Raw genomic sequence first — 56,278 nt, forward strand, 5'->3', positions numbered from 1 at the left:
TTAACAGAGCGAGGCCAGACTGCCGGGAGCAAACCAAAGGTACACCAGCACAAAGAGCCTCCCAGCCGGTTAGGCCAAATCCCTCATGCCAAGACGGCATTAACGCAATGTGAGAGGACGCTAGCCATTGGTACATCTGCCCCTGATCGGTTGAGAATGGCTGGGCCTCGATCTCGAATGCTGTCGAACTCCGAGCTCGCATCATCAACGGTGTAAGCAGTTCTTCATCCTCGATTGGATCAACACCGCAGGCATAAAGGCACCCTCGATTGGACCAGCGCCCTTGACCCAACTCCCGCTGGGTTTGATAGGCTTCTAGTAACGCATCGATCGCAAGAAATCCATTTTTGATCGTATCGTCTTCCCGGTTGAGACGACCAGAGATGAAGAAGCGCAGTCCTTGACGCTCATCTTCTGGTTGACATTGGATTTCGGCAGCTCCGGGAATAAGCCGATGCACTCGCCCCTTTCCTTTATCACCGCGCTTACGGGCAATTTGAAAGTTACTTTCGAGCAAAGGACCAACGGCGAAAGCAAAATCGGCCGCAGCAACTGTCTCGTGCTGGGCCTGTGACCGACTGGTTACCTGGCTTAACGTCTGCCCTTTATTGCGGCCATATTCGGCGTAATCCATGTGGCTTACCACAGCGGAAATGATTTCTGACTCACGAACTTTCTTTTTTAGCGTGTTAACACAGTCAATGGCGATCTGACCGGTTTTAACATCGTGACCTACAACCAGTACCCCACGAGGAAGAAGCTCTGAAGAGAAATGTTGGGACAAAATATCGTCGGCAATTAAATCCGCGTCGCCTGAGTACTTTCTCAGCTCGACACCGTCCATTAGGGAGGGACCGGCAGGCATTTCAGCGACATAACAAATGCAGCAGCTGTCCTTTGGAAGAATCTTAGCCATCCCTTTGGCCAATCCAGTATTGAAGACGTTGATGCCTCCTAGCTCGCTACCCCAACGAGTGGCGATAAACACGACGACGTATCCCATGACGCACCCCAGTCCTTGATAATCGAGATGTTACATGTTTAGAGAGGGTAAAGACTGTTACCTTGCGAGCTATTGCTCACAGGTTTAGATGAGATTGTGCAGTTGGAGTCTCGTCGCCATCTTTGGATGTAGCGTACTGCGCCCAACGCTCCATCAGCTCTCGACGTTTATCGAAGAAATCAGATCGGGAATAAGCGCTTTCGGTTTCACCTCGCTCATCATGAGCCAATGCCAGCTCACAAATCTCTCGAGGGAAGCTGGTCTGCTCGCCTGCCCAATCGCGGAACGTTGAGCGGAATCCATGGCGAGTGATATTTTGATAGCCGAGGCCGTGCAACAGGTTACGAATGCCATTGGCGTGCATGACGCCGCTGCGACCACTCCCTGGAAATACGTAGGGGCTTTCGCGGACGAGTTTTGGAAGATTCTTGAGTAATGAGATCATCTCTGGTGCCAACGGGATCGCGAAAGCCTGGCGGGTCTTCATTCGTTCATCAGGTAAAGACCAGCGACCGGACTCAAGGTCGAATTCATCCCAGCGTGCGAATCGGACCATGTGTGAGCGAGCGCCTGTTAGGATCAGTAACTGAGCCGCGACAGAAACGTGGCTGGTGTCCTTACGCAAGGCTTCCATGAGCTTCGGCAGGTCCTGCCATTTCAGCGCGGGATGATGCTGGCGTTTGCGAGCTTTCTTTTTCTCATACCGGCTGAGCAGGTTTTCTAGATGGCCGCGCCAGCGTGCCGGATTCTCTCCGGTCCTGAGGCCTCGGGCTCTGGCGGCATCCAGGATCTGTTCGATTTGCCCACGTACTTCGTCAGCCGTCCGCGTTTTGATTGACCATAGTGGCTGCAGTACTTTGATCAGATGTTTGGTCTCGATCTGGTCAGCTGACAGCTTCCCTATTGTAGGGAAAGCGTAGAGTTCGAGCTTCCTCAGCCAACCCTTGCGCCATTTCTCTGACCAGCTCGAACCGTGGGCATCGCGGTAGTCGGCGGCCAGTTTCTCGAAGGTAATCAGCTGTGCCAGTTCTTGGCGTTCGGCTTCACGCTGAGCGGCTTGTTCTGCCTGTCGTTTTGCTAGGGGATCTGTGCCGTTGAGGATCTGGACTTTGTGTTCATAAGCGGCGGCTCGGGCTTTTTTCAGGTCGAGTTGAGGATAGCCGCCCAACCCCATCTCTCGCCGTTTGCCGTGTATCTGGAAGCGCAGCACCCAAAATTTTCGACCTGAATCCTTGATGACCATGCGTAATCCATCGCCGTCTTCATAGGTTCCAGGCTCGGTCAGGTTTTTGACTTGTTTCGCGGTCAGCTTGCCCATTTTTCTACCCTCAGTTCCCCCACCAGTTCCCCCACTTAGCTGCGGAAGAGGGTGGATCAAAACGGAAGTCACAGGAACAAAAATAGGCTGAAACCCTTGATCCAGCAAGGCTGTCGCGGTTCTCAGTAGATGAGAGTGGTTTTCAAAAAAGCATTAAAAAGCCGGCTTGTGGCCGGCTTCTCGGGGACTGGCTTGGTTTATTTTTGGTAAACCGCGCCAGCCTTCAAAACGTACACCCGGATCTTGCGTCCGGCTGTGGGACTTGGCGAGAAAGTGATCTGCCTTGTCGGTGCGATCTGAGCCTTGGAAAGGGTCGATGCGCAAATGTGGGGCGCAGCATACTGATTTTTTTGAGGAATTCCCAGCTTGGTGTGCGGGATAGAGCGATTGCGCTGAGGCGTAGCAGCTGCCGAAGGCTGCTACAGGGCTTCGTATTTACAGGAACGGTACGGACGGTCTGCGTTTGTTGAGCGTCGACCACCAGAACACCCATCCCAATACCCTGATGTTCTGCTTGTCGATCTGCTCGGCGTTGAAGATCTCATCCGGATACTCGGCACGATTGTGGCTGCGCAACCGCAGCGCATTTCCCGGCATCCGGTGCAGGTATTTGATTCGTAACATCCCGTCATGCTCGATCGCATAGATCTCGCCATCGATAATCTGCGTAAGCCCGCGATCAATGGCGAGGGTAGAACCGTCTTCAATCTTCTCCGCCATGCTGTTGCCGATCATATGGGTGCAGATGGCATTGGCATGTTTGATTTCCAGGGAGTCGAGGTGGCTGTGGGGCAGGCGGATGGATTGGCCGGGGTCCTCGACGACGTGGGTTTTGTTGGAGCCTGGGGCGGTGGCGGTCTCTTTGAAGAAGGGCAGTTCGACGTCGATGGGTTCGATCACCGTGTAGATGCCCCGGATGGCTTGGGCGTCGAAGGTGTTGCCGGACTCGTCGAGCACACGCAGGCGTGAGGACTCTTTAGGGCCTTCGCCGGTTTTCAGCCAGTCACTGTTGACAGACAGAAGTCGGGAGACTTCCTCCATGCGATAAGCGGGCACACCACGGGTGTACCAGTTATGGATATTTTGCGCTTCCGTGTCGAAGAAAGCGGCAAATCCTGTCGTTGTGATGTTGGCTGCTTCGAGGAGCGCTCTGAACCGTGGGCCGCTAGTGTTCTTTTTCATAAACACGAGTCTACGGGCGCAGGATGGGGGTTTGAATAAACGACCCGTTCAAATTTCGAGGGAAATTTAAGACCGGATGTAAGACGCTTTTCGTAAAAAATAAACAGGCAAACACCCAGGCCGAAATGCTCAAAACTCATTGTTAAAAGCGTTCCAGGCAGGCACAAAAAACCCCGGATCAACCGGGGTTTTTCTTGAAGCGTGAGGCTAGAAACTAACCGTTGCTTCTCAGCCTTTGTAGGCAGCGACCGACTTGGTGATCGCGGCGCGGGCGGCGTCTGCGCCGTCCCAGCCTTCGATTTTCACCCATTTGCCTTTTTCGAGGTCTTTGTAGTTCGCGAAGAAGTGCTCGATCTGTTGGATCAGCAGGGCTGGCAGGTCAGTGTATTCCTTCACGTCCACGTACAGCTGGGACAGCTTGTCGTGTGGGACTGCGATGACTTTAGCATCGCCGCCGCCGTCGTCGGTCATGTTCAGGATGCCGACTGGACGCGCGCGGATCACCGAACCTGGAGCAACCGGGTAAGGAGTCACGACCAGCACGTCGAGGGGATCACCGTCGTCAGCCAGGGTGTTCGGGATGTAACCGTAGTTGGCCGGGTAGAACATTGGGGTGGCCATGAAACGGTCAACGAACAGGCAGTCGCTGTCTTTGTCGATTTCGTATTTGATCGGCGCGTGGTTGGCCGGGATCTCGATCGCGACGTAGATGTCGTTCGGCAGGTCTTTGCCAGCCGGAATCTTGCTGTAGCTCATTGGGCGGTGCCCCCGTTAGTTGACCAAAAATACTTGGCCGGATTGACCAAAAAGTGGCGGCGATTATAGGCATATTCCGCCGTTGATGCCATGCACCTAAGGGTCGTAGAGACCTTAGTCGCGTGCCTGATAGACCGGGTCTTCGGCCAGAAGTTGCCGTAGACGGGCCAGCGGATCCTGACGGTAAAACAACTTCAACTGCTCGTAGACCTGTGGATAAGCCTCGTAAAGCAGATCCGGGGCGCTGAAGAAGTATTCGCTGGTGACCGCGAAGAACTCGGCGGGGTTTTCCGCGGCGTACGGGTCGATGGCGGTTTCAGCGTCCGGGTTGCGCTCCAGTTGCCGGTCGAGGTCGTCATAGGCTTCCTGCATGACCTTGGCCCAGTCGCTGACGCGCATGTCGGCGTGCAGCGGTGGCAGGCCATTGGCGTTGCCGTTGAGCATGTCGAGTTTGTGTGCGAGTTCGTGGATCACCAGGTTGTAGCCTTCCCAGCCACCGCTGGCCATTACGCCGGGCCAGGCGAGGATGATCGGGCCTTGCTGCCAGGCTTCGCCGCTGTGTTCACCATCCCATTCGTGTTCGACGCCGCTGGCATCGCGATGGCGCTGGGGGCTGAGGAAGTCGTCGGGGTAGAGGATGACTTCGTGAAAGCCCTGATACCAGTTCAGATCACCCAAATGCATGAGCGGTAATTGGGCCTGGGCGGCGAGCAGTAGGCGCTGCTCCTGGTGGAGTTCGACGCCGGGCAGGGCGGTCAGGTGTTTGTCTTGCAGGAACAGCACGCTGGCTTCGCGCAGCCACTGGTCTTCGGCCGCGCTGATGCCATCGAGGAAGCTCAGGTGATGGCGCACCCGTTGCCACATGTCGTCGGCAATCGGATGCCTGGCCAGGGTGCGCCGGCGTCGCCAGGCGCTAAGGGACCACATCGTCAGTCAGCGGGGTTCGGCTTTGGACGCGGCATTAGCGAGACGGCTGCGGATCACGCCAATGATCATCGGTAGCAGCGACACCAGGATGATACCCACCACCAGCAGCGACAGGTTTTTCTTGATGAACGGTACGTTGCCGAAGAAGTAACCGAGGGTTACCAGGCCACCCACCCAGAGGATGGTGCCGAAAATGCTGAAGGCAAAGAAACGCGGGTAAGGCATTTTGCCAACGCCGGCGACGAACGGAGCAAAGGTACGGATGATTGGCATGAAGCGCGCCAGGGTCACGGTTTTGCCGCCGTGTTTGTCGTAGAAATCGTGGGTTTGTTGCAGGTAATCGCGGCGGAAGATTTTCGAGTTCGGGTTACTGAACAGCCGTTCGCCGACGGTGCGGCCGATCACGTAGTTGGTGCTGTCGCCGAGGATCGCCGCCAGCATCAGCAGGCCGCCCAGCAGTACCGGATCCATGCCGCCACCGGCCGCCACGGCGCCCGCGATGAACAGCAGGGAATCGCCCGGCAGGAACGGCATCACCACCAGTCCGGTTTCGCAGAAGATCACCATGAACAGGATGGCGTAGATCCATGCTCCGTAGTTGTTCACCAGCATCTCGAGGTAAACATCGAGATGCAGAATAACGTCGATCGGGTTGAAATCCATGGAAAGCACCTGTGGTGATGGCCCGACTCAGCAGGCCTGTGCGGATAGCTTCGCGTAAGACTACAGCGGGGTGTGATTTTTCTTACGAGCCGTGAGGTGTGGGCATTATACGGGGTGAAAAGTGAAAAACGCGTCGAGTTTGTAGCGAGGAATGTCGATGTGTTTCAGGGTTTGTCGGAAAAGGTCGCAGCCTTCGGTAGCACCTACAGCTTCGAGGTTGCCTCGGTCGATGCAGGCGCTGCCGAAGGCTGCGATCTTCTTGGTGAGCTTAAAGTTCGTCACTGATCGGCAATACGTAATTCTTGAACTCGGTGTCTTCCCTGAATCCGATGGATTCGTAGGTTTTCTGCGCGACTTCGTTGTTGCTGCTGGTGGAAACGCGCATGCGCACGGCATTGGTTTCCTTGGCCATTTTCTTCGCGGTGCGGATCAGGTTGTCGGCCACCAACTGGCGTCGGGCGTCTTCGGCGACGTAGATGTCGTTGAGGATCCACACGCGTTTGAGCGAAAGAGACGAGAAGCTCGGGTACAACTGACAGAAACCCAACAGTTTGTTGTTGTCGTCATCGGCCAGGGCCAGGTAGATCACCGACTCTTTGCGCCGCAGGCGCTTTTCGAGGAACGCTCGGGACGAGTCCGGATACGGCAGGGAACCGTAAAACTCGCGATATTTGACGAACAACGGGGTCAGCAGGTCCAGGTGTTCGAGGGTCGCTTGAATAATCCGCATGGTAGGTCTCGTCTTCAAGTGGCTGTCTTACATGGTGACGGCGATAGGAAACCCTTGGCGGCCGTGCATCGATCCTGCCTTAAACCGGAATAGAAACGCAATGCGGAAACGGTTCAGGCATCCGACGGACTGAGTAGGAAATTACCTTTCAAACCTGCTCCTGTGTCCGACTCCAGCGTCTGAACCTGGGCTTCGTCCTTCAGACTGACCCCCGATAACTGCCGCCGACAGGCTTCGCGCATCAAATACAGCAAACGGTGTGCCGCCATGCCGTAACTCAAGCCTTCGAGCCGGACATTCGAGATGCAGTTGCGGTAGGCATCCGTCAGTCCGACCTTGGGATTATAGGTGAAATACAGCCCCAGGCTGTCTGGAGAGCTTAATCCAGGGCGTTCCCCGATCAGAATGACCACCATTTTTGCGCCCAGCAGCTCGCCAATCTCGTCAGCCACCGCAACCCGGCCTTGTTCCACCAGAATCACCGGCGACAGGGACCAGCCTTCGATAGCTGTCTGTTCTTCCATGCGTGCCAGAAACGGCAAGGTGTGGCGATGAACGGCCAGTGCCGAGAGACCATCGGCCACCACAACAGCCAGATCCACCCCGCCTGGATGGGCTCGCGAGTAATCACGCAGAGTCTGCGCTGACTCATCACTCAACTTGCGCCCCAAATCGGGGCGCTGCAAATAGCTGTTCCGATCCGTGGCGGCACTGTGCAGCAGCAAACTCTCACGCCCACGCTCGGTCAGTTGCGAACTGAGCGCCGAGTGATCGAAAGGCAGGTGCACCGCATCCCGGGCCTGGGCATGGGCGTACTGGAAATCCAGCTGCGCGCGGGTCGGCATGCTGGTGCCGGTACGGCCGAGGGCAATGCGTGCCGGGGTCAGGCGGCGCAGTTCCAGCAATGGGTTCTGCGGATCGACAGGTGGTTCATACATATAAACACTCATCCCAGTTGCGCCAATGCCTGGCGGAACGCCGGTGGCAGGCTGTTGCCGAAGTGAATTTTGCCGTCCGCCTGGGTGAAGATGCCCATGTTCGCCAGCCACTGTTCAAACTCCGGCGCTGGTTTCAGGCCCAGGGTTTGCCGGGCGTAGAGGGCGTCGTGGAACGAGGTGGTCTGGTAATTGAGCATGATGTCATCGGAGCCGGGGATGCCCATGATGAAGTTGATCCCGGCCACACCCAGCAAGGTCAGCAGAGTGTCCATGTCGTCCTGGTCGGCTTCGGCATGGTTGGTGTAACAGATATCGCAGCCCATGGGGACGCCCAGCAGCTTGCCGCAGAAGTGGTCTTCGAGGCCGGCGCGGATGATCTGTTTACCGTTATAGAGGTATTCCGGGCCGATGAAGCCTACGACGGTGTTCACCAGAAACGGTTTGAAATGCCGTGCCACGGCGTACGCGCGGGTTTCACAGGTCTGTTGATCGATGCCGTGGTGGGCGTTGGCCGACAAGGCACTGCCTTGGCCGGTCTCGAAATACATCAGGTTTTGGCCCAATGTGCCGCGATTCAGGCTCAAGCCCGCGTCGTAGCCTTCCTGTAAAACGTTGAGGTTGATGCCGAAACTGGCGTTGGCCGCTTCGGTGCCGGCAATTGACTGGAACACCAGGTCCAGCGGAACCCCGCGATTGACCGCCTCGATGGAGGTGGTGACGTGGGTCAGCACGCAGGCCTGTGTCGGAATGTCGTAGCGCTGGATGATCGCGTCGAGCATTTCCAGAATGGCGCAGATCGAAGCGATGCTGTCGGTGGCCGGGTTGATGCCGATCATCGCGTCACCATTGCCGTACAGCAGGCCGTCGAGAATGCTGGCGGCGATGCCGGCCGGTTCGTCGGTGGGATGATTGGGTTGCAGGCGCGTCGAGAGCCGACCGCGCAGGCCCAGGGTGCCGCGGAACTTGGTGACCACGCGGATTTTCTGCGCCACCAGCACCAGATCCTGCACGCGCATGATCTTCGACACGGCGGCGACCATTTCCGGGGTCAGGCCGGGGGCGAGGGCGCGCAGGCTTTGTTCATCGGCGGCTTCGCTGAGCAGCCAGTCGCGGAAACCGCCGACGGTGAGGTGGCTGACCGCTTTAAAAGCCTGTTTGTCGTGAGTGTCGATGATCAGTCGGGTGACCTCATCGGCCTCGTAAGGAATCAGCACTTCCTCCAGGAAGTGGGCCAGCGGGGTGTCGGCCAGGGCCATCTGCGCGGCCACCCGCTCGCCATCGTTGAGGGCGGCAACGCCGGCCAGAAAGTCCCCGGAGCGCGCCGGGCTGGCTTTGGCCATGACCTCCTTGAGGCTGTCGAAGCGGTAGGTTTGGGCGCCGACGGTATGGGCAAATACGGCCATGGGACGGTGTCCTCCTGATTCAATAAATATCTCAAATGCACCACTAAACCCCTGTGGGAGCGGGTTCTGGTGCACTTCAATAGGGCTGGCGCCGGGAATCAGCCCGGCGCCGGTGCATTTCAGACGCCTTCGAGCATCGCATCTGCCGGCGCATCGGCGCGTTGCTTGGCGGTCAGTTGGAAATACAGGTAACCGGCCACCATGAAACCGAGGAACACACAGCCGATCAGCGCGTTGAACCAGGCCATCGCCACCAGGCACACCACCGCCAGAAACAGCGCGATCCCCGGTACGATCGGGTAGCCCGGCGCGCGGAAGGTGCGCTCCAGGTTGGGTTCGGTTTTACGCAGTTTGAACAGGCTCAGCATACTGATGATGTACATCACGATGGCGCCGAATACCGACATGGTGATCATTGCAGCCGTCAGCGTCATGCCTTGCAGGTTGACCAGGCCATCGCTGTAGATCGCCGCGATACCGATCACGCCGCCCGCCAGGATCGCCCGGTGCGGGGTCTGGAAGCGCGACAGTTTGGCCAGGGAGGCCGGCAGGTAACCGGCGCGAGCCAGGGCGAAGAACTGCCGCGAATAACCCAGAATGATCCCGTGGAAGCTCGCCACCAGGCCAAACAGACCGATCCACACCAACATGTGCATCCAGCTCGAGTTGTTGCCGACCACGGCTTTCATCGCCTGAGGCAGTGGGTCGTTGATGTTCGACAGTTGGCGCCAGTCGCCGACACCGCCGGCCATGACCATCACGCCGATGGCGAGGAACACCAGGGTCAGAATGCCGCTGACGTAAGCCTTGGGAATCGTGCGTTTCGGGTCCTTGGCCTCTTCGGCGGCCATGGCTGCGCCTTCAATGGCGAGGAAAAACCAGATCGCGAACGGGATGGCCGCAAAGATGCCGGGAATCGAGGCCATGCTGAATTCGTTGGCGCCCGACCAGCCGTTGAGCACGAAGTTACTGAAGCTGAAGCCCGGTGCGACCACACCCATGAACACCAGCAATTCGGCGACGGCAAGCACGGTGACCACCAGTTCGAAGGTGGCCGCGATGCTCACGCCGAGGATATTCAGGGTCATGAACACGAAATAGGCGCCAACAGCGGCGATCTTCGGGTCCAGTTCCGGGTATTGCACATTGAGGTAGGCGCCGATGGCCATGGCAATTGCCGGTGGCGCAAAGACGAATTCGATCAGGGTGGCGATGCCGGCGATCAGTCCGCCTCGCTCGCCGAAGGCTCGGCGGCTGTAGGCAAACGGCCCGCCAGCGTGGGGAATGGCGGTGGTCAATTCGGTGAAACTGAAAATGAAGCAGGTGTACATCGTCGCCACCATCAATGCGGTGACGAGAAAACCCAGGGTACCTGCGGTGCCCCAGCCATAACTCCAGCCGAAATACTCGCCGGAAATCACCAGGCCGACGGCAATGCCCCATAGATGCAGGGTGCCGAGTGTGGGTTTGAGCTGTGTAGTAGAAGTCATAGGTCCTCTCTGCGTAGTAGAAGTCATAAGTCCTCTCTGTCTTTTTTATTGTTTGATTTGTTGGACTTTCGGGTATGGCATTCAGTGTGTAGAGCGGGAATGCAAAGCCAATGCCAGACCGGCAGAGCGATGAAGGAGGCGTTTAAGGGCACCATCGCGGGCTTGCCCGCGATGGCCTTCTGAAGGGCGATACAGAAATACCTGTATCGCCCCCCGGTTTTTAGAAGAAGCCCAACGGGTTGATGTCGTAGCTCACTAGCAGGTTTTTGGTCTGCTGATAGTGATCGAGCATCATTTTGTGGGTTTCACGGCCGACGCCGGACTTCTTGTAACCACCGAACGCGGCGTGTGCCGGGTACAGGTGGTAGCAGTTGGTCCACACGCGACCGGCCTTGATGGCGCGGCCCACGCGGTAGGCGCGGTTGATGTCGCGGGTCCAGAGGCCGGCACCCAGGCCGAACTCGGTGTCGTTGGCGATGGCCAGGGCCTCGGCTTCGTCCTTGAAGGTGGTGATGCTCACCACCGGGCCAAAGATTTCTTCCTGGAACACGCGCATTTTGTTGGTGCCCTTGAGCAGGGTCGGCTGGATGTAATACCCGGTCGCCAGGCTGCCCTCGAGTTTTTCCACCTTGCCACCGGTCAGCAGCTCGGCGCCTTCGCCCTTGGCGATGTCCAGGTACGAAAGGATTTTGTCGAATTGCTGCTCGGACGCCTGGGCGCCGACCATGGTGTCGGTGTCCAGCGGGTCGCCACGCTTGATCTGCAGGACTTTTTTCATGACAACTTCCATGAACTCGTCGTAGATCGACTCCTGTACCAGAGCGCGGGACGGGCAGGTGCAAACTTCGCCCTGGTTGAAGAATGCCAGCACCAGACCTTCGGCGGCTTTCTCGATGAAGGACGGTTCGGCCTGCATGACGTCTTCGAAGAAGATGTTCGGCGACTTGCCTCCCAGCTCCACGGTGGACGGAATGATGTTCTCGGCGGCGCATTTCATGATGTGCGAGCCGACTGGAGTCGAACCGGTGAAGGCGATCTTGGCGATGCGTTTGCTGGTGGCCAGGGCTTCACCGGCTTCTTTGCCGAAGCCTTGCACCACGTTGAGCACGCCAGGTGGCAGCAGGTCGCCGATCAGCTCCATCAGCACAGTAATGCCCAGCGGGGTTTGCTCGGCAGGTTTGAGGACAATGCAGTTACCGGCGGCCAGGGCCGGAGCGAGTTTCCAGGCGGCCATCAGGATCGGGAAGTTCCACGGGATGATCTGCCCGACCACGCCCAGCGGTTCATGGATGTGATAGGCCACGGTATTGCCGTCGATCTCGGCGGCACTGCCTTCCTGGGCGCGAATGCAACCGGCGAAATAGCGGAAATGGTCGGCGGCCAGCGGGATGTCGGCGTTGAGGGTTTCACGCACGGCCTTGCCGTTGTCCCAGGATTCGGTGATCGCCAGCAGTTCCAGGTTCTGTTCGATGCGATCGGCGATTTTCAGCAGCACCAGCGAGCGTGCCTGGGCGGACGTGGCGCCCCAGGCATCGGCGGCGGCATGGGCGGCGTCCAGGGCTTTTTCGATGTCTTCGGCAGTGGAGCGCGGGAATTCGGCAATCGGTTGGCCGTTGACCGGCGAAGTATTGGTGAAGTACTGACCTTTGACAGGCGCGACGAACTCGCCGCCGATGTAGTTACCGTATTTGCTCTTGAACGAAACGATAGCGCCTTCAGTACCGGGGTGAGCGTAACGCATGATGGGTTTCTCCTTGGCTTTTGTGCTTATAAGGGAGGACGCGCCAGAGCGCGGTAACAAGCGTAGAGCAAAGGTTGGGCCACCGCCTCGCAAGTCAGTTAAATCAAGGGCTTGTGTATTTTTTGTCGGACGGCTGGGCGGTGCTTGTGACGCTTGCGGTACAACCCGTGTGACACTTTGTACCGCTTGTGGCACAGCCTGTGACCGATGGGTCTTGCCAGCATTGCAATGCGTCGATGGCTGGAGGATGCTGGGCCTCAAATGGCCCACAGGTAATCCTCTGTGGCGAGGGAGCTTGCTCCCGCTTGGCTGCGAAGCAGTCCAGAAATGTCTGCCGGTCATGATTTTTGGCGAGCGCTTCGCACTCGAGCGGGAGCAAGCTCCCTCGCCACAAGGTATGTGCCAGCCCCTTAAAGAGGGTTCAGCACAGCCCTCTGGGAGAATAATAAGAAATGCACGACAACCATTTGAGTCGCCATGCCCAGCAAGTGTTGACCGTGACCCAGGGTAAGTCCCACCTGCACGGTCCCGGCAGCGATCCGTCTATTGCCCGCTCCTGGCTGCGTTGCCTTGAGGACTATCACCTCGACCCGGCCCTGACCATGGCGCCGACGGTGCTGGAGCATGGCCGTCTCCTGGAAAGCCGCGAACGTTTGCAGCAAGTGCTGCAGATCGCCGGCAACGAAATGACCAGCCTCCACCAGCAACTCTCCGGCGCCGGCCACGCAGTGTTGCTGACCGACGCTCGCGGGGTGATCCTCAACTGCGTCACCGCGCCCGCCGAACGGAAGATTTTCGAACGCGCAGGCCTTTGGCTTGGCGCCGACTGGAGCGAAGCCTGCGAAGGTACCAACGGCATCGGCACCTGCCTGGTGGAGCGCCAGTCCCTGACCATTCACCAGGACGAACACTTTCGTGGCCGCCACACCGGCCTGACCTGCTCGGCAAGCCCGGTGTTCGACCCTCATGGTGAACTGTTGGCGGTGCTTGACGTGTCTTCGGCGCGTCATGAGGTTTCGCGGCAGAGCCAGTTTCACACCATGGCCCTGGTCAATCTGTCGGCGAAGATGATCGAGAGCTGTTATTTCCTGCGTTACTTCGACAATCAATGGCTGCTGCGTTTTCACTTGCAGGCCGAATCCGTCGGACTGTTCAGCGAAGGGCTGCTGGCGTTCGACGGGGAAGGGCGGATCTGTGCGGTCAACCAGAGCGCGCTGAATTTGCTGGGGCATATTCGTGGCGGGCTGTTGGGCCAGCCGGTGGAGGCGTTTTTCGACTGCTCGCTGAATGAGTTGCTCGGCCGCGCGAGCGCCAATGCCAGCGCCAGTTGGCCGTTGCGCACCCGCGACGGGCGGCGGCTGTTTGCTGTATTGCGTGGGCAGCCGCGCAGCATTCCTGCACCGGTGGTGCAAAGCCCGGCAGTGGCCGAGCGTCCACGGCTGTCGGGTATTTGCCTGGGCGATGCCGCGTTGCAGGAAGACTTCCGCAAGGCCTTGCGGGTGTTCGAACGGGACGTGCCGTTGCTGATCAACGGCGAAACCGGCTCAGGCAAGGAGGCTTTCGCCAAGGCCGTGCATCAGGCCAGTCAACGGGCGGAAAAATCGTTCGTCGCCCTCAATTGCGCGGCGATCCCCGAAAGCCTGATCGAAAGCGAGTTGTTCGGCTATCGCGGCGGCAGCTTCACCGGTGCCCGCAAGGAGGGCATGCGTGGCAAGTTGCAGCAGGCCGATGGCGGAACTTTATTCCTGGATGAAATCGGTGACATGCCGCTGAGCATGCAGACCCGGCTATTAAGGGTGCTGGAAGACCGTCAGGTGGTGCCGATTGGCGGCGAGCCGGAATCGGTCAATGTGCGGATCATCAGCGCCACTCACCGTAACCTGCTCGAAAGGGTGCAGGACGGCAGTTTCCGCGAGGATTTGTATTACCGGCTCAATGGGCTGGAAGTCGCATTGCCAGCGTTGCGCGAGCGCACGGATAAATCACAGTTGCTCGACTTTCTGTTGGCCGAAGAGGCGGGCGGGGAGACGGTATTGATTGATGCAGCGGCGCGGCAGGCCTTGCTGGATTTTGCCTGGCCGGGGAACGTGCGGCAGTTGCGCAATGTGCTGCGGACCCTGGCGGCGTTGTGTGACGGCGGTCGGATCGGGCTGGAAGATTTGCCGGCGATGATTCGTCAGGTCCGGCCGGTGACGGTGGCGACGATTGAAGCGCCGTCCGAGTATCCGTTGGACGATGCCGAGCGGTTGGCGTTGCTCAACGCACTGGAACAGCAGCGCTGGCACATGACCCACACCGCCGAACAGTTGGGTGTGAGCCGCAATACCCTCTACCGGAAGCTGCGCAAACACGGCATCGCACGATAGCCGTTTTTGTGGCGAGGGGGCTTGCTCCCTCAGCCACAAAAAAATGCGCTCGATCAGCCAAGCGGTTGTGTCACGTTCAGCTAAAGAGTGCGATTTTCCCCTCCCTACGCTAACCTGCGGCCATGTTTTACGAGGTCGACTATGCACATTCATATTCTTGGTATTTGCGGCACTTTCATGGGTTCGATGGCGGTTCTGGCCAAAGAGCTAGGCCATCATGTGACCGGCTCCGATGCCAACGTCTATCCGCCGATGAGCACTCAGCTGCAAGCCCAGGGCATTGAGTTGACGCAAGGTTACGACCCGGCGCAGCTCGATCCGGCCCCGGACCTGGTGGTGATCGGCAATGCCATGTCCCGCGGCAACCCGGCGGTCGAGTACGTGTTGAACAAAGGCCTGCCGTACGTCTCCGGCCCGCAATGGCTGGCCGATCACGTGCTGCAAGGCCGCTGGGTGCTGGCGGTTGCCGGCACGCATGGCAAAACCACTACCAGCAGCATGCTCGCCTGGGTCCTGGAACACGCCGGCATGAGCCCGGGTTTCCTGATCGGCGGAGTGCCGCAGAATTTCTCGGTGTCGGCGCGTCTGGGCGATACGCCGTTCTTCGTGATTGAAGCCGACGAATACGACAGCGCATTCTTCGACAAGCGCTCCAAGTTCGTTCACTACCGCCCGCGCACGGCGATCCTGAACAATCTGGAGTTCGATCACGCGGACATCTTCCCTGATCTGGCGGCCATCGAGCGACAGTTCCACCATTTGGTGCGGACCATTCCGAGCGAAGGCCTGGTGATCCATCCGACCACCGAGCCGGCCTTGCAGCGCGTGATCGAGATGGGCTGCTGGACTCCGGTGCAAACCACCGGCGCCGGCGGTCAATGGCAGGTCAAACTGCTCAGTGAAGATGGCTCGAAGTTCGAAGTGATGTTCGAAGGCGTCGCTCAAGGCGTGGTCGAGTGGGACATGACCGGTCAGCACAACGTCGCCAACGCCTTGGCCACCCTGGCCGCCGCGCGTCACGTCGGCGTCGTGCCGTCGATGGGCATCGCGGCACTGAGCGCGTTCAAAAGCGTGAAGCGCCGGATGGAAAAAGTCGCGGAAGTCCGTGGCATCACCATTTACGACGACTTCGCCCACCACCCGACCGCCATCGCCACCACCCTCGACGGTTTGCGCAAGCGCATCGGCGATGCGCCGCTGATCGCGATCATCGAGCCGCGCTCCAACTCCATGAAGCTCGGTGCTCACCGTGATGGTTTGCCGGAAAGCGTAGTCGATGCCGATCAGGTGATCTGGTATTCGCCGGCCAACCTCGGTTGGGACCTGGGCGCCACGGCGGCGTTGTGCACCGTGCCGTCGATTGTCAGCGATTCGCTGGAAGGCATCATCGAGCGCGTGAAGAGCCAGGCCCAACCCGGCACTCACGTGGTAATCATGAGCAACGGCGGCTTCGGTGGCCTGCACGGCAAACTGGCCGAGGCGCTGCAATGAACAATGGTCCGGAACGCATCACGCTGGCGATGACCGGCGCTTCGGGCGCCCAGTACGGCTTGCGCCTGCTCGACTGCCTGGTGCGTGAAGACCGCGAGGTGCACTTCCTGATTTCCAAGGCCGCGCAACTGGTGATGGCCACCGAGACCGATGTCTCGCTGCCCTCCAAGCCGCAGATGATGCAAGCCTTCCTCACTGAATACACCGGTGCCGCCGCCGGGCAGATTCGGGTGTACGGCAAGGAAGACTGGATGTCGCCGGTGGCATCGGGTTCCGGCTCGCCAGCGGCGATGGTGGTGGTACCGTGTTCCACCGGGACCTTGTCGGCGATCGCGACCGGGGCCTGCAACAACTTGATCGAGCGGGCGGCCGACGTGACGTTGAAGGAGCGCCGCCAGCTGATTCTGGTACCGCGCGAGGCGCCGTATTCGAGCATTCATCTGGAAAATATGCTCAAGCTGTCGAACATGGGCGTGACGATTTTGCCGGCATCGCCAGGCTTCTATCATCAGCCGCAAACCATTGATGACTTGATCGACTTCGTCGTGGCGCGAATTCTCAATCTGCTGAACATTCCGCAAGACATGCTGCCGCGTTGGGGCGAGCACCATTTGAGCAGTGATGAATAGGCTGCTGATCATTCTGCTGGCGGTGCAACTGGCGGGCTGCGCCACGGCGCGCACCCTCGATGCCGCCAAACCCGGGGCACCGGTGGTGTATTCGGGGACGCGTCTGGATTTGTATGCAATGAACGGCGGGTGCTGCGCCATGGACAGATTTGGCGCAGAAGCGCCGAGTTATCCCGGTGTTGATCTGCCGGCCAGTGCTTTGCTCGACACATTGCTGTTGCCGTTGTCGTTGTTGACGGTTTTAGGTGTTGGGTTTCAGGCGACCGGCGGATTATAGAAGAGCGCTTCGCGCTCTATTCGCGGGCGCTGCTGGATTACTTGCCTAACTTGCGCAATTCATCCGACTCGACAATCCGTACGCCATCCTGTTCTTCCAGCGCCAGGCGCCACATGGCGCGGGCCAGTTGGCAGGCTTCGATGCCGTGGTATTTGCCCGGAATCAATTTCGACAACGGACCGGCAACCCGTTCGGCCAGTCGCGGCTCGGCGCGATCGCCGAGCAACAGCGAAGGCCGGCAGATGGTCAGCTGCGGCCAATTCTGCGCGCGCAATGCGTGTTCCATCTCGCCTTTAACCCGGTTGTAGAAAATCGGCGATCTGCGGTCGGCCCCCAAGGCACTGATCACGATCAGGTGCCGTGCGCCCATTTCCCGGGCACGTTTGGCGAAGGCCACGACCATGTCCAGGTCCACCGCGCGAAACGCTTCCTCGGAGCCGGCTTGCTTGATCGTGGTGCCGAGGCAGCAGTAGGCGACGTCGACGCGACCGTTCAATTGCGGCAGAAACTCCGTCGGGTCGCCGACCGGGTTTTCCAGGTGAGGGTGTTCGGCCAGTGGCCGGCGTGAGGGGGCTAATACGCGTGCAATCGTTGGCTCGTTGAGCAGACGGTCAAGCAAATGTTCACCGGTTAACCCGGTAGCTCCGGCAAGCAATACATGCTGAGGCGTCAAGTACATAGTTATTCCCCCTTGATACTGTTCAGCTTAGTTGCTCTTTTCATCCTTGCTGATAGAGACACTTTGCAATGCCTTTCGTGCCTGCTGCTTGCGTAACAATTGCCAATGGGCGAGCACGGCTTTCGGCGCCCAGATCTGTGGTTCGGAAGCTTCGAAGCTGTCGGCCAGCTCACGCTCGGCCACGGTGGCGCTGGCCCGTTTGAAGGCTTGCTCCAGATCGTCGGTCTGGTTCAGCGCCTGGGCGAACAGTGCGTCGCCGAAATAGGTGAAGTTGGCTTCTTCCGAGCACCCGAAGGACACCCGGTCGGCGCGCGAGGCGGTCATGATCAGGGTGTGTTCATCCTTGAGGGCAGGGATGAAGCCGCCGGAATAACAGGACGAAATCACGATAATCTTGTCGCGCTTCTTCAGGGGCGCGAGGACGGCGGCGAGTTCGTCGGCCGGCAGGTCGGCCAGCTCCATGCGTGGCTGGTCGAGTACCAGCTCGTGTTCACTGGAGCCATGGCTGGTCAGGTAAATGAACAGCAAGTCCTCCGGACCACTGCGCTCGGCCAGGGTCTGGGCGGCGCGGCGCAGGTTTTCCCGGGTGGCCATCGGCCGGTCGCCGAGGTGGTCGCGATGGTTGACCAGGCGAATCTGGCCGAAAGCGCCGAAACGGCTGGCGAGCATGTTGGCGACGTAGTCGGATTCGCGCAGGAACACGCTCTGCTTGCCGTCACCGCCCAGGGTCAAGGTGTACAGTTCGACCGCCGGAGTCGAGGCCGGCACGTTGGCCAGTGCTTCGTCGAGCAAGCGGCCCTGGGCCAGCAAGCCGAGTTCCAGGGTGTCGGGCAGCAGCTTGCCGTCGGCGTCGCGCACGCGCTGGCTGTTGATCCAGGTGCCGCTCAGCACTGTGCCATCGGTCAGCACCAACGTGCCTTTGCCCTGATAGTTGTCGCCGTCGAACTGACCGATATAGAAACTGCCATCGGCCAGGTTCAAGCGGCCCTGACCGGTAAAACGCCAGTCGCTGAACTGACCGATGTAATGACTGCCATCGGCGCCGATCAACTCGCCCTTGCCGTTCAGCACGCCTTCCTTGAACTGACCGATCCAGACATCGCCATCGGCGTTTTCGTAGCGGCCCTTGCCATGCAATTGATTGTTCTTGAACCCACCGACGTAGATATCGCCATCGGCGCTGTTGAAAGTACCGTTGCCTTCCAGTTGGCCATCGACGAAGTGCCCGGTGAACTGATTGCCGCTGGCATCGCTGCGCTGGCCTTCGCCGTTGGGTTTGCCGTGGGCGAACTGACCCTGGTACTGGCTGCCGTCTTCGAGTTCCAGACGACCGAGCCCTGAATATTGGTCGGCCTTGAATTCGCCGCGATAGGTCATGGCGTTTTCTTTGAGGGTGCCTTCACCGTCCCGTCGACCGGCCTTGAAACCGCCGGTGTAGCTGCTGCCGGTGGTGGTCAGCGTGCCCTGGCCGTCGAACAGCCCCTGCTGGAACTGCCCGCGATAGACCTCGCCGTTGCTGCCGTGCCATTCGCCCTGGCCATGCCATTGGCCTTTGTCGAAGTGACCGGCATACCAGCTGCCGTTCGGGTAATCGATGCGACCCTCGCCTTGCAGCAGGCCGTTGACCAGATCACCACGATAGCGTCCGCCATCCGGCAGGCGGGCGTCGGGGGGCAACAGCGATTCGCCATCGCCGCAAGCGGTGAGCATCAGGGTCAGGGCAAGGAGTGCAAGTGAGCGCATAGCGGGATCCGGGCAATTAGGCGACGGAGTATGCCGCAGCTATGTGTCGCATTTATAGAGACACGGCACAGACACAGCGCGAAACAGCATGAGCTGCTTCGCAATCAGGCATGTGTCAGACGAAGCAGAGGGACAATGGCTCGGCGATATAGGCCGGTTTGTCCGATCCTTCGATTTCAAGCGTAGCGGTGGCCTTGAGCAGCCATTGGCCGGGTTTCTTCTCGGTGACGTCGTTCATGTCGACCTTGAGTCGAACCCTGGAATTAACCTTCACAGGCTGGATGAAACGCACGCTGTCCAGGCCATAGTTGACCACCATCTTCGCGCCTTCGGGCAGGATGAGGATGTCTTCCATCAGTTTGGGGATCAGCGACAACGACAGGAAACCATGGGCGATGGTGCTGCCAAAAGGCGTTTGCGCGGCTTTGACCGGGTCGACATGGATGAACTGATAATCGCCTGTGGCTTCTGCGAACAGGTTGATGCGTTCCTGGTCGATGGTGAGCCATTGGGAACGTCCGAGTTCCTTGCCGACATAATCTTTGAGCTCTGCAACTGGAACATAGGGCATTGAGACTCTCCTTGGGTTCATCGGATTTATAGTTTTTCGAGTGGGGGACTTGACCTCCCTGCGAACCACTTTAGATCAACATGACAAATTGCTCCGGTCAACTGACCATGCTTTTGGCGAATGCCGACTCATAGCGTGCTTATAATGTCGGGCCCCTTCTTGGTGGGGGAGAGCGCGGGAGAGGATGGATGTTGTTACGTGGCCTGACCTGGCTGGTGCTGTTTCAATTGCTCGGCACAGCCCTCAATCATCTGTTTTTGCCGGTGCTGCCGGGGCCGATCATTGGCCTGCTGTTGCTGCTGGGGTATCTGATCAGCCGCGGTCAAGTCGGCGAACCGCTGAACCTTGCGGCCAGCAGCCTGTTGCGTTATTTGCCGTTGCTGCTGGTGCCGCCGGCCGTGGGCGTGATGGTCTACGCCACTGACATTGCCGCGGATTTCTGGGCGATCACCGGTGCGCTGGTGTTGTCGTTGGTGCTGTCGATGGCCTTCGCCGGGGTGCTGATGCAGCGCCTGGTCAAGCGTCACTCCCATTCCGAGGACAGCCAATGATGTTCGATTGGCACGGCGCCTGGGCGTCGGTGATTCATCATCCGCTGTTCGGCATCGGCATTACGCTGGGCGCGTATCAATTGGTGCTGGCGGCGTTCGAGAAAACCCGCTGGATTTTTCTGCAACCGGTGCTGGTCTCCATGCTGCTGGTCATCGGCGTGCTGGTCAGTTGCGGCCTGAGTTACGTTGAGTACCGCAAGAGCACCGAGATCCTCAGTATCTTGCTCGGGCCGGCCACCGTTGCGCTGGCGGTGCCGCTGTACCTCAACCTGCGGCGGATTCGACAGTTGTTCTGGCCGATATTTACTACGCTGGTGATAGGTGGCGTGGTCGCCACGGGCATGGGAGTGCTGCTGGGTTGGTGGTTCGGCGCCGAACACATGATCCTGATGACCATGGCCCCCAAGTCGGTGACCTCGCCGATTGCCATGCTGGTGGCGGAGCAGATTGGTGGCGTCGCGGCGCTGGCGGCGGTGTTCGTGTTGATTACCGGGGTGATCGGAGCGATCTTCGGGCCGAGTCTTTTGACTCGTCTCGGTGTCCACAGCCCGGAGGCCCGCGGTATGGCTCTGGGCATGACCGCCCATGCGGTCGGCACGGCGGTGGCCATGCAGGAAAGTGAGGAGTGCGGCGCCTTCGCGGCGCTGGCGATGAGTCTGATGGGCGTGGCCACGGCGGTATTCCTGCCGTTGGCGGTGTCGATGGTGGTGTAAGGAAATGTCTATGAGTCTGCCGCTTTTTCCGCTGAACACGGTGCTGTTTCCGGACTGCATCCTCGACTTGCAGATTTTCGAAGCACGCTACCTGGACATGATCGGCCGTTGCATGAAACAGGGCAGCGGCTTCGGCGTAGTGTGTATTCTCGAGGGCGAAGAAGTCGGCATCGCTCCTGAAGGCTACGCGCGGGTGGGGTGCGAGGCGCGGATCACCGATTTCCATCAGCAGGACAACGGCCTGCTGGGCATTCGGGTAAAGGGCGGGCGGCGTTTTCACGTGGTGCGCACCGAGGTGCAGCGCGACCAGTTGATCGTCGCCGAAGTCGAGTGGCTCAAAGATGAACCTGAGCAACCGCTACAGGATGAAGATGCCGACCTGGTCGCGCTGCTCAAGGCCTTGGCGGAACACCCGATGGTCGAAGCACTGAGCATGGGCACCGAAGCGACGGGGCAACAGTCGCTGGCCAATCAGTTGGCGTATCTGTTGCCGTTTTCCGAGGTGGACAAGATCGACTTGCTGCAACTCGATGATCCGCAGCAACGGCTGGATGCGATTCAGGCGTTGCTGGATGAACTGCAGGGTGAGTTGTTTGCCTGATGTCCACTGAAAGATCGCAGCCGCTACAGGTGCGATCTTTCAATCCTCAATATGCATACCGCAACAAAGCTTGCGGCAAATGCCGCAACACAAAGAAGCCGAACAACGCCAGCAACGACGGCAACACCAGCCACCAGACCTTGGGTGGCATGGCGTTGAGCGGCACCTGGCGTTGCGTCAGCCACAGGCTCGCCGCACACACGCATGCCGCCAGCATCGCGCCGGCCAGTACATCGGTAGGCCAGTGCGCCCCCAGGTAAACCCGCGACAGGGCAATCGCCAGCGCCGGCAAACAACCCAGCAACAACCAGGTCAGGCGCATTCGCGGCGGTTGTCCGCGGCCAGCCAGCACCGCTAGCGTCAGAAACAGCGCGAACGAGCCCGAGGCGTGGCCGCTGGGCATGCTGTAGCTGGTCAGTGGATCGCTCAGCACTTCCGGGCGAATGCGGGCGAAAAAGTGCTTGGTTGCCGTGTTGCCCAGCGCGGTGAAAAGCAACGTGCTGCCGGCGAAGATCGCGTGCCGCCATTGTCGCGTCAGCAACAGCAGGGCCGTCAACAGGGCGCTGATCATAAACATGTTGCGGAACTCGCCAATCAGCGTGAACACCACGGCTACTTCATCGAGCATCGGGCTGCGGTGTTCCTGCACCAGGGTCATCAACCCTTGGTCGAGGGCGGTCAGGTGCGGATAGCCGATGAACAGTCCCGCCAGAATTAGAAAACTCATGCCGGTGATCAGCATCGTCGCCTTGCGATGGCGGCGCATGCTGCTGGTAATGCTCAAGCCCACCATGACGGCGATGCTGCCGGCAACGATCCCGGCCTCGGGCCAGAACCCTTCGGGCAATGGCAAGCGAATCGCCGCGCCGGTGGCCCAGCCGGGCAGCAGATAGGCAACGCTCCAGCCCGCGGCGGCCAACAGGCTGACGGCGGCGAAGCGGGGGAAGGGCATATCGAACATACCTGCGACCATCGGCAGCATTGGTCGCAACGGGCCGATAAAGCGTCCGACTAACAGGCTGGCGATGCCATAACGCTGAAAATACGCTTCGGCCCCGGCGATCCATTCCGGATGATGGCGCAACCCCGGCAGGCGCCGGATGTTCTGGTGGAAATGTCGTCCCAGGAAATACGAAACGATGTCGCCCAGCACGCCGCCGAGGAAACCCAGCAGCAATGTTTCACCCAGCGACAGTGCGCCACTGCCGGCCAGTACTGCCGCGGCAAACAACAACACCGTACCGGGTACGATCAGCCCGGCAATCGCCAGGCACTCCACACACGCCACTACGAACACTGCCATGGCCAGCCACTGCGGATTGACCGTCAGCCAACCGATCACGCTATCGAGCCATGGGCCCATAAAAACAACTCCATCGAATGTTCACTTGGCCCCAAAGGGATGAATCTCCCAAATGCTGAACGACCGCTCCCACTGGGATTCCCGTTTGCCCGGGCACGTTTCAAGTCAGCAAAAAATAATCACGCCCTTCGACCTGACCCCGACGCATCGGATTGCGAGTGCAGTACGGCGCGTAAGCCGCATCGACGAAACGGTACATTAAATGTTCGTCGCGCCCCTGGGGGATGCCCAGGCGTGTGGTCTGGATGATATGGCCGGGCGCAGGCCCGATGTCTTCCACCAGCAGCACTTCATGGTCAAAACGCTTGGCGTCCCAGACCGGCACCTTCAGCCCCAGCGCCTTGCACAGCAACGTCTGCCCGGCGCACAGCTTTTGTGAGGGGCGAGGGCGGCCCTGGGCGTCGGGATTGTTCAGCAGCATCTGCGCCAGGCTGGCTGGCCCGCTCAGTTCATCGACCCATGGATAGGCGGATTTGATCAGCACCGCATTGCCCGGACCTTGGGCACTGAAGTTCAGGGAATCGCCGCCGCGGGCGTAATACATATAGATGTGGCCGCCATCCAGAAACAAAGCCTTACGCTTTTCTGTGTAGCCCAGGGAGGCGTGGCTACCCTTTTCTTCGCAGTAATAGGCTTCGGTCTCGATAATCCGGGCGCTGAGCCACAGGTCGTCGACCCGGTGGCGGATGATTTTGCCCAGCAGATCCCGGGCCAGCGTTTGGGCGTCGCGGTCGAAAAATGCATCCGGCAGAGCCTTGGGCGGGCGCGTTTCGGACGCACGAACAGTCAGGTTAGTCATGATGAACAGCGTTTATCAGGGCTGATTGAGTCGTGATGATAACAATATGCAACTTAATCACGGCTGAACGTCGGCAAATTGCCCTCCATTTCGACCATCCGCCCGTCACCGCTGTTAGTCGGGGGGCGCGACAGCTATAATCTGCCGCTTTATTCTTTACCAAGCCTAGCAAAGACCATTACAGACCATGACTGAGTCCGTTCTTGACTACATGACCCGTTTGGGTCGCGCCGCCCGCGAAGCTTCCCGCGTGATCGGCCGTGCCAGCACCGCGCAGAAAAACCGCGCCTTGCAGGCGGCCGCCAATGCGCTGGATGCTGCGCGCGCCGAGCTGACCGCAGCCAATGAACTGGATTTGGCCGCTGGCCGCACCAATGGTCTTGAGCCGGCCCTGCTGGAACGCCTGGCGCTGACCCCGGCGCGCATCGACGGCATGATCGTCGGTTTGCGTCAGGTCGCGGCCTTGCCGGACCCGGTCGGCGCGATCCGCGACATGAGTTACCGGCCGTCGGGCATTCAGGTCGGCAAGATGCGCGTGCCGTTGGGCGTGATCGGGATCATCTACGAATCCCGGCCTAACGTGACCATCGATGCTGCCAGCCTGTGCCTGAAGTCCGGCAACGCGACCATCCTGCGTGGCGGCTCCGAAGCGATTCACTCCAACCGCGCCATTGCCGCCTGCATCCAGCGCGGCCTGGCCGAGGCCGATCTGCCGGCCGCGGTGGTGCAAGTGGTCGAAACCACCGACCGTGCCGCCGTCGGCGCGCTGATCACCATGCCCGAATACGTCGACGTCATCGTGCCCCGCGGCGGCCGTGGCCTGATCGAACGGGTCAGCCGCGATGCCCGCGTGCCCGTCATCAAGCACCTGGACGGCATCTGTCACGTCTACGTCAGTGCCCACGCCGATCTGCCGAAAGCCCAGCGCATCGCATTCAACGCCAAGACTTACCGTTACGGCATCTGCGGCGCGATGGAAACCCTGTTGGTCGATCAGGCCGTCGCCAAAGAGTTTCTGCCGGCGATGACTGCCCAGTTCCGCGAAAAAGGCGTCGAGCTGCGCGGTTGTGAGCGCACCCGGGCGATCATCGAGGCCGTCGCGGCCACTGAAGAAGACTGGACTACCGAATACCTGGCGCCGATCCTCTCGATCCGCGTGGTCGACGGGCTGGACCAGGCCATCGAGCACATCAACCAGTACGGCTCCCATCACACCGACTCGATCGTCAGCGAAAACCTGGCTGACACCCGGCGTTTCGTGGCTGAAGTCGATTCGTCCTCGGTGATGATCAACACCCCGACCTGCTTCGCCGATGGCTTCGAATACGGATTGGGTGCCGAGATTGGCATTTCTACTGATAAGCTGCACGCCCGCGGCCCGGTGGGCCTCGAAGGTCTGACCTGCGAGAAGTACATCGTGGTCGGTGACGGTCAGCTGCGCGGCCAGGAGTCGCTCTGACTTGGGCGACCTCGACCCGTCAGCCCCAGTGACCGCCAGCGAGCCCCGGCCTCGACGCATTGGCGTACTGGGCGGGACCTTCGACCCGGTGCACATCGGCCATTTGCGCGGTGCGCTGGAAGTCGCCGAATCGCTGGCTCTCGATGAGTTGCGTCTGACACCCAGTGCCAGGCCGCCCCATCGGGACAAGCCGCAGGTATCGGCGAAGGACCGTCTGGCGATGGTCAAGTGCGCGGTGGCCGGTGTGGCACCGTTGGTGGTGGATGCCCGCGAATTGCAGCGGGACAAGCCGTCCTACACCATCGACACCCTGGAACTGATGCGCGCCGAACTTGCCGCTTCAGACCAGGTTTTTCTACTTTTGGGCTGGGACGCATTTTGCGGCCTGCCCACTTGGCACCGCTGGGAAGAGTTGCTCCAGCATTGCCACATCCTGGTGCTGCAACGCCCGGATGCCGACAGCGAACCGCCGGATGCCTTGCGCAACCTGCTGGCAGCACGTTCGGTGAGCGACCCGCTGGCCCTCAAAGGGCCGAGCGGACAGATTGCATTCGTCTGGCAGACACCGCTCGCGGTATCCGCCACCCAGATCCGTCAACTGCTGGCCAGCGGTAAGTCGGTACGTTTCCTGGTGCCCGACGCGGTCCTGGCCTACATCGATGCGCACGGACTTTACCGTGCGTCGAACTGAAAAAGGGCGCGCTTCAAGGCACGTGAATGCGTGTATCGAAGCGCCCGAACATACGAGCAAAACGAGTTTTATATGACTGACAAAGACGTAAACAAAGTAAAGCGCAAGGGCACATTCAAGAGCGCACCGCTGCCAGTAGAAGCACCAACTGGCGCGCCACTGGCCGGCGAAGAGCTGGTCAAGGTTGCCGTAGCGGCCCTGGAAGACGTCAAGGCCCAGGACATCCAGGTGATCGACGTTCGTGAAAAGCAGAGCATCACTGACTACATGATCATCGCCACCGGTACGTCCAACCGCCAGATCGGCGCGATGCTGGACAAGGTCCGCGAAGCCGTCAAAGCCCAAGGCGTCAAGCCGCTGGGTGAAGAAGGCAAGGGCGACAGCGACTGGGTGCTGCTGGATATGGACGACGTCATCGTGCACATGATGACCGCCTCGGCGCGCCAGTTCTATGACCTGGAACGCCTGTGGGCCGGTGCCGAGCAAAGCCGTTCTGCCAGCGCTGCACACCACAGCCCTGAGAACACCCATGAGCATTTCACCAAGCTCAACAAAGACCAGCAATAAGGGAACGCTGTGCGACTGCGACTGATCGCCGTCGGTTCACGCATGCCCAAGTGGGTGGAAGAAGGCTGGCATGAATATGCCAAGCGTCTTCCTTCCGAGCTGGCGCTGGAACTGGTGGAAATTCCGCTCAACACCCGCGGCAAGAACGCCGACGTGGCGCGCTTTATCCGTCAGGAAGGCGAAGCCATGCTGGCCAAGGTCGGGCCGAACGAGCGCGTTGTCACCCTCGAAGTCCACGGCAAGCCCTGGAGCACCGAGCAACTGGCGGTCGAACTCGATCGCTGGCGGCTGGACTCGCGCACGGTGAATTTCATGGTCGGCGGCCCCGAGGGGCTGGCGCCGGAAGTCTGTGCCCGGGCGGATCAACGCTGGTCGTTGTCGCCGTTGACGTTGCCGCACCCGTTGGTGCGGATTCTGATCGGTGAACAGCTGTATCGTGCCTGGACAGTGCTGTCCGGCCACCCTTACCACAAGTAGTTCTGCCCTCATGTCCCAGCCGATCCGCATCAAGGACCACGAAAAAGACGCCCGTCTGGTGCGTGGCCGCGTCGTGTTCGGGGCTATTGCGGTGGTGACGCTGATCGGCGTGCTGATCGCGCGGCTGTATTTCCTTCAGGTGATCCAGTACGAGTACCACTCGACCCTGTCGGAAAACAACCGCGTCCATGTGCAGCCGATTCCGCCGACTCGCGGGCTGATCTACGACCGCAATGGCGTGGTGGTGGCCGACAACCGGCCCAGCTTCAGCCTGAGCATGACCCGTGAACGCTCCGGCGATTGGCAGCAAGTGCTCGACGTGATCGTCGAAGTGCTGGAGCTGACGCCCGAGGACCGGGTGATCTTCGAGAAGCGTATGCGTCAGGGGCGTCGGCCGTTCGAGCCGGTGCCGATCCTGTTCGAGTTGACCGAAGAGCAGATCGCCCGCATCGCGGTGAACCAGTTCCGTCTACCCGGTGTGGAAGTGGTCGCGCAGCTGGTTCGTCACTATCCGCAGGGCGCGCACTTTGCGCACTCGGTGGGATATATGGGGCGGATCAACGAGAAAGAGCTCAAGTCTCTGGACCCGGTGAGTTACAGCGGCACCCATCAAATTGGCAAAACCGGCATCGAGCGCTTCTACGAGCCCGAATTGCACGGTCAGGTCGGTTACGAAGAAGTCGAGACCAACGCCCGTGGCCGTGTACTGCGGGTACTCAAACGTACCGAACCGATTTCCGGCAAGGACATCGTCCTGAGCCTGGACATCAAATTGCAGGAAGCTGCCGAAGCCGCGCTTGGCGGTCGCCGTGGCGCGGTGGTAGCGCTGGACCCGAAAACCGGTGAGGTGCTGGCGATGGTCAGCCAGCCGAGTTTCGATCCGAACCTGTTCGTCACCGGCATCAGTTTCAAGGCCTACTCCGAGCTGCGTGACTCCATCGACCGGCCACTGTTCAACCGCGTGCTGCGCGGTCTGTACCCGCCCGGTTCGACCATCAAGCCAGCGGTGGCGATTGCCGGCCTGGATGCGGGCGTGGTCACGGCGTCGACCCGGGTGTTCGACCCGGGTTACTACATGCTGCCCAACTACGATCACAAGTACCGCAACTGGAACCGTACCGGCGACGGCTTCGTCGATCTCGACACGGCGATCATGCGTTCCAACGACACCTACTTCTATGACCTGGCGCACAAGCTGGGGATTGATCGGTTGTCGTCCTACCTGAGCAAATTCGGCATTGGCCAGAAGGTCTCCCTGGATATGTTCGAAGAGTCGCCGGGGCTGATGCCGACACGGGAATGGAAGCGCGTGACCCGTCGTCAGGCCTGGTTCCCGGGCGAGACGCTGATTCTGGGGATCGGTCAGGGCTACATGCAGTCCACTCCGTTGCAACTGGCGCAGGCCACGGCACTGGTGGCCAACAAGGGTGTCTGGAATCGTCCGCACCTGGCCAAGACCATCGAGGGCGAGAAGCCGAAGGATGAACATCCGATGCCGGACATTATCCTGCGCGACCCGTCGGACTGGACCAAGGTCAATCACGGCATGCAGCAGGTAATGCACGGTGCCCGGGGTACGGCGCGCAAGGCATCGATCGGCGCGCAATACCGGATCGCCGGCAAAAGTGGTACGGCCCAGGTGGTTGCGATCAAGCAGGGCGAGAAGTACGACCGCTCCAAGGTGCAGGAGCGCCACCGCGACCACGCCTTGTTCGTCGGCTTCGCGCCGGCCGACAACCCGCAAATCGTGGTGTCGGTGATGGTCGAGAACGGCGAGTCCGGCTCCGGCGTCGCCGCGCCGGTGGTGCGTCAAGTGATGGACGCCTGGCTCCTCGACCAGGACGGACGACTGAAAGCCGAATACGCCAGCCCTATCAGTGCGGAGGCTACGGCCCGTGAAGAATAATTTCGATCGCATGCTCTCCAGCGAGGATGTGATGCGTCGCCGTGCGACGCTGTTGCAACGCCTGCACATCGACGGCCCGCTGCTGATCCTGCTGCTGACCCTCGCCGCCGGCAGCCTGTTCGTGCTGTATTCGGCCAGCGGCAAGAGCTGGGATCTGCTGGCCAAGCAAGCCACTTCCTTCGGCATCGGCCTGATATCGATGATCGTCATCGCCCAGTTCGAACCGCGCTTCATGGCCCGCTGGGTGCCGCTCGGCTATGTGGTCGGCGTGATCTTGCTGGTGGTGGTGGACGTCATGGGCCATAACGCCATGGGGGCCACCCGCTGGATCAATATCCCCGGGGTGATCCGCTTCCAGCCCTCGGAATTCATGAAGATCCTGATGCCGGCGACCATCGCCTGGTATTTGGCCAAGCGTTCCTTGCCACCCCAGCTCAAGCACGTGGGGATCAGTCTGGTGCTGATCGGTGTCCCGTTCATTCTGATCGTGCGTCAGCCCGACCTCGGCACTTCGTTGCTGATCCTCGCCGGTGGCGCATTCGTGCTGTTCATGGGTGGCCTGCGCTGGCGCTGGATCCTCAGCGTGATCGCCGCCGCCGTGCCGGTGGCCGTGGCGATGTGGTTCTTCATCATGCACGACTATCAAAAGCAGCGAATCCTGACCTTCCTCGACCCCGAGAGTGATCCGCTGGGCACGGGCTGGAACATCATTCAGTCGAAAGCGGCCATCGGTTCCGGTGGCGTGTTCGGCAAGGGCTGGTTGCTCGGTACCCAGTCGCACCTGGACTTCCTGCCAGAAAGCCACACCGACTTCATTATTGCGGTCCTGGGCGAAGAGTTCGGCCTGGTCGGTATCTGCGCGCTGTTGCTGATTTACCTGCTGTTGATCGGTCGCGGGCTGGTGATTACCGCCCAGGCCCAGACACTGTTTGGCAAATTGCTTGCGGGCAGCCTGACCATGACGTTTTTTGTTTACGTTTTCGTCAACATCGGTATGGTCAGTGGCCTGTTGCCGGTGGTGGGGGTGCCGTTGCCGTTCATTAGCTACGGAGGAACTTCGCTGGTGACGCTACTGTCAGCGTTTGGGGTTTTGATGTCGATCCATACCCATCGCAAGTGGATCGCGCAGGTTTGAATAAGGTGAAGATTTCAATGCAAGTAATGCGTGGCTGGGCGACTCGATACGCACCGTGGGTCGGCCTGGTGAGCATCCTTGGTTCCGTGCAGGAAGCATTGGCCGGCGATTACGAAGGCTCACCCCAGGTGGCCGAGTTCGTTGGTGAAATGACCCGTGACTACGGCTTTGCCGGTGAACAGCTGATGGGCGTGTTCCGCGAAGCCGAGCGCAAACAGTCGATTCTGGACGCGATCTCCAAACCCGCCGAACGCGTCAAGCAGTGGAAAGAATATCGCCCGATGTTCATCACCGACGCGCGCATCGCCCGTGGCGTGGACTTCTGGCGTCAGCACGAGGCGGTGCTGGCTCGCGCCGAGCAGGAATACGGTGTGCCGGCGCAGGTGATCGTCTCGATCATCGGCGTCGAAACCTTTTTTGGTCGCAATACTGGCAATTATCGGGTGATCGACGCCTTGTCGACCCTGGGTTTCGACTATCCTCCCCGTGCTGATTTCTTCCGCAAGGAGTTGCGTGAATTCCTGCTGCTGGCCCGTGAAGAGCAGGTCGACCCGTTGACCCTCAAAGGCTCCTATGCCGGAGCCATGGGCTTGCCGCAATTCATGCCGAGCAGCTTTCGCGCCTATGCGGTGGATTTCGACGGTGACGGCCACATTAATATCTGGAACAACCCCGATGATGCCATCGGCAGCGTCGCCAGTTATTTCAAGCAACACGGCTGGGTCGCCGGCGAACCTGTGGTCAGCCGTGCCGATGTGCGCGGCGATCAGGTGGACGAGGGGCTGACCGACGGCATCGAACCGACGAAAACCGTCGGGGAGTTGCGGGCGCTGGGCTGGTCGAGTCATGATGCGCTGCGCGATGATATGCCGGTCACGGCTTTCCGCCTGGAAGGTGACAATGGCCCTGAATACTGGATGGGCCTGACGAATTTTTACGCGATCACGCGTTATAACCGCAGCGTGATGTACGCCATGGCCGTACATCAACTGTCTGAACAGCTGGTCCAAGCACGGGGCGTCAAGTAATGCGGGCATTGCCTATGAATAAACCCCTGAAGCTCATGGCATTCGCCGCGTTGGCGGTGCTGGTCGCCAGTTGTTCGACCAGCCGCTCACCGACTCAGAAGTCTTCCACCGCCGTTCGTTCGGCCCCCGGCCTGGACATCAACCGGGCGCACAAGGATGGCGCACCCTGGTGGGACGTCGACGTATCGCGCATCCCGGATGCCACGCCGACCCTGCACAGCGGTCCTTATAAAGCCAACCCGTACACCGTGCTGGGCAAGACCTACTTCCCGCTGCAGGAATCCAAGACCTACGTCGCGTCGGGCACGGCGTCCTGGTATGGCACCAAGTTCCACGGCCAGAACACCGCCAACGGCGAGGTGTATGACCTGTATGGCATGAGCGCCGCCCACAAGACCTTGCCACTGCCAAGTTACGTTCGGGTGACCAACCTGGACAACAACAAGACGGTGATTCTGCGGGTCAATGACCGTGGGCCGTTCTATTCAGACCGGATCATCGACTTGTCCTACGCGGCCGCCAAGAAGCTTGGCTACGCTGAAATCGGCACGGCGCGGGTCAAGGTCGAAGGCATCGACCCGCAGGAATGGTGGGCGCAGAGAGGTCGTCCGGCGCCGTTGATGCTCAACGAGCCGCAAGTGGCGCAAAATGCCGCGCCGACCATGACCGCTTCCACTGGCACCGTCGAGCAATGGACGCCACCGCCGCAGCAACACGCCGCGGCCGTTGTGCCCGTGCAGATCGATGCAAAAAAAAACGCTTCTGTACCAGCCTCTGGCCAGTATCTGCAGGTGGGCGCGTTCGCCAACCCGGACGCTGCAGAGCTCCTGAGATCGAAGCTCAGCGGGATGGTGAGCGCTCCGGTGTTCATCAGCTCGATCGTGCGTAACCAGCAGACTCTGCATCGGGTGCGCATGGGGCCGATCGGCTCTGCGGGTGAAATCCAGCAGGTGCAGAACAGCGTGCGGCTGGCCAATCTCGGTTCACCGAGCCTGGTCAGCGCCGAGTAACACGTAGTACTTGATTGACGGTTCGCTTGCAGTTTTGGGGGGCGAACCGGGTTGTTGGCTCGTTGAAGAACAAAAGCCCGGCAAGGGTTACAGAGTGAGCAACTGAACACGTGACAGCTTTTTGAAAAGTTGTCTGATTAGTTTTGCCCTAGGGCAGTTTCCATTAGCGATTTCGAGAGACGGATGAACATCACCACCTTTGCCAAACGCCTGTGCCTGCTAGTCCCGCTGCTTCTCTCTCCCGCGGCTTTCGCGGTCGAGATGATGCCGTCGCCACCGCAATTGGCCGCCAAAGCCTACGTACTCATGGACGCCAGCAGCGGCAACGTGCTGGTAGAGAACAACGGTGACCAGCGTCTGCCGCCGGCCAGCCTGACCAAGCTGATGACCGCGTATATCGCGACCCTGGAAATCCGTCGTGGCCAGATCGGCGAAAACGATCCGGTGACCGTCAGCGAGAACGCCTGGCGTACCGGTGGTTCGCGGATGTTCATCAAGGTCGGCTCGCAAGTTACCGTCAGCGACCTGCTGCACGGCATCATCATTCAATCGGGCAACGACGCCAGTGTTGCGCTCTCCGAGCACATCGCCGGCAGCGAAGACGCATTCGCCGACCTGATGAACAAAACCGTTGCTGATCTGGGCATGACCAACACCCACTTCATGAACCCGACCGGTCTGCCGAACCCGGAGCACTACTCGTCGGCTCACGACATGGCCGTGCTGGCTCGCGCGATCATCCACGAAGACCCGGCTCACTACGCGATCTACTCGCAGAAAGAGTTCTTCTGGAACGGTATCAAGCAGCCTAACCGCAACCTGCTGCTGTGGCGCGACAAGACTGTCGACGGTCTGAAAACCGGTCACACCGACGAAGCCGGCTACTGCATGGTGTCTTCGGCCGTACGTGATGGCATGCGTCTGATCGCCGTGGTGTTCGGCACCAACAGCGAAGTGGCTCGTGCTGCCGAAACCCAGAAGTTGCTGACTTACGGTTTCCGCTTCTTCGAAACCCAGACCTTCTATCAGAAAGGCGCCGAGCTGGCTCAGGCACCTGTCTGGAAAGGCACCACCAATCAAGTCAAGGCCGGCCTGGCTGAAGACCTGACCATGACCTTGCCAAAAGGCCAGCTGAAGAAGCTTGCTGCCAGCATGACCATGAACCCGCAACTGGTTGCACCCATCGCCAAGGGCGACGTGATCGGTAAAGTCGAAGTGAAACTGGACGACAAAGTGGTGCACAGCGCCGACCTGATCGCTCTGGACGCAGTCGACGAGGGTGGTATCTTCCGCCGCATGTGGGATAGCATCCGTCTATTCTTCTACGGCTTGTTCAACTGATAGTGTGCACCTGCATGGCCCCACGCTGATCCGGCGTGGGGCCTTGCTGTCGCCACGGCTTACGCTTACGAGGCCGTTACGCCATGACCGATACCGAAGTAAAGGCGCCTAAGATCGAATTCCCCAACGTTGATTACCCGGTTAAGGTGATCAGCGATACGGGTGTGGGCAACAAAGACAAGATCATCGAGATCGTCAAGAAACACGCGACGATCAACCATGACCGCGTTGATGAGCGCCAAAGCACCAACGGCAAGTACACCACGATTCAGTTGCACATCGTCGCCACCGACCAGGACCAGCTGTACAACATCAACAGCGAACTGCGGGCTACCGGCTTCGTGCACATGGTGCTGTGATGCCTGGCACGCTGGGCTTTCGCGAACTTGGCCAGATGGCTTACGAGCCGGTCTGGCATGCCATGCAACGCTTCACCAACGAACGCGGCAGCGATGCCGCCGACGAGATCTGGCTGGTCGAGCACCCGCCGGTGTTCACCCAGGGCCAGGCCGGCAAGGCTGAACACCTGTTGCTGCCAGGCGATATTCCGGTGGTGCAGGTCGACCGCGGTGGGCAGGTGACCTACCACGGTCCGGGCCAGTTGGTGGCCTACCTGTTGCTGGATGTGCGCAAGCTGGGGTTCGGCGTGCGTGACCTGGTCAGCCGCATGGAGCAGTGCCTGATCGAGTTGCTGGCCAGTTACGGCGTGACCGCATCCGCCAAGCCGGATGCACCGGGTGTCTATGTCGATGGCGCGAAAATCGCGTCCTTGGGTCTGCGGATCCGCCACGGTTGTTCCTTTCATGGCCTGGCCCTGAACGTGGATATGAACCTGGAACCGTTTCGACGGATTAATCCCTGCGGCTATGCCGGGCTGGCGATGACCCAGCTGCGCGATCACGCAGGACCGATTGAATTTGCCGAGGTAAGTGCCCGGCTGCGCGCGCAGCTCGTCAAACACCTCGACTATGCTGAGCAGACGACCCTAACGGGCGGAATCGATTGATATGACTACTGATGCAGTGCAAACCATGATCCCGACGCTCGATGTCACCGAGCGTCCGGCCCCGCGTGCCAAGGTTGAAGCCGGCGTCAAGCTGCGCGGCGCCGAGAAGGTTGCACGCATCCCGGTGAAGATCATCCCGACCACCGAACTGCCGAAGAAACCTGACTGGATTCGCGTGCGCATCCCGGTTTCCCCGGAAGTCGACCGCATCAAGGCCTTGCTGCGCAAACACAAGCTGCACAGCGTTTGCGAAGAAGCATCCTGCCCGAACCTGGGCGAGTGCTTCTCCGGCGGCACCGCGACCTTCATGATCATGGGCGATATCTGCACCCGTCGTTGCCCGTTCTGCGACGTTGGCCATGGTCGTCCGAAGCCACTGGACGTGAACGAGCCGGAAAGCCTGGCCATTGCCATCGCCGACCTGAAACTGAAATACGTGGTCATCACCTCGGTAGACCGTGACGACCTGCGTGACGGTGGTGCCCAGCACTTTGCCGACTGCATCCGCGAAATCCGCAAACTGTCGCCGAACGTACAGCTCGAAACCCTGGTCCCGGACTACCGTGGCCGCATGGACGTCGCACTGGAAATCACCGCCGCCGAGCCGCCAGATGTGTTCAACCACAACCTGGAAACCGTGCCGCGCCTGTACAAGGCTGCGCGTCCGGGGTCGGATTACCAGTGGTCGCTGACCCTGCTGCAACGCTTCAAGCAGATGATGCCGCACATTCCGACCAAGTCCGGCCTGATGCTGGGTCTGGGCGAAACCGACGAAGAAGTCATCGAAGTCATGAAACGCATGCGCGAACACGACATCGACATGCTGACCCTGGGCCAGTACCTGCAACCGTCCCGCAGCCACTTGCCGGTCCAGCGCTTCGTGCACCCGGACACCTTCGCCTGGTTTGCCGAGGAAGGCTACAAGATGGGCTTCAAGAACGTCGCTTCCGGCCCGCTGGTACGCTCCTCGTACCACGCCGACGAGCAGGCGAAGCTGGTCAAGGCCGAATTGATGTCGTCCTGATTCCGCGCTGAGAAAAGAGCACGCCCGCAAGGTTAGTCCTTGCGGGCGTTTTCATTGGTGGTGCCCACATCCTCTGCAGGCTTTTCCTGCAAGCCGTGGTGCGACTGACCCTCTTTTGTTTATTCCCGTTCCTGACTACTGTGTGCTGAAGCATTCACACAGGGAGAATCATGGATGACTGCTCGACCGACCCACACCCTTTGTCCTCACGTCCCTGTTCCGGCCTTGCCGCCTGCAGGGCTGATCGGCGTCATTGCGCCTGCCGGCCCCGCTGCCCTGGACACCGATAAAGCGATTGCCTGGATGCGCGCTCGCGGCTATTCGCTGCGAGTGTTCCCCGGCGTTTACGAGAAAGACGGCTACCTGGCCGGCAGCGACGATGTGCGGCTCAATGACTTGCACGCGGCATTTACCGACAGCGAGGTCGACGCCATCATCTGTTTGCGTGGCGGTTACGGTACGCCGCGTTTGCTCGATCGGATCGATTTCGAGTTACTGCGCAACAATGCCAAACCGTTCATCGGCTATAGCGATATCACTGCACTGCATCTGGCAATCAGCCGTTATGCGGGTTTCGTGACGTTTCACGGCCCGATGCTCAATGCTGACCTGCTGGGTGACAAGCAGAAACCCACCGAGTCCTCGTTTTTCAACATGTTGCGCGGGCAAGTGACGGCGGACAGCGTGCTGGCGCACCCTGTGGCCTACCCGTTGACGACCGTCTCGCCAGGCATTGCTCACGGGCGTTTGCTGGGGGGCAATCTGTCGATGATCGCCGCGACCATGGGCACGCCTTACGAGATCGACGCCGAGGGCGCCATCCTGTTCATCGAAGACATCAACGAGCCGCTTTATCGCATTGATCGGCTGCTGACCCACTTGCGTCTGGCCGGCACGCTGCACAAGTTGCGCGGGGTTCTGGTGGGGGATGTGGCGGGCGTGGACACCATCGCGCTGGAGGGCTTGCTCAAGCAGACCTTCGCGTCGTTGCGCATACCCGTGCTGGCGGGGTGGCGCAGCGGGCATTGCGATCCGAACCTGACGTTGCCGATGGGGGCACTGGTCAGGCTGGATGCGGGGAGCAAGACGTTGGTGTTGGAGCAGGATGTGGTGATCAAGTAACAACACATCGCAAAAAAAGATCGCAGCCTTCGGCAGTTCCTGCAGGTGTACACAAAACCCTGTAGGAGCTGTCGAAGGCTGCGATCTTTTGCTTTTAGCGGTTACGCAAACCTTCGAGCAACTTGTGCGTAGGGTACCCATCCGCCGGCCAGCCAAACGACTGCTGCGCGCTGCGGATTGCTTTACGGGTATTGGCGCCGATGATGCCGTCGGGGGTGCCGGCGTCATAGTTCCGGGCGCTCAGCAGGGTTTGCAGCTCGATTCGCTCGGTACGGCTCAGCGGCAAGTCATCTTTTGGCCATAGACCGTTGATCAGGCCACCACCATTGAAACGCTCAGACAACAGGCTCACGCCCAAGGCGTAGGACGACGAGTTGTTGTACTTGAGGATTGCGCGGAAGTTATCGAAGATCAGGAATGCCGGGCCGCGATAGCCTGCCGGCAGGAGCAGGGCGGCCGACAGGTGTTCGGAACCGGCCGGAACCTGGACACCATTGGGCAGGGTGACCCCCAGTTGCTGCCACTCGGCGACGCTTTTGCGAATCGCGCCATCGGCCAGGACGTAATTGAAGCTGCTCGGCAGTTGGACTTCGAAGCCCCACGGCTGGCCTTTCTGCCAGCCAGAGCTTTGCAGGTAGTGCGCGGTCGAGGCCAGTGCATCAGCGGCGCTGTTCCAGATGTCACGGCGGCCATCGCCGTCGAAGTCTACGGCGTGGGTGTTGTAGGTGGTCGGGATGAACTGGGTCTGGCCCATGGCGCCCGCCCAGGAGCCGAGCATTTTCTCGGGTTCAATATCACCCTGTTGCAGGATCTGCAGGGCAGCGATCAGCTGCGCATGAGCAAAGCCAGGGCGTCGACCTTCATAGGCCAGGGTTGCCAGGGAGTTGATCACAGACTTGTTGCCCTGGAACTGACCGAAGTTACTCTCCATGCCCCACACCGCGACCAATGCCTGACGGTCGACGCCATAGCGCTGTTCGATGCTTTGCAGGATATCGGCGTACTGGCTGACCAGTGCCTGACCTTTGCGTACCCGCAGCGGCGACAGCGCGCCATCGAGGTATTCCCACACCGGACGAGTAAATTCCGGTTGGCTGCGGTCGGCACGGATCACGCTGGCGTCCAAGCTGACATTGGCAAAGGCACGGTCGAACAGGTCGGCGCGAATGCCGGCGGCGAGGGCGTCTTTGCGAAAGCCCGCCTGCCATTCGGCAAAGGTCTGGGTGGGCTGGATGTCGAGATCCTCACCAGTCGGAACCACCGGCGGAACGACCGCAGGGGCCGTGGCAACGGCTTGGGTTTGAAGCGGCTGGGCGTCGGCGGCGGTGGGTTTTTCCGCGCAGGCGACAAGCAGAACGAGGCTGGAGGCAGCTATCAATTGGCGAAGGTGCCAACGACGGGAAAGACAAAGGGGCATGCACAGGTCCAGAGGATACGAATCAGGTGCAGACCTTAACATGTTGAGCGATGGCTTGCCTTTCAGGCTGCCAGAAAGTAAGAAGCCTCCCAGCTATTAGACTGGAAGGCTTCGCGGCGGTAGCTGCCTTTGCCCTTGCCGGCTCGTTCCTGACGGCTGCGGAACAGTGGCTGGGCGATGATGGATTTGGCCTTGTTGGGGCCATGCTTGGATGGCTTTTTACTCATGATGATCTCTCGCAAGTGAGTGGATTTTGCGGGACAAATCATCGGCCGAAGTTGGGGTTCTGTCTAGTCCCTGGGATATGTAGGAAATGATGGCTTGTGGCGAGGGAGCTTGCTCTCGTTCGGCTGCGGAGCAGTCGTAAAACCGTTTCGGGGTCGCTTCGCAACCCAGCGGGAGCAAGCTCCCTCGCCACAGAGGTTGGTGCAGGCTGGAAAACAGGTTATTCGGCAGGCAACGACAATCTCTGCCCAGCCATCAACAACGTCAACCGGCTCAAACTCATCCAGGGTGAACCCGCCGCCTGGCCTTTGATCTGCGCGTCGATGCGCTGTGCTTCAAGCAGCAATTGCGCCCAGCGTTGTGCCGAGTAGCGTTGCAGTGCCTTGCTCATCAGTGGTTTGCGCTTGTCCCAGACCGGCGGTCGGGCCTGGCTGAAGGCTTTGTCCAGCGGCACGCCCTGGCTGTATTGCAGCGACAGGTTGGCCAGCAGGCGCAGTTCACGGGCCAGCGCCCAGAGAATCACCGGCGGTTCGACGCCTTCGCCGCGCAGCCCTTCGAGCATGCGCAGGGCATGAGCAGCTTCGCCGTTGAGGATCGCGTCGGTCAAGCCGAAGACGTCGAAGCGCGCGCTGTCGGCCACCGCCGCTTGCACGGTTTCGACGGTGATCTGACCACCTTCGGCCATCAGCTTGAGCTTTTCGATTTCCTGGGCGGCAGCCAGCAAGTTGCCTTCGACCCGAGCGGCGATCAGTTCGACGGCGTCCTGGCTGGCGGAAAGCCCGGCCTGGGACAGTCGTTGACGAATCCAGCTCGGCAACTGGTTGGTGTCCACGGGCCAGATTTGCACGAACTGGGTCTGCGGACCTTCGACCAGCGCCTTGCCCCACTTGGTTTTCTGCGCACTGCCATCAAGCTTGGGCAGGCTGATCAGCAGTAGCGTGTCTTCTGCCGGGCGCGAGCAGTACTCGATGAGCGCGGCGGCGCCTTTGTCACCAGGTTTGCCGGAGGGCAGGCGCAGTTCCAGAAGACGTTTTTCGGCGAACAGCGACATGCTTGCACCAGCCTGCAGCAGCGTACCCCAGTCGAAACTGGCGTCGGCGGCGAAGACCTGGCGTTCATCGAAACCTTGTTGGCGAGCAGCGGCGCGAATGGCGTCGGCGGCTTCCTGGCACAGCAGTGGGTCATCGCCACTGATGATGTAGACCGGCGCAAGAGCGCCTTGCAGGTGTTTACCGAGTTGGGCGGGGGCGAGTTTCATAAGAGGAGGCGAACGGGGCGCCTGAGCGCCCCGTAAGTCTTATTGCTGCGGCAGTTCGACAGGCGACTGACGCGGAGTCTCCGCTTCAGCTTTCTGCGCTGCTTCCAGCGCGGCGGCTTCAGCCTTGGCCCGGGCGTCGGCGGTCTGTTGCAGCTGCTCCAACTGAGTCGGAGTGAGCTGTTGCAGACGCAGCATCATGCGTTGAACCAGTTCACGACGAGTCTCGCGGCGGGCATCGTTGGCTTCCTGGTCGGAACCTACCAGGTTGTTGCCATCGTGGATGAACACCTTCTGCACTTCAAGCTTGTCGCTCAGCAGTGGCAGGCCACCTTGACCACGGATGTCGTAATTGAGCACGGTGTTCACCTGGTACTCGCCAGTACGGCCGGCACCGGCATAGCTGAGGATGCGCTGGCTTTCCTGCTCATCGGTCAGCACCAGTTTGTAAGGTGCGCCGCTGTAGACCCGGACGCCGCTGCTTTCCAGTACCTGACGCAATTGTGTCACGGTTTCGCCGTAGGCATTGCGGGCACTCAGGTCGAGTTCCTTGATCGCCAGTTCGGTGGTTTCGGTGCCACGCAGGTGGAAACCGCAGGCGCTCAGCAGGACTGCAAGGCCCATCACCAGCAAATTGCGTTTGATCATCTTGTTGCTCCCCTTGAAACCATGTGGGCCGGTCAAGCGGCCCGAAAGGTTTTACTCGGCGCCAGGCTCACCTGGCGCCCGATCCAATTTTTAGCTGGCGACGATATTGACCAGTTTCCCGGGCACTACGATCACTTTGCGAATAGTCAGGCCATCGACGAAGCGCAGGACGTTTTCGTTGGCCCGTGCGGCGGCTTCGACTTCTTCGCGGCTGGCGCTGGCTGGCATTTCGATGTGGCCGCGCAGCTTGCCATTCACTTGAATGACCAGTTGCAGGCTGTCCTGTACCAGCGCGCTTTCGTCCAGCACCGGCCAACCGGCGTCGATCACCGGGTCGGCGTGGCCCAGGCGATGCCACAGCTCGTGGCTGATGTGCGGGGTGATCGGGGCCAGCAGCAGAGTCACGGTTTCCAGGCCTTCGTGAATCAGCGCGCGATCCTGTTCGGTGCCTTGCGGGGCTTTTTCCAGCACGTTCATCAGCGTCATCACCTGGGCGATGGCGGTGTTGAATTTGTGATTCTGGCCGACGTCGTGGCTGGCCTGCTTGATGGCCTGGTGGATCGAACGGCGAATGGCTTTCTGCTCGTCATTCAGGCTGGCGACGTCCAGTTTGCCCGGCAGGCCCTGAGTGACGTGCGCTTGAGCCAGGCGCCAGACGCGCTTGAGGAAGCGGTGCGAACCTTCTACTCCGGAGTCGGACCATTCCGCGCTCATGTCAGGTGGCGAGGCGAACATCATGAACAGGCGGCAGGTGTCTGCACCGAACTGGTCAATCATCGACTGTGGATCGACGCCGTTGTTCTTCGACTTGGCCATCTTCTCGGTGCCGCCGATTTCCACCGGCAGGCCATCTGCGATCAGCTTGGCGCTAATAACCTTGGCCTTGCTGTCGCGTTCGAGTTCGACGTCCGCCGGGTTGAACCAGGTGTAGGCACCGTTGGCTTCGCGACGGTAGTAAGTCTCGGCGATCACCATGCCCTGGGTCAGCAGGTTCTTGAATGGCTCGTTGGAGCTCACCAGGCCTTCATCGCGCATCAGCTTGTGGAAGAAGCGCGCGTAGAGCAGGTGAAGAATCGCGTGTTCGATACCGCCGATGTACTGATCCACCGGCAACCAGTGGTCGGCCGCCGATTTTTCTACCAGGCCACCTTCAAAGTGCGGCGAGGCGTAACGGGCGTAGTACCACGAGGACTCGACGAAGGTGTCCATGGTGTCGGTTTCACGCTTGGCCGGTGCACCGCATTTCGGGCAAGCGCACTCGTAGAACTCGGGCATGCGTGCCAGCGGCGAACCAGCGCCGTCCGGTACCACGTCTTCCGGCAGCACCACGGGCAGTTGATCTTCCGGGACCGGTACATCACCGCAAGTATCGCAGTGGATGATCGGGATCGGGCAGCCCCAGTAGCGTTGACGGCTGATGCCCCAGTCGCGCAGGCGGAACTGGGTGCGCGAGGCGCCGAGGTTTTTCTTGATCAGTGCGACTTCGATAGCGTCGAAAGCGCCTGCGAAGTCGAGGCCATCGAACTCGCCGGAATTGATCAGCGTGCCGTACTCGCCGTAAGCGTCCTGCCACGGGGCAGGATTAGTGTCACCGGCACTTGTGCGCACCACCGATTTGATCGGCAGGTTGTACTTGTGGGCGAACTCGAAATCACGCTCGTCGTGCGCCGGAACTGCCATGACCGCGCCATCGCCGTAGTGCATCAGCACGTAGTTGGCGACCCATACCGGGAGTTTCTCACCGGTCAGCGGGTGCTCGACGAACAGCGAGGTCGGCAGGCCTTTTTTCTCTTGAGTGGCGACGTCGGCTTCAGCAACGCTGCCGCCCTTGCATTCAGCGATGAACGCTTGCAGTTCAGGGTTGTTCTGCGCCGCCAGGGCAGCCAGAGGGTGTTCGGCGGCCACGGCAACGTAGGTCGCGCCCATCAGGGTATCCGGACGGGTGGTGAAGACTTTCAACGCGCCGGCTTCACCGATGGAAGCGACGTCGTACGGGAACTGCACTTCCATGCCGCGGGATTTGCCGATCCAGTTGCGCTGCATGGTCTTGACCTGTTCAGGCCAGCCAGTCAGTTCGTCGAGGCTCTCCAGCAGCTCATCCGCGTAAGCGGTGATCTTGAAGTAGTACATCGGGATTTCGCGCTTTTCAATCAGCGCGCCGGAACGCCAGCCGCGACCGTCGATCACTTGCTCGTTGGCCAGAACAGTCTGGTCGACCGGGTCCCAGTTCACAGTGCCGCTTTTTTTGTAAATCACGCCTTTTTCGAACAGGCGAGTGAACAGCCATTGTTCCCAGCGGTAGTAATCGGGCTTGCAGGTGGTCACTTCGCGCGACCAGTCCACCGCCAGGCCCAGGCTGCGCAGCTGGCTTTTCATGTAGGCGATGTTTTCGTAGGTCCACTTGGCGGGCGCTACGTTGTTCTTCATCGCGGCGTTTTCCGCCGGCATGCCGAACGCGTCCCAACCCATGGGTTGCAGGACGTTCTTGCCTTGCATGCGCTGGTAGCGGGAGATCACGTCGCCGATGGTGTAGTTGCGCACGTGCCCCATGTGTAGCTTGCCGCTGGGGTAAGGGAACATCGACAGGCAGTAGAAAGTCTCCTTGCCTGGCTGTTCACTGACTTCAAAGGACTTTTGCTCGTCCCAGAACGACTGGGCGGCGGCTTCGATTTCACGGGGCTGATATTGTTCGTGCATGGCTACTTTTGAACTGAATAGGGGTGGCCTAATCCTCTTCAATGCAACGCTGGACGGTGATGACGCCCAATCGGCGTTTCGCTGCCCAGCCGAGCTGGAAGTGGAGTTACAGGAAGCGCCGTAGCATACATGACGGCACTCTACCGAGGGAAACCCTGATTACACGCAAGGGCGCGGTCAATTCCCGCCCCAAGGGCCGTTGGTCGCGGCGCTCAGCCGGTTTTTTCAGCGAAGCTAAGCTCTAAAAGGGGAGTGAGTCTTATCTTCAATGAGGTGATGGATGGTTGATTCACAGCAAAAAGCTACAAAACCGGAGTTGTACGAAAGACTGATCGACCGTCTCGCAATGGCCCTGGACGCGGCCAAAACCGCTGGACGGCTTCGCGACGAGCGTCCCCTGGAGCTGGAACTGCGTGGTTTGACCCCCGCAGAGTTTGAACTGGTCAAGGCCTATCTGGACCGTAGTGAACGTGAAACGCACGGATGCTTGTCAGCAGCAATGAAGCAACTCGAGGCACCACGTACGGCCAAGATCCTCTGGCTCAAGGATAAGACACCCGGCGGAGGCGCGGTAAAGGTCCGGTCTCTGCAGTTCAAGTAAGGACACTTGAAACCATCGCATATGGTTTTTTGAAATAAAGTCCTTCCGCATTTGTTGTCGCATTACGTTAACCCACTTAGGCTTCGGGCATCTATGGAGATGCCCGATGCCTTTTCGTTATTTCATTAAACAACTTCTATTGCCGCCCGGCGTTCTTTTGCTGTTACTGGTACTCGCCTGGTGGTGGCGCCGCTCAAGGCCGAGGCTGGCGGGAGCGTGCTTCGTTATGGGGGTGGGTGGCTTCTGGTTGATGAGCCTGCCAGTCATGGTGGAGTGGACTGCCAGGGTTCTGGAGCGCGAGCCGCCGCTCGTGCGCGAGGAATGGGCCACCCTGGGCCAGCGCGCCGACGCGATCGTGGTGCTGGGTTCCGGGCGTGAGCGTGGCGACCTGGCCTGGGGCGTCGACCAGCCCACCGGCGTAGGTCTTGGGCGCGAGCGCTATGCCGCGCGTCTGGCCAAGGCTTCCGGCTTGCCGATTCTGGCCAGCGGCGGCCTGCATTACGGGACACCGCCGACTGAAGCGCAGCTGATGGCAGATTCGTTGCTCGATGATTTTGGCGTGACGGTACGCTGGCAGGAAGGGCGCAGCCGCACAACCTGGGAAAACGCGCAGTTCAGCGCCCAGGTATTGTTGCCGCAGGGGATCAAACGGGTGGTGGTCGTGACTCAGGCGTGGCATATGCCGCGGGCGGTGTGGAGCTTTGAGCAGGCCGGATTTGAGGTGGTGCCGGCGCCGGTGGGGTTTTTAGGCGTGGACAATGCGCGGCCACTGGGTGGCTGGATGCCGGAATTCAAATCGATCTGGCAATCGGGGCAGTTGATGAATGAGCTCGTGGGGCAGGTCGGGTATTGGATGTTCTATCGAGGCGAGCCTGTTGAGGAGTGATCATTCCCACGCCAGTGCATGGGAATGATCCTGCCGGGTTAAACGGTCTTCGCCATCCGGTTGGCCATCAACGCCCAGCCAAACAACAGCAAGCAAATGATGATCAACGGCCACGAACGCCATTGCAGATACGGCGTCAGGTTATGCATTGGCACTACTTCGCCGTATAGAATACCGCGTTCGAACTGCGGGATCCGGGCAGTGATCTGACCAAACGGGTTGATCAGGCCGGTCACGCCGTTGTTGGTGGCGCGGATCATCCAGCGGCCGGCCTCAAGGGCGCGCATCTGCGCCATCTGCAAGTGTTGCAATGGGCCGATCGAGGTGCCGAACCAGGTGTCGTTGCTGATGGTCAGCAGCAAATCGCTGTGGGCGGCGAGGCCGGCGGCGAATTCCGGGTAGACCACTTCGTAGCAGATGTACGGCGCAATCTGGTAGCCCTTGGCCTGTAGCAGCGGTTGATCGGCCGGTCCACGGGCAAAGTCGGACATCGGCAGGTCGAAGAACGCGATCAGGCCGCGCAAGACTTCCTGCAACGGAACGTATTCGCCGAATGGCACTAGTTTCTGCTTCAGGTAAGTGCCATCGCCTTCACCGACAACGGTAATGCCGTTGAAGTAGCGCTTTTCGTGATGGACTTCCTGTCGAATCGGCACGCCGGTAATCAGCGCGGACTTACGCTCTGCAGCGAAGCTGCCCATCATGTCCAGATAGCCCTCGACGGACTCCTTGAGTACCGGGACCGCCGTTTCCGGCCAGATCAGCAGGTCGACGGGTTTGGAGCTGAAACTCATGTCGCGGTACAGCGCCAACTGCGCGTTGATCTGCGACGGGTCCCATTTCATGCTTTGTTCGATGTTTCCCTGAATTGCCGCGACGCTCAGCGGCGCACCCGAAGGGCTGGTCCAGGCGTGTTCCTTGAGCGCCAGGCCGATCACCCACGGGCCGGCCAGCAGCAACACGCCAGCGGCAATAAAGCCCTTGCGAGCGGTGCGAATCAGGCGCGGTGCGTTATAGACCAGTGCGGCGGTCAGGGCCAGCGCGAAGGAAATCAGCCACATCCCGCCGACCGGCGCGAGCCCGGCCAATGGGCCGTCGAGCTGGCTGTAACCGGAATACAGCCACGGGAAACCGGTGAGGAACCAGCCGCGAAAGGCTTCCTGACCCACCCACAGCGCCGCAAACGCCAGGGCATCGGCCAGCGGCGCTTCGTTACGGCGCAGCCAGCGCGCCCAAATCCAGGCGGGCAAGGCGAAGAACCAGGCAATCGCTGCGGTGAAGAGCAGCATCAAGAACCCGGCCAGCAGTACAGATGCGCCGCCGAAGTTGTGAATGCTGTAGTAGATCCAGCTGGTTCCGCCGGCAAACAGGCCGAAACCGAAACACCAGCCACGGCCCAGGGCCTGACGGGGGCTCAGTTCGCGCAAACCGGCGTAAAAGAAACCGACCGCCAGCAATGCCAGCGGCCAGATATCGAATGGCGCCAAGGCCAGGGTGGTGAGTGCACCGGCCGCCACGGCCAGCAGGTTACCGGGCCAGCCGGGGCGGGTCATCCAGCGCATTTCAATCCTTAGAGTTACCGAGCTATAGGTGTCAGACGCAGCAAATGAATCCGACGGCTGTCGGCGTTCAGGATGCGGAAGCGATAGGCGCCGATTTCGGTGATTTCGTTGCGTTTTGGCAAGTGCCCGAACGCGCTCATCACCAGTCCGCCGACGGTGTCGAATTCGTCGTCGGAGAATTCGCTGTCAAAGAACTCGTTGAAGTTCTCGATCGGCGTCAGGGCCTTGATCAGGAAGTCACCGCTGGGCAGCGGCTTGATGTAGCTGTCTTCTTCGACGTCATGCTCGTCTTCGATGTCGCCGACGATCTGTTCGAGCACGTCTTCGATGGTCACTAGACCGGCCACGCCGCCGTATTCGTCAATGACGATGGCCATGTGGTTATGGTTGGCGCGGAATTCGCGCAGCAGCACATTCAGGCGCTTGGACTCGGGCACGAAGGTGGCCGGGCGCAGCAGGTCCTTGATGTTGAAGCTGTCGCCGTTCTCCTTGAGGATCAACGGCAGCAAGTCCTTGGCCAGCAACACGCCCATCACGTCATCATGGCTTTCGCCGATCACCGGGTAGCGGGAGTGGGCCGAGTCGACCACGGCGGGCAGGAACTCGCGAGGTGTCTGGGTCGCCTTGATGCTGATCATCTGCGAGCGCGGGACCATGATGTCCCGTACTTGCAGGTCTGCAACCTGGATGGCGCCTTCGACGATGGCCAGCGCTTCGCTGTCCAGCAACTTGTTTTGGTGTGCATCGCGCAGCAGCTCCAGCAGCTCCTGGCGGTTTTTCGGCTCGTGGGCAAAAGCCTGGGTGAGCTTACCCAGCCAAGACTTCTGCCCGTTGCTCGATCGATCTTCGCTCATAGCGATTACTCTGAATCCTTTGTTGTAACGATAGGGGATGTGTCTGTTTCGTCGTCCGCATAAGGGTCCGGATGACCCAGTTCTGCAAGCAACGTTCGTTCCAGTGCTTCCATTTCTTCGGCTTCGTCGTCATCTATATGGTCGTAACCAAGCAGATGCAAGCAGCCGTGAATGACCAGATGCGCCCAATGGGCGTTGAGTGCCTTGCCTTGTTCGGCGGCTTCGCGCTCGACCACGGCCACGCAGATCACCAGATCGCCCAATAACGGGATATCCAGCAACTCGTCCGGCACATCGGCAGGAAATGACAGCACGTTGGTGGCGTAATCCTTCTGCCGCCAGGTGTGATTCAGTTCGCGGCCTTCTTCTTCGTCGACCAGACGAATGGTCAGCTCGGAGTCGGCGGTGCGCTGGCGCAGGGCCAGTTCACACCATTTCCGGAACTCGGCTTCACTCGGGGCAGGTGCGTCGCTGGCCAGTTGCAGATCAAGCTCAAGCATCGTGCGGGGTGTCCTTTGGCGCGGCATCGGCAGCGCGATTTTCGAAGCGCTCGTACGCCTCGACGATGCGTTGTACCAGCGGATGGCGCACCACGTCCTTGGGCTGGAAGTGGGTGAAGCTGATGCCCGGAACGTCCTTGAGCACTTCGATCACATGATGCAGCCCGGACTTGGTGCCGCGTGGCAGGTCGACCTGGGTGATGTCACCGGTGATGACCGCCGTGGAGCCAAAGCCGATCCGGGTCAGGAACATCTTCATCTGTTCGACGGTGGTGTTCTGGCTTTCGTCGAGGATGATGAAGCTGTTGTTCAGCGTGCGGCCGCGCATGTAGGCCAGTGGCGCGACTTCAATGACCTGGCGCTCGATTAGCTTGGCGACATATTCGAAGCCGAGCATTTCGTAGAGCGCGTCGTAGAGCGGGCGCAGGTACGGGTCGATTTTTTGCGACAGGTCGCCGGGCAGGAAACCGAGTTTTTCACCCGCTTCAACCGCCGGACGCACCAACAGGATGCGACGAATCTGCTCGCGTTCCAGTGCGTCTACCGCGCAGGCAACAGCCAGATAGGTCTTGCCGGTACCGGCCGGGCCGATGCCGAAATTGATGTCGTTACCGAGGATTTCTTTCACGTAGCGCAGTTGATTCAAGCCGCGAGGGCGAATCATGCCTTTTTTGGTGCGCAAGGCGACGGACGGTTCGGCGGGGGAGTGGTTGTCCAGTTCCTCGACGGCCGATTCCTGCAGGAACAGGTGAACCATGTCCGGCGACAGCTCGGTACCCTTGGTTTCCCGGTACAAGCGACGCAGGAGGTTTTCCGCGGAGGTGGTGTGCTTGGGCTCGCCGATCAGTTCGAACTGGTTTCCGCGGTTGCGGATCTCGATGGTCAGGCGCTGTTCGATCAAGCGCAGATGCTCATCGAATTGCCCGCACAAATTGGCGAAGCGGCGAGCTTCAAAAGGCTCGAGGATGAAACGATGTGGTTCTATGGGTGCGTTCAAGGTCGTATTTAGCCGCCCTGGGGCAATATTGATGAAATAAAGGATAACGCCAGTCGCCTGGGTGCGAAAGCTCTTAAAGCAGTCTCACTGGATAACTGTGGCGAGGGAGCTTGCTCCCGCTGGAGTGCGAAGCGCTCCCAAATCATCCAGCCTCAATCTTTCAGGATCGAGGTGTCTTGTTTGCGGCTGCTTCGCAACCGAGCGGGAGCAAGCTCCCTCGCCACAAAGGCTCTATGGCCTGCTGTTATTGGATCAGCGAACCCCGCAGCGAGTGTGGTTGCGCGGCGTCGATGTGCACGTCGGCGAACTGGCCGATCAGGGTCGGATTGTCGCAGCGGAAGTTGACGATACGGTTATTCTCGGTGCGCCCCTGCAGTTCGCCAGGGTCTTTTTTCGAATAATCGGTAACCAGAATCCGCTGAATGGAGCCCACCATTTGTCGGCTGATCTCGAACCCTTGCTGGTTCAGGCGATGTTGCAGGGCATTCAGGCGTTCTTTTTTCAGTTCTTCCGGCGTTTCGTCGGCCAGGTCGGCGGCCGGGGTGCCCGGGCGTTGGCTGTAGACGAACGAGTAGGAGAAGTCGAAACCGACGTCTTCGATCAGCTTCATGGTCTGTTCGAAGTCTTTTTCGGTCTCGCCCGGGAAGCCGACGATAAAGTCCGAACTGATGCAGATCCCCGGCACGGCGGCCCGCAGTTTGCGCAGTTTGGACTTGTACTCCAGCGCGGTGTGGTTGCGCTTCATCGCCGCGAGGATTCGGTCGGAGCCCGATTGCACCGGCAAGTGCAGGTGTTTTACCAGTTCCGGTACGTCGGCGTGGGCCTGGATCAGGCTGTCGGAGAACTCCAGCGGGTGCGAAGTGGTGTAGCGAATCCGGTCGATGCCATCGACGGCGGCGACCACCCGGATCAATTCCGCCAGGTCGGCCAGGCGACCGTCGTGAGTGGTCCCGCGATAGCCGTTGACGTTTTGCCCCAACAGAGTCACTTCGCGCACGCCGTTTTCGGCCAAGTGGATGATCTCGGCAATCACATCGTCGAACGGCCGGCTGACTTCTTCACCGCGGGTATAAGGCACCACGCAGAAGGTGCAGTACTTGCTGCAGCCTTCCATGACCGACACGTAAGCGCTCGGCCCATCGATGCGCGGTTCGGGCAAGTGGTCGAATTTTTCGATTTCCGGGAACGAGACGTCGACTTGCGGCAGTTTGGTAGCGCGCGCGGCGTCGATCATTTCCGGCAGGCGGTGCAGGGTCTGCGGGCCGAACACCACGTCGACATACGGAGCGCGATCACGGATGGCCGCGCCTTCCTGGCTGGCCACGCAACCGCCGACGGCGATGACCATTTCCGGATTGGCCAGTTTCAGTTCGCGCCAGCGGCCGAGCTGGGAATACACCCGGTCCTGGGCGCGTTCACGGATCGAGCAGGTATTGAGCAGGATCACGTCGGCGTCTTCAGCGCGGGCGGTGACTTCCAGGGCCTGATGTTCACCCAACAGATCGACCATGCGCGAGCTGTCGTACTCGTTCATCTGGCAACCGTGGGTTTCGATGTAAAGCTTCTTGGCCATGGAAAGATTCATCACGTGATTCAAAGAACCGCGCATTATAGGGAACATGTCCCAAGGTTCCTACCGCTGCGCGTCCGGTGGCTATGCTATAGTTCGCGCCCTCATTTTTATCCCCGATGTGTTACCCGCCCACCATGACCAAACGTGAAGCTCCAATCTACAAGGTGATTTTCCTCAATCAGGGCCAGGTGTTCGAAATGTACGCCAAGCAGATCTATCAAAGTGATCTGTGGGGCTTCCTGGAAGTGGAAGAGTTCGTCTTTGGCGAGCGCACGCAAGTGGTCGTCGATCCGAGCGAAGAAAAGCTCAAGGCTCAGTTCGAAGGCGTTGTGCGCAGTTTTGTGCCGATGCATTCGATCGTGCGCATCGACGAGGTCGAACGCCTTGGCACGCCGAAAATCAGCGAAGCCCGCGGCGCGGTCGGTAATGTCATGCCGTTTCCGATGCCGATGCCTGAGAAGTAAGCAGCAGGTTTTTCTAAGGTGAGAATGGCTTTTTGTGGCGAGGGAGCTTGCTCCCGCCAGGGCGCGAAGCGGCCCCGAGATCTGCAATCACGATAAGTCTGGCACACCGCGTTCTTGGGTTTTACGACTGCTGCGCAGCCGAGCGGGGAGCAAGCTCCCTCGCCACAGGGGGGCGTGTTCAATTCAGGGAAGTGGCGAAAACGGCGTACGCCCGTCGGCGCTCTGCAATTCCATCAGGTATTTACGGAAAATTTGCCCCAGCACCTGGGTAGCAACTTCCAGGTCTTCGCGGGGCATTTTTTCGGCGACTTCGTCGGCGGTGTCCAGCGCGTCTTCGGCGCCGTTGACCGCAGCCATTTTCAGCACGATATACGCCTGAATGTTATTGGCCGGTACACCTTCGCCATGGAAGAACATGGTGCCGAGTTTGAATTGCGCCTGGGCATGACCTTGCAGCGAGGCCTTTTCGAAGTAGCTCAGGGCTTTATTGAGGTCGCGCGGCACGTTCTTGCCTTCGTAGTAGAACTCACCCAACTCGTATTGCGCTTGCGCATCCCCTTCATCCGACGCTTTCTGGCAGGCGGCGAGCGCTTGCGTCAGGTCTTGCGGCTGAGTATTGAGGGTGCAGCGACCCATCGCCGGGATCAACAACGAGTTGCCGCCTGCTTGTGCGAGCGCGAGCAGGGGCTGAAGGAGCAACAGGCAGCCCAATGCAAGGGTGCGGCCGGTGCGGTTCATGGGAATCGACTTACCTCTGAGGGGCGCGCGGACCCGTCGAGGGATCCAATAAGCGCGCATTATGAAATAAGCAGGGCCAACCTTACAAAGTCTTTACTCGTTTTTCTGCTGCGCGGGGACTATATCACCCACTTTGCGGGGGATTATTGGCAGCTGAGCAGGAAAAAGGGAGCGGATGTAGGTGAAAGCTGACGCTGGCAATCGCCAACGTCAGCGTCGCAGATTTACTTCAGTGCGGCGAAGGCACGTTCGGCGGCGTCCAGCGTCAGTTTCAACTCGGTTTCGCCGTGGGCGATCGAGGTGAAGCCGGCTTCGAAGGCGCTCGGCGCCAGGTACACGCCGCCTTCGAGCATCAGGTGGAAGAAGCGCCCGAACAGGTTCGCATCGCTGGCCATCACGTCATCGAAGGTGACGATGTCGTCGGCGCCGCTGAAGTACAGACCGAACATGCCGCCGGCCTGAGTGGTCACGAACGGAATGCCAGCGGCATCGGCGCGCTGTTGCAGGCCATCGAGCAGGCGGCTGGTGTAGTCGCTCAGCTCGGCGTGGAAGCCCGGACGACTGATCAGACGCAGCGTGGTCAGGCCAGCCGCCATCGCCAGCGGGTTACCCGATAACGTACCGGCCTGGTAGACCGGGCCCAGTGGCGCGATGTGTTCCATGATTTTGCGTTTGCCGCCGAAGCAGCCCACGGGCATGCCGCCACCGATGATCTTGCCGAAGGTGCTCAGGTCCGGTGTTACGCCGTAAAAGGCTTGGGCACCGCCGAGGGCGACACGGAAACCGGTCATCACTTCGTCGAAAATCAGCACCACGCCGTGCTTGTCGCACAGGGTCCGCAGGCCTTCGAGGAAACCCGGTGCCGGCGGTACGCAGTTCATGTTGCCGGCCACCGGTTCGACGATGATGCACGCCACGTCCTGGCCGACTTCGGCGAGCATGGCTTCTACTGCGTCGATGTCGTTGAACGGCAGGGTCAGGGTGTGTTTGGCGAACGCCGCCGGTACACCGGCCGAGCTCGGTACGCCTTGGGTCAGGGCGCCGGAACCGGCCTTGACCAGCAGGCTGTCAGAGTGACCGTGGTAGCAGCCTTCGAATTTGATGATGCTGTCGCGACCGGTGAAACCACGGGCCAGACGGATCGCACTCATGGTCGCTTCGGTGCCGGAGCTGACCATGCGCACCATTTCCATCGATGGCACGATCGAGCAGACCAGATCGGCCATCTCGGTTTCCATCGCGGTCGGGGCGCCGTAGGACAGTCCGTGCTCAAGCTGTTTGCGCACCGCGTCCAGCACGTCCGGGTGGCTATGGCCGAGAATCATCGGGCCCCAGGAACCGACGTAATCCACATAGCGCTTGTCGTCTTCGTCGGTGACGTAGGCGCCTTCGGCGTGTTTGAAGAACAACGGCGTGCCGCCAACGCTCTTGAACGCACGAACAGGCGAGTTCACGCCTCCGGGGATGTGTTTCTGGGCATTGGCAAACAGGGTTTCGGAACGAGACATTATTTGGCTCTCAAAATCAGGATTTGAACAATTCGTTAAAGGCGCGGGCGCGACGCGTCACTTCAGCCGTGCTCTCGGCGCCGAACAGGCCATGCACCACCGCCAGCAGATCGACGCCGTGGGCCACCAGCGGGGCGGCGTTGTCCAGGGTGATGCCGCCGATCGCACAGATCGGCAGGTGCAGTTTGCTGCGGGCCTGATCAAGCAAGTCGAGGCTGCATGTCGGGGCGCCAGGCTTGGTGTTGGAATTGAAGAAGCGGCCGAAGGCGACGTAACTGGCGCCTTCCTTGGCGGCTTGTTCGGCGAGTTCGAGTTGCGCGTGGCAGGTCGAGCCGATGATCGCCTGACGCCCGAGCAGTGCTCGCACCGGCATCAGTGGGCCATCAGTCTGGCCCAGGTGCACGCCGACATTCAGTCGCGCGGCCAGTTCGGCGTCGTCGTTGATGATCAGCTGGGTCTTGTAGCGATCGCACAGATCGCGCAGGGCTTCGGCCTCGCGCAGGCGGCGGGCCTCGTCGCTGCTTTTGTCGCGGTATTGCAGCAGGGTGACGCCGCCTTCGAGCGCCGCCTCCACGTACGAAAGAAATTTACCGGCCAGTAGCTGGCTGTCGGTAATGGCGTACAGGCCACGTAGTTTCATCGGACAAGCCTCTGCGCTTTACGCATCGAAAGTTACGAACAGAAATCCAGCGGCAGGCGGCGGGGCACGAACTGGCCTTTGCCCAGCTGTTCCGCATCTCGCAGGGTGCGCCAAGTGTAGTCAAGCGCGCTCTGTACGGCACTGGCGAGGTGTTCACCCTGGGCCAGGCGACCGGCGAGGGCGCTGGCCAGCGTGCAACCGGAACCGTGATAACTGCCGGGCAGGCGCTGGCAGGTAAAGGTTTCGCGGCGACCGTCGCGGCTGTACAGGCGGTTGTGGATTTCGTGTTCGTCGCCATGGCCGCCGGTGATCAGCAGGTGTTTGACGAATGGCAGGAGTTTTTCCGCGCACTCGTCGGCGGTGCCTTCGGGCAGTTCGGCGAGGATGCGGGCTTCGGGAAGGTTAGGGGTGGCGATGATCGACAACGGCAGCAAGCGTTCGCGCATGGCGTAGCCGACTTCGTCCTTGCCCAGTCGTCCGCCACCGCCGGCACGCAGCACCGGGTCGCAGACCACTGGCAAATGCGGGTGCGCTGAAAGCAGTTCGACCACGGTGTCGACCATTTCCAGGGAACCGAGCATGCCCAGCTTGACGGCGGCGACTTCGGAGTCGTTGAGCACGGCATTGGCCTGGGCCAGTACCCACTCGCGATCGAGCACGCGGAAGTCAGTGACGTTGACTGTGTCTTGCACGGTCAGGGCGGTGACGGCCGGAGCCGCATGGCAACCCTGGGCAAGCAGGGCTTCGATATCTGCCTGCAAGCCGGCGCCACCACTAGGGTCGTGGCCGGAGAGACAGAGGACAACGGGGCGAGAGCTGTAGATATTCATGGTGCGCGAGCTTACCACCAAACATGTTTTTCGGGTGTTGCGACGTCCAGTCCGGCCGATACATTGTGGGCGAGGGGGCTTGCCCCCGTTGGGGTGCGAAGCGCCCCCTTTGCCTTCTGTCTGGAACACCGCGTCGGCAGATTTACGACTGCTTCGCAGCCGAACGGGGGCAAGCCCCCTCGCCACAGGTGTTCATCACTCGCCGGGACATTGTCGCATCCTGATCAAGCCAACAGCTCTAGCTCAATACATAGCGCTGGAACGCCCGTGCTAGAGCCTTTTTAGGAAAAAATTCAATGGTGTTCAATGGCCACTAACGGCTATGCTAGAGTGGATCCAAACCAATAACAGGTAATACCGGTTTTACGTCTACTCAAAAGGAATGGGGGGCTTCCTGACAGAACCGGACAGGCCACGCTGGGGCTTAAATGCGCTATTTGCTGATGTTGCTGTTGTGCTTGCCCCTCCTGGCGAGCGCCGTCGAGTTCGACGAGTTCACCCAGAGCCTTCCCCTGGGCCGAACGATGCAGGTTTATGAAGACCCGGGCGGTCAAGCGACCATTGCCGATGTCCGTGCGCAAGCCGCGGCCGGGCACTTCAAACCCCACGATAAAGCCACCCTCAACGCCGGCTATTCGCGTTCGGCGTTCTGGCTGAAAATCGACCTGCAATACCGTCCGACCAATCCGTCGGCGCAACGGACCTGGCTGCTGGAATTGGCCTATCCACCCCTCGATCACCTTGATTTGTACTTGCCCGATGCTGGCGGCGACTATCAATTGGTCCGACAGACGGGCGATGCGTTGCCGTTCGCCACTCGCGAAATTCGTCAGAACAACTATCTGTTCGGTCTGAGCTTTGCGCCCGGGCAGGCGCAAACCGTGTACCTGCGTCTGCAAAGCGAAGGCTCGATCCAGGCGCCCGTCACCTTGTGGTCGAGCACTGCTTACCTTGAAGAGCAGCCGGTGCGGCTTTATGTGCTGGGGCTGATTTACGGCGTGTTGCTGGGGATGCTGGTCTACAACCTGTTCATCTTCCTCAGTGTGCGCGATACCAGTTACCTCTATTACATCGTCTACATCGCCTCGTTCGGCTTGTATCAGCTGTCGGTGAACGGTGCGGCCGTGGAGTATTTCTGGCCGAACAATCCGTGGTGGGCCAATGCCGCGACGCCGTTCTTCATCGGCTGTTCAGGGTTGTTCGGCAGCCAGTTCGCCCGCAGCTTCCTGCGGACGGCCACCCACAGCCGCTGGCTGGACCGTGTGCTATTGGCGCTGATCGCGTTCAGTACGCTGGTGGTCGGGTTATCTCTGATGACCAGTTACGCCCTGGCCCTGCGTCTGGCGACGGCGTTGGCACTGGTCTTTACCGTAGCGATTTTCGCTGCCGGGGTTTTCGCCTGGTGGCGTGGCTTGAGGGTGGCGCGCTACTTCATCATTGCCTGGTCGGCATTTTTGCTCGGTGGCGTCGTCAACACGATGATGGTGTTGGGGTATTTGCCCAACGTGTTCCTCACCATGTACGCCAGCCAGATCGGCTCGGCGCTTGAAGTGGCGTTGCTGTCCCTGGCCCTGGCTGATCGTATCAACGCCATGCGCGAGCATCAGGCACAGACGTTGTTCGACGCCGGCCAGAAGCTTGAGGTGCTGAACCAGCAACTGGCTCACAGCAATAGGCTCAAGGACGAATTCCTCGCCACGTTGACCCACGAACTGCGCACGCCCATGAACGGTGTGATCGGTTCGCTGGAGCTGATGCAGACCGTCGAGATGAACCCAGAGCTGGAGCAGTATCAGCAAACGGCGGCAGGTTCGGCGCGGGACATGATGCGCATGGTCAACGGCATCCTCACCCTGACCGAATTGCAGGCCGGCAAGCTCAAGGTCTATCCGGACACGTTCAGCTTGCGCAGTATGGTCGAGTCTTTGCGCGGGCAGTTCGATGGCAATGCGTCGAGCAAGTCGCTGGACTTCAAGGTCGAGGTAGCACCCGGGTTGCCGGATCGTTTGTTCGGCGACAGCGGCAAGCTGGTGCAATGCCTGGAATGCTTGCTGGACAACGCAATCAAATTCACCCGAGTCGGTGGTCTGGCGCTGCGGGTGACGGGTAAACCGGCGGCGGAGCCCGGTCGGCTGGCGCTGTCTTTTGCGGTGATCGACACCGGCATCGGTTTTACCGATCTG

54 protein-coding genes (2 of these 54 only partly in view) are annotated in these 56,278 nt (G+C 60.1%); 24 read left to right on the forward strand and 30 right to left on the reverse strand.

The window, feature by feature from the left end; translation table 11 throughout:
- The 11 genes from AC07VO_RS18060 to exaC form a co-directional block, all read right to left on the reverse strand.
- On the reverse strand, positions 1–1,003 hold the 5' end (the start) of the coding sequence (locus AC07VO_RS18060) for a radical SAM protein (protein WP_495007655.1). It extends 3,212 nt beyond the left edge of the window; only the first 1,003 of its 4,215 coding nucleotides appear in the window; its start codon is at positions 1,001–1,003; its stop codon lies off the left edge, out of view.
- Between the two features lie 76 nt (positions 1,004–1,079).
- The gene (locus tag AC07VO_RS18065) at positions 1,080–2,321 is read right to left on the reverse strand and encodes a tyrosine-type recombinase/integrase (protein WP_186764727.1); all 1,242 of its coding nucleotides are present in this window, start codon (positions 2,319–2,321) and stop codon (positions 1,080–1,082) included.
- A 435-nt stretch (positions 2,322–2,756) separates the two neighbouring features.
- Positions 2,757–3,503 (reverse strand): S24 family peptidase, encoded by a 747-nt coding sequence (locus tag AC07VO_RS18070; RefSeq protein WP_086945945.1) that lies wholly within the window; start codon positions 3,501–3,503, stop codon positions 2,757–2,759.
- A 228-nt stretch (positions 3,504–3,731) separates the two neighbouring features.
- A complete protein-coding gene (gene ppa, locus AC07VO_RS18075; protein WP_007933577.1) occupies positions 3,732–4,259 on the reverse strand; it encodes an inorganic diphosphatase in 528 nt (175 codons plus the stop codon).
- Between the two features lie 114 nt (positions 4,260–4,373).
- Positions 4,374–5,186, reverse strand: a complete 813-nt coding sequence (locus AC07VO_RS18080) for a M90 family metallopeptidase (RefSeq protein ID WP_086945944.1) — start codon at positions 5,184–5,186, stop codon at positions 4,374–4,376.
- A 6-nt stretch (positions 5,187–5,192) separates the two neighbouring features.
- Positions 5,193–5,849: a DedA family protein gene (locus AC07VO_RS18085; protein ID WP_018925731.1), complete on the reverse strand. Its 657-nt coding sequence runs from the start codon at positions 5,847–5,849 to the stop codon at positions 5,193–5,195.
- A 268-nt stretch (positions 5,850–6,117) separates the two neighbouring features.
- Positions 6,118–6,579 carry a GNAT family N-acetyltransferase gene (locus tag AC07VO_RS18090; protein WP_018925733.1) on the reverse strand — a complete coding sequence of 154 codons (462 nt, stop codon included), beginning with the start codon at positions 6,577–6,579 and terminating at the stop codon, positions 6,118–6,120.
- A gap of 113 nt (positions 6,580–6,692) precedes the next feature.
- Entirely contained in the window at positions 6,693–7,517 is an 825-nt protein-coding gene (gene eutC, locus AC07VO_RS18095) for an ethanolamine ammonia-lyase subunit EutC (protein WP_173861148.1), read from the reverse strand.
- Positions 7,518–7,525: 8 nt separating this feature from the next.
- The gene (locus AC07VO_RS18100; protein ID WP_018925735.1) at positions 7,526–8,920 is read right to left on the reverse strand and encodes an ethanolamine ammonia-lyase subunit EutB; all 1,395 of its coding nucleotides are present in this window, start codon (positions 8,918–8,920) and stop codon (positions 7,526–7,528) included.
- A gap of 119 nt (positions 8,921–9,039) precedes the next feature.
- Positions 9,040–10,410 carry an ethanolamine permease gene (gene eat, locus AC07VO_RS18105; RefSeq protein WP_019581359.1) on the reverse strand — a complete coding sequence of 457 codons (1,371 nt, stop codon included), beginning with the start codon at positions 10,408–10,410 and terminating at the stop codon, positions 9,040–9,042.
- Between the two features lie 220 nt (positions 10,411–10,630).
- Positions 10,631–12,151 (reverse strand): acetaldehyde dehydrogenase ExaC, encoded by a 1,521-nt coding sequence (exaC, locus tag AC07VO_RS18110; protein WP_018925737.1) that lies wholly within the window; start codon positions 12,149–12,151, stop codon positions 10,631–10,633.
- Positions 12,152–12,603: 452 nt separating this feature from the next.
- Between exaC and AC07VO_RS18115 the strand changes: the two genes are divergently transcribed.
- The 4 genes from AC07VO_RS18115 (at position 12,604) to AC07VO_RS18130 (ending at position 16,914) form a co-directional block, all read left to right on the forward strand.
- Positions 12,604–14,517 (forward strand): sigma-54-dependent Fis family transcriptional regulator, encoded by a 1,914-nt coding sequence (locus AC07VO_RS18115; RefSeq protein WP_018925738.1) that lies wholly within the window; start codon positions 12,604–12,606, stop codon positions 14,515–14,517.
- Positions 14,518–14,658: 141 nt separating this feature from the next.
- Positions 14,659–16,008 (forward strand): UDP-N-acetylmuramate:L-alanyl-gamma-D-glutamyl-meso-diaminopimelate ligase, encoded by a 1,350-nt coding sequence (gene mpl, locus AC07VO_RS18120; RefSeq protein WP_086945943.1) that lies wholly within the window; start codon positions 14,659–14,661, stop codon positions 16,006–16,008.
- Positions 16,005–16,637, forward strand: a complete 633-nt coding sequence (gene ubiX / locus AC07VO_RS18125; RefSeq protein WP_030129554.1) for a flavin prenyltransferase UbiX — start codon at positions 16,005–16,007, stop codon at positions 16,635–16,637. Before mpl ends, ubiX begins: the two co-directional genes overlap by 4 nt.
- On the forward strand, positions 16,630–16,914 hold the full coding sequence (locus tag AC07VO_RS18130; protein WP_018925741.1) for a YceK/YidQ family lipoprotein: 285 nt from the start codon (positions 16,630–16,632) through the stop codon (positions 16,912–16,914). The genes ubiX and AC07VO_RS18130 overlap by 8 nt, the downstream gene beginning before the upstream one ends.
- 37 nt (positions 16,915–16,951) lie before the next feature.
- On the opposite strand, the gene AC07VO_RS18135 is transcribed toward AC07VO_RS18130, so the two are convergent.
- The 3 genes from AC07VO_RS18135 to AC07VO_RS18145 all read right to left on the reverse strand — a co-directional run bounded on the left by AC07VO_RS18135 (position 16,952) and on the right by AC07VO_RS18145 (position 19,907).
- Positions 16,952–17,593 carry an oxidoreductase gene (locus tag AC07VO_RS18135; protein WP_018925742.1) on the reverse strand — a complete coding sequence of 214 codons (642 nt, stop codon included), beginning with the start codon at positions 17,591–17,593 and terminating at the stop codon, positions 16,952–16,954.
- Between the two features lie 27 nt (positions 17,594–17,620).
- Entirely contained in the window at positions 17,621–19,336 is a 1,716-nt protein-coding gene (locus AC07VO_RS18140; RefSeq protein ID WP_018925743.1) for a C13 family peptidase, read from the reverse strand.
- A gap of 115 nt (positions 19,337–19,451) precedes the next feature.
- Complete coding sequence (locus tag AC07VO_RS18145; protein WP_007937463.1) at positions 19,452–19,907, reverse strand: MaoC family dehydratase; 456 nt, start codon at positions 19,905–19,907, stop codon at positions 19,452–19,454.
- 188 nt (positions 19,908–20,095) lie between these two features.
- On the opposite strand from AC07VO_RS18145, the gene AC07VO_RS18150 reads away from it, so the two are divergent.
- Genes AC07VO_RS18150 through AC07VO_RS18160 form a run of 3 tightly spaced genes read left to right on the forward strand, consistent with a single transcriptional unit; the run spans position 20,096 to position 21,772 of the window.
- Positions 20,096–20,458, forward strand: a complete 363-nt coding sequence (locus AC07VO_RS18150) for a CidA/LrgA family protein (RefSeq protein WP_018925745.1) — start codon at positions 20,096–20,098, stop codon at positions 20,456–20,458.
- Positions 20,455–21,171: an LrgB family protein gene (locus AC07VO_RS18155; RefSeq protein WP_018925746.1), complete on the forward strand. Its 717-nt coding sequence runs from the start codon at positions 20,455–20,457 to the stop codon at positions 21,169–21,171. The genes AC07VO_RS18150 and AC07VO_RS18155 overlap by 4 nt, the downstream gene beginning before the upstream one ends.
- Positions 21,172–21,181: 10 nt before the next feature.
- The gene (locus AC07VO_RS18160; protein WP_086945942.1) at positions 21,182–21,772 is read left to right on the forward strand and encodes an LON peptidase substrate-binding domain-containing protein; all 591 of its coding nucleotides are present in this window, start codon (positions 21,182–21,184) and stop codon (positions 21,770–21,772) included.
- A 46-nt stretch (positions 21,773–21,818) separates the two neighbouring features.
- Here the strand turns inward: AC07VO_RS18160 and AC07VO_RS18165 are convergent, their stop codons facing one another.
- Both AC07VO_RS18165 and AC07VO_RS18170 read right to left on the reverse strand, forming a co-directional pair.
- Entirely contained in the window at positions 21,819–23,135 is a 1,317-nt protein-coding gene (locus AC07VO_RS18165) for a bifunctional DedA family/phosphatase PAP2 family protein (RefSeq protein ID WP_086945941.1), read from the reverse strand.
- Positions 23,136–23,235: 100 nt separating this feature from the next.
- Positions 23,236–23,934: a DNA-3-methyladenine glycosylase gene (locus AC07VO_RS18170; RefSeq protein WP_064620614.1), complete on the reverse strand. Its 699-nt coding sequence runs from the start codon at positions 23,932–23,934 to the stop codon at positions 23,236–23,238.
- A 187-nt stretch (positions 23,935–24,121) separates the two neighbouring features.
- Here AC07VO_RS18170 and AC07VO_RS18175 point away from each other — a divergent pair, with 187 nt between their 5' ends.
- From AC07VO_RS18175 to AC07VO_RS18235, 13 genes are all read left to right on the forward strand, one after another.
- Positions 24,122–25,393: a glutamate-5-semialdehyde dehydrogenase gene (locus AC07VO_RS18175; protein WP_086945940.1), complete on the forward strand. Its 1,272-nt coding sequence runs from the start codon at positions 24,122–24,124 to the stop codon at positions 25,391–25,393.
- A 1-nt stretch (position 25,394) separates the two neighbouring features.
- The gene (gene nadD / locus AC07VO_RS18180) at positions 25,395–26,084 is read left to right on the forward strand and encodes a nicotinate-nucleotide adenylyltransferase (RefSeq protein WP_018925751.1); all 690 of its coding nucleotides are present in this window, start codon (positions 25,395–25,397) and stop codon (positions 26,082–26,084) included.
- Positions 26,085–26,156: 72 nt separating this feature from the next.
- Positions 26,157–26,651: a ribosome silencing factor gene (rsfS, locus tag AC07VO_RS18185; protein ID WP_019581345.1), complete on the forward strand. Its 495-nt coding sequence runs from the start codon at positions 26,157–26,159 to the stop codon at positions 26,649–26,651.
- Positions 26,652–26,660: 9 nt separating this feature from the next.
- Entirely contained in the window at positions 26,661–27,128 is a 468-nt protein-coding gene (gene rlmH, locus AC07VO_RS18190) for a 23S rRNA (pseudouridine(1915)-N(3))-methyltransferase RlmH (RefSeq protein ID WP_007937439.1), read from the forward strand.
- A 10-nt stretch (positions 27,129–27,138) separates the two neighbouring features.
- Complete coding sequence (mrdA, locus tag AC07VO_RS18195; protein WP_086945939.1) at positions 27,139–29,034, forward strand: penicillin-binding protein 2; 1,896 nt, start codon at positions 27,139–27,141, stop codon at positions 29,032–29,034.
- A gap of 31 nt (positions 29,035–29,065) precedes the next feature.
- Positions 29,066–30,169, forward strand: a complete 1,104-nt coding sequence (gene rodA / locus AC07VO_RS18200) for a rod shape-determining protein RodA (protein WP_019650887.1) — start codon at positions 29,066–29,068, stop codon at positions 30,167–30,169.
- A 17-nt stretch (positions 30,170–30,186) separates the two neighbouring features.
- Positions 30,187–31,197 (forward strand): lytic murein transglycosylase B, encoded by a 1,011-nt coding sequence (gene mltB, locus AC07VO_RS18205; protein ID WP_086945938.1) that lies wholly within the window; start codon positions 30,187–30,189, stop codon positions 31,195–31,197.
- On the forward strand, positions 31,197–32,207 hold the full coding sequence (locus AC07VO_RS18210; protein WP_064620605.1) for a septal ring lytic transglycosylase RlpA family protein: 1,011 nt from the start codon (positions 31,197–31,199) through the stop codon (positions 32,205–32,207). The genes mltB and AC07VO_RS18210 overlap by 1 nt, the downstream gene beginning before the upstream one ends.
- A gap of 183 nt (positions 32,208–32,390) precedes the next feature.
- Complete coding sequence (locus tag AC07VO_RS18215; RefSeq protein ID WP_018925757.1) at positions 32,391–33,548, forward strand: D-alanyl-D-alanine carboxypeptidase family protein; 1,158 nt, start codon at positions 32,391–32,393, stop codon at positions 33,546–33,548.
- A gap of 83 nt (positions 33,549–33,631) precedes the next feature.
- Positions 33,632–33,907, forward strand: a complete 276-nt coding sequence (locus AC07VO_RS18220) for a DUF493 domain-containing protein (RefSeq protein ID WP_003215438.1) — start codon at positions 33,632–33,634, stop codon at positions 33,905–33,907.
- A complete protein-coding gene (lipB, locus tag AC07VO_RS18225) occupies positions 33,907–34,554 on the forward strand; it encodes a lipoyl(octanoyl) transferase LipB (protein ID WP_007937425.1) in 648 nt (215 codons plus the stop codon). The genes AC07VO_RS18220 and lipB overlap by 1 nt, the downstream gene beginning before the upstream one ends.
- Before the next feature lies 1 nt (position 34,555).
- Positions 34,556–35,578 carry a lipoyl synthase gene (lipA, locus tag AC07VO_RS18230; protein WP_007946663.1) on the forward strand — a complete coding sequence of 341 codons (1,023 nt, stop codon included), beginning with the start codon at positions 34,556–34,558 and terminating at the stop codon, positions 35,576–35,578.
- 174 nt (positions 35,579–35,752) lie between these two features.
- On the forward strand, positions 35,753–36,700 hold the full coding sequence (locus AC07VO_RS18235; RefSeq protein WP_018925758.1) for a S66 peptidase family protein: 948 nt from the start codon (positions 35,753–35,755) through the stop codon (positions 36,698–36,700).
- 94 nt (positions 36,701–36,794) lie between these two features.
- Here AC07VO_RS18235 and AC07VO_RS18240 read toward each other — a convergent pair whose 3' ends face one another.
- The 5 genes from AC07VO_RS18240 to leuS form a co-directional block, all read right to left on the reverse strand.
- The gene (locus AC07VO_RS18240; protein ID WP_019650890.1) at positions 36,795–38,117 is read right to left on the reverse strand and encodes a lytic murein transglycosylase; all 1,323 of its coding nucleotides are present in this window, start codon (positions 38,115–38,117) and stop codon (positions 36,795–36,797) included.
- A 62-nt stretch (positions 38,118–38,179) separates the two neighbouring features.
- The gene (gene arfA / locus AC07VO_RS18245) at positions 38,180–38,344 is read right to left on the reverse strand and encodes an alternative ribosome rescue factor ArfA (protein ID WP_003176285.1); all 165 of its coding nucleotides are present in this window, start codon (positions 38,342–38,344) and stop codon (positions 38,180–38,182) included.
- Positions 38,345–38,562: 218 nt separating this feature from the next.
- Complete coding sequence (gene holA / locus AC07VO_RS18250) at positions 38,563–39,600, reverse strand: DNA polymerase III subunit delta (protein WP_007937416.1); 1,038 nt, start codon at positions 39,598–39,600, stop codon at positions 38,563–38,565.
- 39 nt (positions 39,601–39,639) lie between these two features.
- Complete coding sequence (locus tag AC07VO_RS18255) at positions 39,640–40,245, reverse strand: LPS-assembly lipoprotein LptE (RefSeq protein ID WP_064620598.1); 606 nt, start codon at positions 40,243–40,245, stop codon at positions 39,640–39,642.
- 90 nt (positions 40,246–40,335) lie between these two features.
- Positions 40,336–42,942: a leucine--tRNA ligase gene (leuS, locus tag AC07VO_RS18260; protein ID WP_019581340.1), complete on the reverse strand. Its 2,607-nt coding sequence runs from the start codon at positions 42,940–42,942 to the stop codon at positions 40,336–40,338.
- Between the two features lie 280 nt (positions 42,943–43,222).
- Here leuS and AC07VO_RS18265 point away from each other — a divergent pair, with 280 nt between their 5' ends.
- Positions 43,223–43,543, forward strand: coding sequence for a hypothetical protein (locus AC07VO_RS18265; RefSeq protein ID WP_019650894.1), 321 nt, complete (start codon positions 43,223–43,225; stop codon positions 43,541–43,543).
- 106 nt (positions 43,544–43,649) lie between these two features.
- Positions 43,650–44,429, forward strand: a complete 780-nt coding sequence (locus AC07VO_RS18270) for a YdcF family protein (RefSeq protein WP_019581338.1) — start codon at positions 43,650–43,652, stop codon at positions 44,427–44,429.
- A gap of 38 nt (positions 44,430–44,467) precedes the next feature.
- Here AC07VO_RS18270 and lnt read toward each other — a convergent pair whose 3' ends face one another.
- The 5 genes from lnt to miaB form a co-directional block, all read right to left on the reverse strand.
- Positions 44,468–45,991 (reverse strand): apolipoprotein N-acyltransferase, encoded by a 1,524-nt coding sequence (gene lnt / locus AC07VO_RS18275; RefSeq protein ID WP_086945935.1) that lies wholly within the window; start codon positions 45,989–45,991, stop codon positions 44,468–44,470.
- Between the two features lie 14 nt (positions 45,992–46,005).
- Positions 46,006–46,845, reverse strand: coding sequence for a CorC family transporter (locus AC07VO_RS18280; protein ID WP_007909641.1), 840 nt, complete (start codon positions 46,843–46,845; stop codon positions 46,006–46,008).
- A gap of 5 nt (positions 46,846–46,850) precedes the next feature.
- Positions 46,851–47,345, reverse strand: a complete 495-nt coding sequence (gene ybeY, locus AC07VO_RS18285; protein ID WP_018925765.1) for an rRNA maturation RNase YbeY — start codon at positions 47,343–47,345, stop codon at positions 46,851–46,853.
- Positions 47,338–48,342, reverse strand: a complete 1,005-nt coding sequence (locus AC07VO_RS18290; protein ID WP_019020889.1) for a PhoH family protein — start codon at positions 48,340–48,342, stop codon at positions 47,338–47,340. The genes ybeY and AC07VO_RS18290 overlap by 8 nt, the downstream gene beginning before the upstream one ends.
- 244 nt (positions 48,343–48,586) lie before the next feature.
- Entirely contained in the window at positions 48,587–49,915 is a 1,329-nt protein-coding gene (miaB, locus tag AC07VO_RS18295) for a tRNA (N6-isopentenyl adenosine(37)-C2)-methylthiotransferase MiaB (RefSeq protein ID WP_018925767.1), read from the reverse strand.
- A 134-nt stretch (positions 49,916–50,049) separates the two neighbouring features.
- Between miaB and AC07VO_RS18300 the strand changes: the two genes are divergently transcribed.
- Positions 50,050–50,379 carry a DUF1820 family protein gene (locus tag AC07VO_RS18300; RefSeq protein ID WP_003185742.1) on the forward strand — a complete coding sequence of 110 codons (330 nt, stop codon included), beginning with the start codon at positions 50,050–50,052 and terminating at the stop codon, positions 50,377–50,379.
- Between the two features lie 183 nt (positions 50,380–50,562).
- Here AC07VO_RS18300 and AC07VO_RS18305 read toward each other — a convergent pair whose 3' ends face one another.
- From AC07VO_RS18305 to AC07VO_RS18320, 4 genes are all read right to left on the reverse strand, one after another.
- Positions 50,563–51,117, reverse strand: a complete 555-nt coding sequence (locus AC07VO_RS18305) for a tetratricopeptide repeat protein (RefSeq protein WP_018925768.1) — start codon at positions 51,115–51,117, stop codon at positions 50,563–50,565.
- A 224-nt stretch (positions 51,118–51,341) separates the two neighbouring features.
- Positions 51,342–52,625: a glutamate-1-semialdehyde 2,1-aminomutase gene (gene hemL, locus AC07VO_RS18310; protein ID WP_086945934.1), complete on the reverse strand. Its 1,284-nt coding sequence runs from the start codon at positions 52,623–52,625 to the stop codon at positions 51,342–51,344.
- A 16-nt stretch (positions 52,626–52,641) separates the two neighbouring features.
- Positions 52,642–53,265: a thiamine phosphate synthase gene (gene thiE / locus AC07VO_RS18315; protein WP_018925770.1), complete on the reverse strand. Its 624-nt coding sequence runs from the start codon at positions 53,263–53,265 to the stop codon at positions 52,642–52,644.
- A gap of 32 nt (positions 53,266–53,297) precedes the next feature.
- Positions 53,298–54,095, reverse strand: coding sequence for a hydroxymethylpyrimidine/phosphomethylpyrimidine kinase (locus AC07VO_RS18320; protein WP_019581334.1), 798 nt, complete (start codon positions 54,093–54,095; stop codon positions 53,298–53,300).
- 428 nt (positions 54,096–54,523) lie between these two features.
- Here AC07VO_RS18320 and AC07VO_RS18325 point away from each other — a divergent pair, with 428 nt between their 5' ends.
- Positions 54,524–56,278, forward strand: the 5' portion of a protein-coding gene (locus tag AC07VO_RS18325) for a hybrid sensor histidine kinase/response regulator (RefSeq protein WP_086945933.1). Its footprint extends 627 nt past the window's final position; the window shows 1,755 of its 2,382 coding nt (coding positions 1–1,755); it begins with the start codon at positions 54,524–54,526; its stop codon lies beyond the right edge, outside the window.

It is taken from the genome of Pseudomonas sp. GW821-FHT03E01 (assembly GCF_059420765.1).

Excerpts from the sequence above, each read along its gene's own strand:
- AC07VO_RS18065 (WP_186764727.1), bottom strand. The coding sequence starts at position 2,321 with ATGGGCAAGCTGACCGCGAAACAAGTCAAAAACCTGACCGAGCCTGGA.
- AC07VO_RS18070 (WP_086945945.1), bottom strand. The coding sequence starts at position 3,503 with ATGAAAAAGAACACTAGCGGCCCACGGTTCAGAGCGCTCCTCGAAGCA.
- ppa (WP_007933577.1), bottom strand. The coding sequence starts at position 4,259 with ATGAGCTACAGCAAGATTCCGGCTGGCAAAGACCTGCCGAACGACATC.
- AC07VO_RS18080 (WP_086945944.1), bottom strand. The coding sequence starts at position 5,186 with ATGTGGTCCCTTAGCGCCTGGCGACGCCGGCGCACCCTGGCCAGGCAT.
- AC07VO_RS18085 (WP_018925731.1), bottom strand. The coding sequence starts at position 5,849 with ATGGATTTCAACCCGATCGACGTTATTCTGCATCTCGATGTTTACCTC.
- AC07VO_RS18090 (WP_018925733.1), bottom strand. The coding sequence starts at position 6,579 with ATGCGGATTATTCAAGCGACCCTCGAACACCTGGACCTGCTGACCCCG.
- eutC (WP_173861148.1), bottom strand. The coding sequence starts at position 7,517 with ATGTATGAACCACCTGTCGATCCGCAGAACCCATTGCTGGAACTGCGC.
- AC07VO_RS18100 (WP_018925735.1), bottom strand. The coding sequence starts at position 8,920 with ATGGCCGTATTTGCCCATACCGTCGGCGCCCAAACCTACCGCTTCGAC.
- eat (WP_019581359.1), bottom strand. The coding sequence starts at position 10,410 with ATGACTTCTACTACACAGCTCAAACCCACACTCGGCACCCTGCATCTA.
- exaC (WP_018925737.1), bottom strand. The coding sequence starts at position 12,151 with ATGCGTTACGCTCACCCCGGTACTGAAGGCGCTATCGTTTCGTTCAAG.
- AC07VO_RS18115 (WP_018925738.1), top strand. The coding sequence starts at position 12,604 with ATGCACGACAACCATTTGAGTCGCCATGCCCAGCAAGTGTTGACCGTG.
- mpl (WP_086945943.1), top strand. The coding sequence starts at position 14,659 with ATGCACATTCATATTCTTGGTATTTGCGGCACTTTCATGGGTTCGATG.
- ubiX (WP_030129554.1), top strand. The coding sequence starts at position 16,005 with ATGAACAATGGTCCGGAACGCATCACGCTGGCGATGACCGGCGCTTCG.
- AC07VO_RS18130 (WP_018925741.1), top strand. The coding sequence starts at position 16,630 with ATGAATAGGCTGCTGATCATTCTGCTGGCGGTGCAACTGGCGGGCTGC.
- AC07VO_RS18135 (WP_018925742.1), bottom strand. The coding sequence starts at position 17,593 with ATGTACTTGACGCCTCAGCATGTATTGCTTGCCGGAGCTACCGGGTTA.
- AC07VO_RS18140 (WP_018925743.1), bottom strand. The coding sequence starts at position 19,336 with ATGCGCTCACTTGCACTCCTTGCCCTGACCCTGATGCTCACCGCTTGC.
- AC07VO_RS18145 (WP_007937463.1), bottom strand. The coding sequence starts at position 19,907 with ATGCCCTATGTTCCAGTTGCAGAGCTCAAAGATTATGTCGGCAAGGAA.
- AC07VO_RS18150 (WP_018925745.1), top strand. The coding sequence starts at position 20,096 with ATGTTGTTACGTGGCCTGACCTGGCTGGTGCTGTTTCAATTGCTCGGC.
- AC07VO_RS18155 (WP_018925746.1), top strand. The coding sequence starts at position 20,455 with ATGATGTTCGATTGGCACGGCGCCTGGGCGTCGGTGATTCATCATCCG.
- AC07VO_RS18160 (WP_086945942.1), top strand. The coding sequence starts at position 21,182 with ATGAGTCTGCCGCTTTTTCCGCTGAACACGGTGCTGTTTCCGGACTGC.
- AC07VO_RS18165 (WP_086945941.1), bottom strand. The coding sequence starts at position 23,135 with ATGGGCCCATGGCTCGATAGCGTGATCGGTTGGCTGACGGTCAATCCG.
- AC07VO_RS18170 (WP_064620614.1), bottom strand. The coding sequence starts at position 23,934 with ATGACTAACCTGACTGTTCGTGCGTCCGAAACGCGCCCGCCCAAGGCT.
- AC07VO_RS18175 (WP_086945940.1), top strand. The coding sequence starts at position 24,122 with ATGACTGAGTCCGTTCTTGACTACATGACCCGTTTGGGTCGCGCCGCC.
- rsfS (WP_019581345.1), top strand. The coding sequence starts at position 26,157 with ATGACTGACAAAGACGTAAACAAAGTAAAGCGCAAGGGCACATTCAAG.
- mrdA (WP_086945939.1), top strand. The coding sequence starts at position 27,139 with ATGTCCCAGCCGATCCGCATCAAGGACCACGAAAAAGACGCCCGTCTG.
- rodA (WP_019650887.1), top strand. The coding sequence starts at position 29,066 with ATGCGTCGCCGTGCGACGCTGTTGCAACGCCTGCACATCGACGGCCCG.
- mltB (WP_086945938.1), top strand. The coding sequence starts at position 30,187 with ATGCAAGTAATGCGTGGCTGGGCGACTCGATACGCACCGTGGGTCGGC.
- AC07VO_RS18210 (WP_064620605.1), top strand. The coding sequence starts at position 31,197 with ATGCGGGCATTGCCTATGAATAAACCCCTGAAGCTCATGGCATTCGCC.
- AC07VO_RS18215 (WP_018925757.1), top strand. The coding sequence starts at position 32,391 with ATGAACATCACCACCTTTGCCAAACGCCTGTGCCTGCTAGTCCCGCTG.
- AC07VO_RS18220 (WP_003215438.1), top strand. The coding sequence starts at position 33,632 with ATGACCGATACCGAAGTAAAGGCGCCTAAGATCGAATTCCCCAACGTT.
- lipB (WP_007937425.1), top strand. The coding sequence starts at position 33,907 with ATGCCTGGCACGCTGGGCTTTCGCGAACTTGGCCAGATGGCTTACGAG.
- lipA (WP_007946663.1), top strand. The coding sequence starts at position 34,556 with ATGACTACTGATGCAGTGCAAACCATGATCCCGACGCTCGATGTCACC.
- AC07VO_RS18235 (WP_018925758.1), top strand. The coding sequence starts at position 35,753 with ATGACTGCTCGACCGACCCACACCCTTTGTCCTCACGTCCCTGTTCCG.
- AC07VO_RS18240 (WP_019650890.1), bottom strand. The coding sequence starts at position 38,117 with ATGCCCCTTTGTCTTTCCCGTCGTTGGCACCTTCGCCAATTGATAGCT.
- arfA (WP_003176285.1), bottom strand. The coding sequence starts at position 38,344 with ATGAGTAAAAAGCCATCCAAGCATGGCCCCAACAAGGCCAAATCCATC.
- holA (WP_007937416.1), bottom strand. The coding sequence starts at position 39,600 with ATGAAACTCGCCCCCGCCCAACTCGGTAAACACCTGCAAGGCGCTCTT.
- AC07VO_RS18255 (WP_064620598.1), bottom strand. The coding sequence starts at position 40,245 with ATGATCAAACGCAATTTGCTGGTGATGGGCCTTGCAGTCCTGCTGAGC.
- leuS (WP_019581340.1), bottom strand. The coding sequence starts at position 42,942 with ATGCACGAACAATATCAGCCCCGTGAAATCGAAGCCGCCGCCCAGTCG.
- AC07VO_RS18265 (WP_019650894.1), top strand. The coding sequence starts at position 43,223 with ATGGTTGATTCACAGCAAAAAGCTACAAAACCGGAGTTGTACGAAAGA.
- AC07VO_RS18270 (WP_019581338.1), top strand. The coding sequence starts at position 43,650 with ATGCCTTTTCGTTATTTCATTAAACAACTTCTATTGCCGCCCGGCGTT.
- lnt (WP_086945935.1), bottom strand. The coding sequence starts at position 45,991 with ATGCGCTGGATGACCCGCCCCGGCTGGCCCGGTAACCTGCTGGCCGTG.
- AC07VO_RS18280 (WP_007909641.1), bottom strand. The coding sequence starts at position 46,845 with ATGAGCGAAGATCGATCGAGCAACGGGCAGAAGTCTTGGCTGGGTAAG.
- ybeY (WP_018925765.1), bottom strand. The coding sequence starts at position 47,345 with ATGCTTGAGCTTGATCTGCAACTGGCCAGCGACGCACCTGCCCCGAGT.
- miaB (WP_018925767.1), bottom strand. The coding sequence starts at position 49,915 with ATGGCCAAGAAGCTTTACATCGAAACCCACGGTTGCCAGATGAACGAG.
- AC07VO_RS18300 (WP_003185742.1), top strand. The coding sequence starts at position 50,050 with ATGACCAAACGTGAAGCTCCAATCTACAAGGTGATTTTCCTCAATCAG.
- AC07VO_RS18305 (WP_018925768.1), bottom strand. The coding sequence starts at position 51,117 with ATGAACCGCACCGGCCGCACCCTTGCATTGGGCTGCCTGTTGCTCCTT.
- hemL (WP_086945934.1), bottom strand. The coding sequence starts at position 52,625 with ATGTCTCGTTCCGAAACCCTGTTTGCCAATGCCCAGAAACACATCCCC.
- thiE (WP_018925770.1), bottom strand. The coding sequence starts at position 53,265 with ATGAAACTACGTGGCCTGTACGCCATTACCGACAGCCAGCTACTGGCC.
- AC07VO_RS18320 (WP_019581334.1), bottom strand. The coding sequence starts at position 54,095 with ATGAATATCTACAGCTCTCGCCCCGTTGTCCTCTGTCTCTCCGGCCAC.